The sequence below is a fragment of the Algoriphagus antarcticus genome (genome assembly GCF_002150685.1).
GTDB classification, from domain to species: domain Bacteria; phylum Bacteroidota; class Bacteroidia; order Cytophagales; family Cyclobacteriaceae; genus Algoriphagus; species Algoriphagus antarcticus.
The window spans coordinates 1-57,671 of the sequence record NZ_MSSW01000031.1; the positions used below are offsets into that span (position 1 = coordinate 1).

Below are 57,671 nucleotides of genomic sequence, written 5' to 3' on the forward strand. Positions count from 1 at the left end.
GATTGTATCAATAGCACCCTTTTTTATTTTCTAAGCAGACCCTATTTACATCCTCATTTAGACAATCAAATCTTTAACCATGGCACACCAGTAAGTATTGTCCCGATTTCACAAAGTGAACTTTTAGTAGTTGCTTTGAATGAGGATAGAGTAGTTTATGCCTTTATCAAAATACCTAATCTAGGTCACTGCTTTACGTTAGAAAATTACTCTGAGCTATTTCAGCAAGCGCCTGATCCTATGGAGACTACTTTAAAATAAAAAAATCCCGCACATTGCGGGATTACCGTGATTTCAGACTCGCTCGAGTCCCGTAGATTGAGCTCTCGACTTGATCGCTTGTACTACTTTTTCCGAAGGTTGAAGCTGGATTTGATCCATTTGCTCTATTGTGCTCAGCATTTCTACATATTCTTGCATTAGTGAATTATCACTATGTAAGGCTTGCACTAAGAGTTCTTGCTCTACCTCCGACATTTCCTGGTAAATATACCTTACCAAGTCATTTGGGGTAAATGGTTTTATCATATTCAAAATTTAGTTGTTTCATCTTTTTCCGCAGGTGAATCAGGGCGTATCGCATGCGTCCAAGAGCGGTATTTATACTTACACCCGTCTGCTCTGATATCTCTTGAAAACTCATATCCAAGTAATGCCGCATAATCAAAACCTGCTTTTGAGCCTCGGGGAGTTCCTCAATCAGGCGCTTTACTAGCTCAATATTCTCTTCTCTTACCTGTCGGTCTTCCACATTTTCCTCCGCAAATCTGAGCGAATTGAAAATATTAGACCCATCCTCCATTAGTATGGTAGGATACCTTTTGGCCTTTCTGAAATAATCAATGGCAAGATTATGAGCTATTCTCATCACCCAAGGCTGAAATTTCCCTTCTTCATTGTATTTATCTGAATTGAGTGTTTTGACCACCTTCACAAATACATCTTGAAGCAAATCTTCAGCTACTTTCTGATCCTTAACGATCAGAAATATTGTGGTGTACATCTTACTTTGGTATCGATCTACTAATAGATCAAAGGCTGCATCACTACCATTTCGATACTGTGCAATCAATTCGCTGTCCTTTGGACCAATTCGTTTACTCATTTTAAGTTGGTTTATTATAAACGTAAAGGTCTAGGCCATAGTATCGGGTAAGGGTGAAAGAAAAGGAATGAATTTTAAAAGTAGGATTTAGAAAACAACTCTGCAAAGAAAATTCGTAGATTTTATCTGACAAATATAATCTAGATTAAAATCCAAATTATATTTCTCAGACAAAGCCAGAGGCAAAATTATATTTGAAACATACAGAATTTAGAATTGACATTACCCAATGTTTATGCCAAAAATGTTGAAATCAAAGTTCGGTACAATGCAATTTGCTATGTTCCTAACAGAAGATTTCAACCGCATTGTGTAACTTCGCGGAGATAGAAATTTAAAAATACGACAATGGAATTGAGTGGAAAAGTAATCCAAAAACTACCCGAAGTAGGTGGAAATTCAAAAAGTGGCAACGCCTGGAGAAAACAGGAATTCATATTAGAAACGGGAGGACAATACCCTAAAAAGGTTTGTGTATCACTCTGGGGAGACAAAATCGATCAGTTTTCTATCAACGAAGGTGAGAATGTTACCTTGAGTATAGATGTGGAAAGTAGAGAATACAATGGTAGATGGTACACTGAAGTGAAGGCTTTTAGAGTAGAGAAAAGCGGTGGTGGATCTGCAGCGACATCAGCCATGCCTGAAGTGGACACTTTCCATTCCGAGGGAGAAGAAGATAAATTACCTTTCTAAATAACTACTGCCATATGTGGGACGATTTCGACGACGATGAGGCAGAATGGGATGAGGACGATGAGTTCGATGCGGGCAAGGAGCACGATAGCATTTATAAGCACCCATTGATGAAAAAGGCCAAGGATATCTTTGGCTTGACCCGTGCGCTAGTTGGAAGTTTGGATGAGGCTAGGAAAGAGCTTTATGGCAATATCATGATGGAAGACGCCATGGTCATGAGTGCCAAATTCGCTGGAGCGGAAGGTATTTCTGACTATGTGCTGAAAATGGAGAAAGCTGTCGTCATGAAAGTGCATGCGAAAAGCCTCAATACCATGACATATCAATTGGGAATGGAAGAAACCCATGCAGAAGAGCATTTGGAGCTGCTGCGAGAGGCTATAGAAGAGTATCGTTTACTCTTTATTGAATGGCAAAAGGGATTTGATCCTAACGATAAAAATGATGACGGCTGGGGAATCTTTACGTACTAACCACTGCCAAATTGGAAACCAAAATAGGCTCCAACTCCCATCAAAACCAAGGTGATCACTCCTAAAAGGACTAACACGTCTAAAGGAACTTCCCAAGGAACATCCCCTATTTTAAATCGAACAATCTTTTTCCAATTCATGACAATCAATTAAAATGCGGCTTTTCAGCCGCATTTCTTATATTTTTTTTAACCACGGTGAGCACAGAGGTTTTAGCAGAGGTCGCTATTTCTACTATACCTAAAATAAAGTCAAAAACACCTTGCGCTGGCATATTGCGAGGAATCTTAGGATTTGGTAAACTCACCCGTTAAGGAGCCAAAATCGGTCTCCCTTAATCCCTGGCAGAAATCACACTGGGGTCTTTCAGCCAATAACCAAAGAAATTACACGAACTGGCGACATCCGATAGCAATCGGATGAGCACAATCATACTGCTTTTATTTCTTAAGTATCTCTTTCCAGCCTTTAGCCTCTAGTAGTGCTGCGGATTCCTCCACCTTTTCTTTGAGTGTCTTTTTGTATACATCTAAACTTTCTGCGACTTTAGCATCGAAAGAACCGACAATCGAAGCTGCGAGAATTCCGGCATTTTTCCCGCCATTTAGAGCCACAGCTGCCACAGGAATACCGGCTGGCATCTGTAAAATAGACAATATACTATCCCAGCCATCGATGGAATTAGAGCTTTTGATAGGAACCCCGATCACAGGAAGGCTCGTCATCGAGGCTACCATTCCTGGCAAATGTGCTGCTCCACCAGCCCCTGCTACGATTACTTTGATGCCTCGTTCACGTGCAGATTGGGCATAATCTATCATTCGCTGTGGTGTTCGATGAGCAGAAACTACCGTCAATTCATAGTTCACGCCAAATTCTTCAAGCATTTGCGCAGCTTCTGCCATGATAGGAAGATCTGATTGACTTCCCATGATAATACCTACTTGTGGATTCATTATATAGCTTTGATTTTGATTAACTCTTTGATTCGTTGCGCTTTTTCCTTCAAGCCTGATATTGTATCAGCTAAAATGGTCACATGCCCCATTTTTCTGAATGGCTTAGTAATTTTCTTTCCATACAAATGAATGTAAACACCTCGTTCAGCCAGTGCTTCATCCTGACCTTCTACTAAAACAGGCCCTATAAAACCATCTTCTCCTAGCAAATTAATCATTGCCGCAGGACATCTCAAGTCTGGATTGCCTAGCGGCCAATTCATCACCGAACGTAAATGCTGCTCAAACTGGGAGGTGAAATTCGCCTCTATCGTATGGTGTCCACTGTTATGTGGTCTAGGAGCGACCTCATTGACCAATACTTCCCCATCTTTGGTCACAAACATCTCCACAGCAAGAATACCAACCATTCCCAATTTAAGAATCACATCCTTGGCTATTTGTTCAGCTTTTTCGGCCACTTCTTTGGAGATTCCTGCTGGCGCAAAAAGAAACTCAACCAAATTGGCTGTTGGATGAAAAGCACATTCCACCGCAGGATAAGCGATCAAATCACCAGCTTCATTTCTTGCCACTGTGACTGCAATCTCCTTATCGAAGTCGATCAGCTTTTCCAAGATCCCTGGAGCATCAAAGGCTTTTTCTAAATCAGCTTCAGTTCTTAATACTTGAACACCCCGTCCATCATACCCTTCTTTTCCCAATTTATTCACTGCAGGCAAAAAATCAGAATTTTGGATGACTTCAGCTTTGTCTGCTGTCAAAATAAAATCAGCTGTCGGGATTCCATGCTGTTGGTAAAACCGCTTCTGTTTTCTTTTATCCTTGATGAGACTTAAGATATGCGGCTGAGGATAAACCTTCTTCCCTTCTCGCTGCAATTGCTCAAGCGCCTCGGTATTAACGCTTTCAATCTCAACCGTAATTACATCGCAGCCATGTCCAAATGCATAAACAGTATTGTAATCCTTCAGTGAACCCACCGTAAATCGCTGGCAGAGATCCTTACAGGGAGCATTTGGATCTGGATCCAGAATGTGGACATCTTGATTGTAATTGATTGCCGACTGAATAAGCATTCGGCCCAATTGACCTCCTCCGAGGACTCCCAAAATGGGTGATTGCGATGGTATAGCCATAGTATATTTAAAATCAAATTTGTTCTTCCTTTCATGTCAGTGATAGGAAGAAACTAGTATAAGTTTCCGCCACCTCTAGCGATAAGCTACCCCGGTCTTTGGTTACTTGTCTTCAAGTCTTTAAACCAAACAAATGAAGGTCACTGGCAGATTTACAAGGTCATCTCAGGAATGGAAATCTACTTTTCTTGCTGAAAGCGAATTCCCATCAGTTCCATAAGTTTATGTGCATTGAAACTCGGGCATGCCCCCCGTTTAATTTTGTAATCAAAGTCTATATTTTGATCGTGGATTTCTGAATGAAAACTGTAATTCTTTACTGAACTCATTCGAGTCTCCAACTCCGCAAGCTCAATATCATGTGTGCTGATAATCCCCAAAGCCTTTGTATTATCCACTTGTCTAATCAACGCTTCTGATCCCGCAATTCGATCTTCCGTATTCGTACCCTTGAGGATTTCATCCAACAGAAAGAAGATTTCTTCTCCATTTTCTATTCTATCTATCAGCTGCTTGATGCGGCTAAGTTCGGCATAAAATGAACTCACGCTTTCTCCCAAATTATCCGTATTTCTCATGCTGGTATAAAGCTGAAAACCACTAAAACCAAACTCCTGAGAAAAGGGACTCAAACCTAGATTGACCAACACACAATTAATCCCCAGCGTTCGCATGAAGGTGGTTTTCCCACTCATATTTGCGCCAGTCAGCAACATTAACTGTTGATTTCCATCGATTATGAAATCGTTTGGAACAGCTACTTCAGGCTTAAGCAAAGGATGCGAAACTGCCTTTCCTATCAATCCTTTCTCTACTGAAATGACTCTTCCTTTTCCACCGACTTCATTTTCAAATGCTCCCAGAGAAATCAGAACCTCCCATTCCACCAATTGGGCAGGGAAATGAGCAACAATATTTCCATACTTTTTCTTCCAAGAAACTAGTCTGAGGTATAAAAACAGATCGGTCCAAAGAAACAGATTTAAAGGAATATAGAGGATGTTGATTCTGTTCTGTATCCAAAGTCCCAAACTATCCAATTGATCAAAAAGTGCAGAAGCTTTGACCTCCTTGGTGAGAAATGGAGCCTGCATCTCTTTCAAAAGCGGTGATTCCAAATACTCTTTTTCCAAAACTGCGAGCCAATAGCGATAGGTCTTAAGTTGATTTCTACTTGGAATAGACTCGGCCGCTCTTTTCAAGGGCTTAAAAACCATGCCCAGAAATATCATTCCAATCAATATCCATACACCCATCAAAGCTCCTGGAATGATTCCTAAATAAACCAAAATCGAAAGAGCAAGTCCCCCGATTGGCCCAACGAAAGCAAAAATTGAAATTAAACCTGTGCTCTTATCTTCTTCTTCCAGCCACTTAATCCACCCAGAATTTGATTTCTCTTCGTTATAGAAGGCCAAACCTATGCTTTCCATAGCAAGAAGAAAATTTGATTTTGTGGATAACTCAGCAGCAGCTGCACGAAAAGTCGCTGCTTTATCAAGATCAAAACCAGACTTGATTTTTGCTGCTAGAGCTTCTTTTCCTTTCTTAGAAACGGTATGATTCGCTAATTGAAAAAGAGAGTGATCTCCAAACAGATCAAGGTCGTTAGAAAATGGGTGTGCCTTTTCTTGAAATTCAATTCCTGCATCAAGACTTTTCAGCTTTCTGGAAATCCGCTTTTCCCTAATTAAATTCATTTTCTCCAAAGCCAAATAAATTGCCTCTTGGTCTTTCTGATCACTATATTTTCCCACCAAGGAAACAAAAACAACTACCGAAAACCCGAAAGCAAGCAACAAAACGAGACTCTCAGATACCGACAGTACAAATAATCCGACCATTACAAAAAAGACAACCAACCGTAGAAATGACAAGGTTCCCGCCTTACTTTTCACCGTTTTCAGCTTCTCTTCAAGACCAGAGTTTTCAAAATCAAATCCTTTCATGCCCAAAGATAGGAATTGAACCAAGCTAACTATTCAAATTGGCGCAATCCTTGTCCCCTATTCAAATTTTTAGCCGGTCGTTGGCGTTTGACATTTACCAAACTGATAAGGAATGAAAACCAACAAAAGCAAAAAGCCACCTGAAAAAGAAATAGAAGCGGAAGAATGGGATCCGACTGAAGGCATGGGAATACTACCCAATGATATCCCATTTACCCAAAACATCGGCTGCGTCGGCGGAAAGACCAAAAAGCCTAACAATACAACAAAGAAATCAACTAAATAAAAACCAAAACTATTACCAATCTAATTACCCCATGAAAAAATCATTTAATTTCTTTACCCTATTTCTCTTGATGTTTGGCGCAATTCTCGTCTCAAGCTGTAACGATGATAGTGCACCTGTGCCTGATCTTTCAGTAGTGAACGAAGATACTGAGGTCAATAGGACCTTTGAAGATTTAAACAACCTTACACTCACAGTGCTTAGCAACTCTGGCCTCAGTGCAAGGACCACCGCTAACATTCCAAGTGGTAATCTTTGCGAAGGAGCTTTGGTTACCTTAGATGAAGCTAAAAAGAAGATTACGGTTGATTTTGGCGAAGGCTGTACCAGTGCTGGCGGCGTGACCAGAAAAGGAATCGTCATGCTTTCTTATACTGGAAACTTACTATTCACAGGAGCAAAAATCACCACAACATTTGACGGATATGAGGTAGATGGTCTTAAAGTAGAAGGCACCAGAACTCTTATTAATAAAGGTGCAAACCTAGAGACGAATACGATTAGCTTAGATGTTAAAATCCAAAATGGAAAAGTAACTTGGCCTGACGCTACCTTCGTAACCTTGACAAGCGATCAAGTACGCGACATCAAGCTAAGTGCTCAAGGCGGCTATGAAGCCTCTGTCACAGGAAATGCTACAGGAACTAGTCGTAACGGCTTTGAATACACTAGCTCCGTTACACAAGCATTGACTTACGAGAAAAGCTGTATCGATTCAGGCGTAAATGTTCCCCTTTCTGGCATCTTGGAATTTCAGTTCAGAGGAATTGAAGCTTCAGTTGATTATGGAGATGGTGCTTGCGATAAATTGGCTACCATCTTTTATCCAGATGGATCCAAACCTGTAACGTTGGACTAATTCCCTTCCCATAATAATATCAAAACGGCTATCTTTCGAGGTAGCCGTTTTTGTTTATGGATAAAAAATTAATTGAAGGTTTTGAGCATGTTCGATACGAACGTCCGCAGCTCAGCCCTGAAGAAATGATCGAGCGTTCTGAGCAGTTTTATCAGGATATGGATCAAAGACGCACTGTCAGGGAATTTGATACACGTCCAGTACCGCCGGAAGTTCTGGAAAACATCATCCTTACTGCAAGTACAGCCCCTTCTGGTGCGCATAAGCAGCCTTGGACATTTTGCTTAATTTCAGATCTCAGTATCAAAAAGAAAATCAGAAATGCTGCCGAAGAGGAGGAAAAAACCAGTTACTCCTCCAGAATGCCTGATAATTGGAAAGCAGATTTGAAACCACTAGGTACAACGTGGGAAAAGCCTTTTCTAGAAGAAGCTCCGTATTTGATCGTAGTTTTCAAACAGTCCTATGGTATGGAAAATGGAGAAAAAATACAGCACTACTATGTCAATGAATCTGTGGGAATAGCCTGTGGCTTCCTCATCGCAGCCATTCACCAAGCTGGTCTAGCCGCTGTGACGCACACGCCAAGTCCGATGAATTTCCTTAGTGAGATTTTGGAAAGACCTTTCAACGAGAAACCATACCTATTGATTCCTGTAGGATATCCCAAAGCAGAAACCTATGTGCCAGACATCCACCGAAAGTCACTCGAAGAAGTCATCAAGAAGTTCTAAGTGCAAAAAGACGATCAAAATTGATCGCCTTTTTTATTGGTTTAGAGCTTGTTAAGAATTTGATTCTTCTTCAGATGCTTTTTCTTTGATCTGATAAACAACACGTTGAGGGAAAGGGATCTCAATTCCAGCTTTTTCAAATTCAGTGTTAATTGCCTCCATACCATCGAAGTGCATTGGCCACATTTCTGACGATTTGGCCCAAACTCTGACCACCATATCTAAAGAACTATCTCCGAAATTTGTCAACGCTACAAAAGGTGCTGGATCCTGGAGGGCACGAGGATCGTTCTCAAAGATATTCAGCAAAATCTCTTTTGCCTGTTTGATATTGGTACCATATGCCACTCCTACTTTGAATTCAGTTCTTCTGGTCGCTTGAGTACTCATGTTAATGATATCCGAATTAGCCAGACTACCATTTGGGATAACTACCTCTAAATTATCAAAAGTCATCAGGTGGGTATACAAAATCTGTATTTTAGCTACTGTGCCAGTATGTCCCTGTGCAACTATGACATCTCCTACTTTAAAGGGTTTAAAGCCTAAAATCAGAATACCTCCGGCAAAATTTGAAAGAGAACCTTGCAAAGCCAAGCCTATAGCCAAGCCTGCTGCACCAAATATGGCAACTGTGGATCCTAAAGGTGCACCCAGAATACTTGCCACTCCCATAAATAGGGTGATGTATAATATGATTTTAACAAACCCAAAAAGAAATTCATTTAGAGATGGATTTGTCTCCCTATTTTCCAAAAGATTTCGCAATCCCTTCAGGAGGGCATTTATAATAAATTTGCCAATTAGGTAAAAAATTACAGCAAATATAATCCTCGGTACAATTAAGTACGCCAAGTCAATTGCACGTTCATAAAATGCATTTACCGTTTCCTGAGAAAATTCCATATTACTTTAATTTTGGTTGATGATTCCTTAAAATACAATATTCACTTGCCAGCGAAACGCCCAATGCCAGCTTACTTCAAAGTGTTCAATCTGAGCAGAACGCAATATTCGCTTCCAATCTTCTCTGGAAAAGCTCCTCAATACAGATAGAGATGCATCATGCTGCACCATCTTAGACTGGCTAAACAAACGAGTCAACCACTTGATGCTATAAAAAGCTAGTGGATGTCGGTGTAAATCGTTGATCACTATACCCAATCGGGATTTTTCCCGAAGAGATATTAGCAACTTAACTAATTCGCTATCTGTAAAATGATGTGTGAAGAGCGTACAAGTAGAGATATCTACTTTTTCTTCTGAAAATTCAGTGTCAAAAACATTCTGGGCTCTCCAGACTACTTTGGGTAAATCAGCTAATCTAACCGCCGCGAGGTCGATAATGTTCCTATTGGCATCGATTCCTGTAAAATCAATGGCTTTTTTTTGGCTTTTTGCCCAGTCATCCATCACTCTAATCATGTCCCCGCCACCACAACCAATGTCTGCTACTGAATATGAATCTTGTGGATGACTTCTAAAAATCTTCGCAAGCCCAGAAGTAGTCACATAGTTTCCACCTAGCCAGCGATTGATAGTTTTTAGCTCGCGCAAAGTTTGATTGAGCTCTTCACCTGAACAATTGAGGTCGTCCATCAGCTCTTTTTCCTTACTTCGCTGCGCAAATTTGCTCATCACTTTTCCAGAAGTAGAGTTTCCAACGTGAGCCCTGGGCCAAATCCCATGGATAGTATTTCTCCCTGAATTTTATCATCGTGCATCATTCGCTCCAGCACAAAGAGTATGGTAGCCGAAGACATATTTCCGAATTGATTCAAGACTTGCATTGCATGTGCGTTTACAGACTCAGGTAAGCCAAATGCCTCTTGAACTTTCTGAAGAATCTGCTTTCCACCAGGATGAATAGCAAAGTTGTCCACATTGGATAATTTAAATTTTTCTTCAAACTTCTCCTTCAATTGCTTAATTCCCTGATCCAAAAGTGTAGGTATATATTTGCTCAGTCGCATTTCAAATCCAAAATCCCCAATACCCCATGCCATATCTCCTTCTCCTTCCCGCAGCACCTGACTGAGATAGGACTTGATTTTCAATCCAGAATCGGAGCTCATTACTAAAGCAGCAGCAGCTCCATCCCCAAAAAGTGAATTGGCGAGTATGTTGTCTTCCACATATTCTTTCTGAAAATGCAAGGTGCAAAGCTCTACAGATACCAGCATCACTTTGGCTTCTGGTTCTGCCTTGACTATTTTATCTGCCAGCTTCAACCCTGTAAATGCGGCATAGCATCCCATGAAATGCACACAATAACGCTCCACAGAATCATCCAAGTCCAGTCTTTTCATTAAGTCCAATTCCACCCCAGGAGCCACCATTCCAGTGCAGGAAACTAAGATCAAATGGGTGATTTCGGAAGGATTTACTTTAGTTTTAGAAAGGCAATTAGCCACCGCATCTTCACAAAGTTGGGGGGCAGTTTGTCGAAAAACTTCCATTCTGGCCTTGGTGCCCGGGAAAGGTTCAAAATCTTTAGACTTTGGGAAAAAGGTAAAGTCCTTAGGATCGGATTTTTCAAAATCACTCAGCACACTGTATCGACTGGAAATCCCAGACTTTCTATAGAGAAAACTCAACTTTCTTGATTCCAATTCATCCAGCTGATGCGCTCTTTGCATAAAATTCGAAATGGTAGACTGATCAATCGGTTTCCCTGGATTTGCCAAACCAATACTTACTATTCCGATATTCATAGATAAAAATTTGGGTTGGGGGAATATGTCATCATGCTTACTATTTAATGGGTACACTACTATCTTTTTCCAAAACGGTGCCGAATTGTTTCACCCAATGGATATTTCATTAGATCAAGTTAATCGAATATATCTAAATTGGCTGAATGCAATGTAACTATATGCATACGGAATAGTTATTTGCCCAACCTTACGTACGATATGATTTCCCTTTCTACCCTTAAGCATCTTCGAATTCCTTTTTCCCTCTTTTTGATGCCTGTGTTTTTCTTTGCTCTGGCACTTACTCCCAATCACAATGAGTCAAGAATCCTCTGGGTTTTTATTGCAATTCATCTATTTCTTTATCCATCAAGCAACGGCTACAACAGCTATTTCGACAAGGATGAAGAAAGCATAGGTGGGCTGAAGCATCCTCCAAAAGTCACCAAAGATCTCTATTGGCTTTCCCTGATTTTTTTCCTGCTTGCTATTGGCATAGGAGCGAGCATTAATTTCAGTTTTGCACTCATGCTGGTGATTTATGGCTTAGTGAGTATGGCTTATTCGCATCCTTCGATCCGTATCAAAAAGTACCCATGGCTAAGTTGGTTTATTGCAGGTTTATTCCAAGGCTATTTCACATTTGCTATGGTATATGCAGGCCTTAGCAATTTGAGTTGGGAGGTGCTTTATAAGCCGCATGTGCTGATTGCAGGACTTTTGACGAGTTTGATGCTATGGGGAAACTATCCACTGACACAGGTTTACCAGCATGGAGAAGATAGCCGAAGAGGCGACCGCACCTTAAGTTTGGTGTTGGGAATCAAAGGCACTTTTCTCTTTTCAGCCTTGGCTTTTATGATTACTGGAGCTGCTTTTGCCTGGTTTTTCCTTAGTCGAAATCAAACCGACATACTTTGGGTTTACCTGACTGCGATGACACCGATTATGCTTTACTTTTTGACTTGGTTTAGCTTTATCAGACTGAATCCAATAAAATATGCGAATTACAATTGGGCGATGGGAATGAATTATTTCTCTGCATTAGCACTCAATGCCTTCTTCATTTATTACTTCTTGGAAAACACGCAGATCTTGCAGGCTTTGGGTTATTAGAATGCCTTACCGTGGGTGTTTTTTATAATTTGCTTCGCAATGAAAGGCACATTCTGAATTAGCTTTCTTGTGAAAACTGAAGCCTGCTTAGCCCCAAATAGTCGCTGGACTTTTCGACCAAGCCAAAGCCTTCTCTCAAAAAGTGCTTTCCAAGAAACCTCGTAGTTAGACTCTATTTCCGTCCTAGTCTTTCCTGCTAAAATTGATTCTGCAGCCAATTTTCCTGACTGTATAGCCATGGCCATTCCATTGCCACAAAGTGGGGTGATTAATCCTGCCGAATCGCCCGCCATGAGGATATGATTCTCCACAGGTCCTTTCCTCTCAAAATTAATCTCATTGATCACTTCGGGCTTTTCCAAGAGAAACTCGCTATCAGTAAAAAAGCGTTTTAGGCTTGGGTTTTTCCACAAAATCTCCTGTTCCATTGCCTCAATTGACCCGTACTTTCTGAGATGTTCTCGATTGCCCAGATAGCAGAGATTTACTTTGTCCTCTTCTATCGCATTCAATCCACAATAGCCTCCCTCAAAATTGTAAAGTGCAACCGTATTCCGATCAAAGTCCGTTTTAATATGATATTTAACCCCTATATACGGACTCCTTTTTTCGATGAAACTACGCTTCAAGACTTTATCCAGTTTGGATCTTTTGCCGAAGGCACCAATAACATATTCTGCTGCAAGAGATTCCCCTCCAGCCAATTCCAGCGTGAATTGATTTTCGATTTCATCAAACAAAACAGTCTCTACCTGTACGCCAGTTCTTACTTCACCTCCATTTTCTAACACTTTCTGATAAAAATGCTCATCAAGTACATAGCGACTAATTCCGAATCCTCCCATATCCAATAGCGTGGTAACACTTTTACCAGTGGTATCAGAAAATAGAAAGTGCGTAATGGTAGGAAGATCATACCCTGTGGGGAGAAGATTTTCCCTTTTCAAAAAATCAAATACTTCATTGGACAGATATTCTCCGCATACGCGATGAAATGGATAGCTCTTCTTTTCGACCAATAGAACATCACGTCCGCTTTTGGCCAATAAATAAGCTGATATCAAGCCTGCTAAGCCTCCTCCAATTACTACTGTACTGTACTTATCGATCACCGCTGTGCCTTTAAATTTGCATATAAACCGCTCATCAAAAATGGCTGATCCTTACAGACTCTTTGAGGAAATTCACGGTTTAGAAAATTACTTAACCAAATATAAACTATGAGAAATACCGTACCCAAATTACTTAGAAGATTAACACTAATCTTAGGTGTAATGGGTGTTATGTTGTATTCTACGGATTCTTTTGCCCAAAAAAAGAAGAAAAAAGACTCCAAGAATGAAACTACTACCTCAGCTACTCCTGCCAAACCAAAAGCTAATGATTCTGAACCTAAGCCTTACAAAGAGGTAATCACAGCAAAGGCAAAATCAAAAGACGGCCTTTTCAAGGTTCATCAGATTGAAGATAAGTATTACTACGAGATTCCTGACTCCCTGCTAGGCAGAGATATGCTGATGGTCACGACGATTGCCAAAACTGCCAATGGTCTCGGCTATGGCGGTGAGCGCACCAACACGCTAATGCTTCGTTGGGAAAAGAACAACAAGGACATCCACCTTAAAGTTATCTCTGTAAATAACTATGCAGCGGATTCTCTTCCGATCGCTTTGGCTGTAAAGAACTCCAATTTGGAGCCATTGCTACAAAAGTTTGCCATCAAATCTCTAGCTACGGATTCTACCGGAATCGTAATCGAGGCAACAGATTTATGGTCAAAGGATGTACAAGCCTTGGGACTTCCAAAAGGACAGCGTACAGAATACAAAGTCACGCGTCTGGATACGGATAGATCTTATATCGAGCATATCCATACCTATCCGATCAATATCGAGGCGAGATATGTAATGACTTACATTGCAAGCGAGCCGCCTTCGAATAGCTCTACAGGATCTATCACGCTTGAGATGAACTCATCGATGTTGCTTCTGCCAAAAGAGCCAATGAAGCAGCGTTTGGGCGATCAGCGAGTTGGTTGGTTTAGCAGATCTATCGTGGATTACGGTGCTGATGCCCAAAAAGCGCAGAATCGCACGTTCCTTGACCGATGGAGACTGGAAGTGAAGGAAGAGGACATGGAGAAATTCAAGGCTGGCGAATTAGTGGAGCCAAAGAAGCAGATCGTTTATTACATCGATCCTGCTACTCCTAAGCAGTGGATTCCATTCTTGATCGCTGGGGTAAATGATTGGCAGGTTGCATTTGAAGCTGCTGGTTTTAAAAATGCCATCATTGCCAAAGAAGCTCCAACCAAAGAAGAAGATCCAGATTGGAGTCCTGAAGATGCTAGGTATTCTGTGATCAGATATTTCGCTTCCGATATTCAAAATGCTTACGGACCTCACGTATCTGATCCACGATCAGGTGAAATCTTAGAATCTGATATCGGATGGTATCACAACGTGATGAACTTGCTGAGAAACTGGTTCTTCATCCAAACTGCAGCGATCAACCCTGAAGCACAAAGTATACAGTTCAAGGATGAAGTAATGGGTAGATTGGTCCAATTTGTCTCTTCTCATGAAGTAGGACACACGCTTGGCCTTCCACACAACTTCGCTTCTTCTCATGCTTATCCAGTAGAGAAATTGAGGGATGCAGCGTTTACTAAGGAAATGGGAACTGCCCCATCTATCATGGATTATGCACGATTCAATTACATCGCGCAGCCCGGTGACGAGGGAGTAAGCTTAATGCCAAACGTAGGCCCTTATGACAAATACGCTGTAGCTTGGGGCTACAGACCAATTCCTGATGCAGCTACTCCAGAAGATGAATTGATGACGTTGGATAAGTGGATCTTGGAAAAGCAAGGTGATCCAGTTTACAGATATGGACGTCAGGGAAATAGCTATGACCCTACTGCTCAAAGTGAAGATTTGGGTGACAACTCAATGAAAGCTTCTGAGTATGGTATTGCAAACTTAAAGCACATCATGCCAAACTTAATGGAATGGACTGCTGAGCCAAACAAGCCATACAAAGACTTTGATGACTTGGGAGAAATGTACGGTCAGGTTATCACACAATTCAACAGATATATGGGTCACGTAAAAACCAATGTTGGCGGTGTAGCTGAAGTCTATAGAGCCACCGGACAGGATTTGCCTATTTATACTCATACTTCGAAAGACATTCAGAAGTCGGCAGTAGCTTTCTTGAACAAAGAGCTTTTCACTACACCTGGATGGATGATGCAAGATGATATCTTCGCCAGAACAGAAGATTTCGGTGCATTAGAAAAAATCCGCGGTGTTCAGGCAAATACGTTGAATTCTGTACTTGACTTGGGAAGACTTGGACGAGTGATAGAAAATGAAGCCTTGAATGGTGACGAAGCCTACAAAATGACAGAGCTATTTGATGATTTGAGAAAAGGCATCTGGTCTGAGCTTCCTGCTGGTAAAACTATCGACGTTCATAGAAGAGCTTTGCAAAGAGCCTATATTGAGCGTATGGAATATTTGATGACAAGCGATGGACCAATCATCCCGGCATCTTTCAGAAGATATTTAGGAACGCAGATCAACGCGTCTCAGTCAGATATCAGACCGATGGCTAGAGGTGAGTTGAAAATACTTCAAAGAGATATCAAATCTGCAATCGCTAGGACTTCAGATAGAATGTCTAAGCTTCACTTGGAGGATGCACTAGAAAGAGTAAATACTATTCTTGATCCAAAGTAAAATCGAGAAACTTTTAAAAAAATGGGTGCCAAATCGGCACCCGTTTTTTTTGAAAAATCTCTCGCAGCGGTGCAACGGTGCAGCGTTTTTTAACCATTACTTGAAAGATTGTCTTTTAAGGAGAAGGACTATTCTTATTCAAGTTGAGAGAACTCATTGATCTACAACCAACTCTTTACGCAGACGACCAATAAAAAAAAATTTCACCATAAGAAACGTTGCGCCCCCGAGCCGCTGCGAGAATATACCTTTGCGAGACAATAATCACTTGAAATCAATTTTTGATTAGTTTTGTTTCTAAATCATGAATATGTCATCACCTCTTTCCATACTACAAAGTCATAAGCTTCGAATCACTGATTGTCGACGAGAAATAATCCGGGAGTTTCTGGACAAACAAGTAGCCTTGGCACATTCGGATCTGGAAGAATCATTGGATAGCCAGTTTGATCGTGTTACGATTTACCGTACGCTTAAGACATTTGTAGATAAAGACGTGGTGCACAAAGTTCTCGATGATAGCGGAGCTACCAAATATGCCCTTTGCTCTCATGATGATGAAGAACATAACCACGAGCACGTGCATTTCAAATGCGAAGTTTGCGGTGAAACCACCTGCTTGGAAGCAATCACGCTTCCAAATATTAAACTACCGCAGGGCTTTAAAAAGAAAGAAATGAGTTTACTGGTGCAGGGAGTCTGCAATAAGTGTTACTAAAAGTCTACTGGCTCAGGTATTCTTGATTTTGGAGAATCACTTGGCCATTCTACACCTGGAGGCAAGTCAATTTTGGGTGGGGTAATGTCTTCTATTCCCCCATCTCCATCATCTTCACTGCTATTTCCTTTCCTCAAGGAATTATTGGTCATGGTTGCCATGACAAATATCAGGATGACATAAGCCAAACCACACAGAATCAAATCGATTACAAGACTGCTCATTGCTAAAAGTTTGAGATAATATAATTGAATACTATATTGAAATCAATCGTAATGCCGATTTGTTTTCCAATAAAGAAGTTTTTTTATGATTTAAGCGGACTTGCTAATTCCCTTGGATAGGTGGATATTTGCGCTCTGAAAAAGAAAAGTGATGATCGTAAAAACAAAAAAATACCAACTCCCAACTGGCACCTATATCAAAATGGCTCTTATCAATGTTCTGAAAGAGCAGTGGTGGGTAATTCCAATCGCACTGGTGATCATGTGTGGTTATTTTTGGATTGCATCGATTTGGTGGATAATTGGAGGATTGATAGCATACGCCCTTTACGTCTTGTTTTGGGCGATTCAGTTTACTGGAGTGACTCAGATGGAGCAAAACAAAGTGATTTTTGACAAGATGGCCTATGAGATTGACAGCCGTCAGATTTTGATGAAAATCAACACCAAGCAAGGCATGCCCATCCAGTGGAATATGATCAAAAATGCAGAAAAAAGAAAAGATGCTTATGTACTTTACATGTCCAAAGCACAGTTCATCCATCTTCCATTCCGTATTTTCAATTCAGAAAATGAGAGAAAATTTATGGAAACAATCCTGAAGCGTAAGGAGCTGATCAAATAATCACTTCCCCAATACATAGTAAAAGCCTCCCGATTTGGGAGGCTTTTTGCGTTTTATTAACATAATAAAAGGTTTTTCTAACTCGCTCGTCTTGCTGAAATATTTCTCAAACACTTGGCTTAATGCCGTCGGTTTTTGAACGTTTCTGCTTGAAATATTCAACGATTTCCTTATTAGACATCTTGGAAATTTTGCATTCAATTTGTCCTTGATCTCGCGAGCCATTTTAATAGCATCAAATTCTTTTTTAGTTTTCGTTTCCATAATTCATTAAGTCTTCTTGGCAATAAATGTTGGAGAACTTATCTTCTTCACGGGCGATTCTTTTTGGATCAATGTCATAAAATTCATTCCTTCTCACAATCTAGTCACTTGGAATAAAGATTGATGCTTATATTTTTCTTTTTTCATTCTAATTCTAAATTAAACCTACTTTAACTTCCCCATAATAACCTCTATCGCCTTATCGAGCTGCTTTTGATTTCCTTCCAGTCGATCCACAAATCCTTCATCCACTCGGATGTCAGGAGCTACGCCATCTTTCTCTAAATTACGTCCATCAAGCGTATAGCAGCCCCAAGCAGGTAGTCGATAGAAGGATCCGTCCACCAAGCCCTGACCAGAGGTGAAGATAATCCAGCGGTAAGTCTCTGTCCCGATGATGGTTCCTAAGCCCAATTCTTTGAAACCTGCCGCAGTCATCTCTGCATCGGAAAGTGATTGCTCATTAATTAAGAGTACGATAGGTTTATCAGCTGGTGAGAAGTTCGGCTGATTGCTCAGCTTTCCGTCACGGTATTTCCATTGTAAATAGCTCTTTTGGCTAAGGAACTGCAAGACTTGGTCATGCACATTCCCTCCCGTATTATAACGTAGATCGAGAATCAGACCTTCACGATTTCCTTTCACAGAGACCATCTCTTCCATGAAATGCTGTAGCTCGCCGCCACTCATATTCTTCATGTGGACATATGAGATTTTATCGCCAGAATTTTCGTCCACATAGGCTTCATTTTTATCCATCCATTCATCGTAAAGCCAGGTTTTCATTTCCCCCGTGGAAGCTGGATGAACTTTCAGCTTCACTTCTTGGCCCTTTCTATCAAAAGTCAATGTAAGTTCCTCAGCCATTGAAGGCCCAGAAAAGTAGTACTCACGGTTTTGGTTTGGATTGATTTTCACTCCATTCACTACCACTAACTTATCGCCTGACATCACTGGCCTAGGATCCAGATCAGCAGGACTATGTTTCAAAATACGATTCACTGTAAAAGGATTCTCTTCGTCAAAGACAATTCCTGCGTTCATCGAGCGGGTACCGAAGTAACCTTTCTCCTCATCCCCGTTTGAGCTAAAGCCAAAATGAGAGGTATTCAACTCGCCCAGCATATCATTGAAAATAGTGCGAAGATTCTCTCGGCTGCTTACATAAGGCAAAAACTCCGCATATCGATCCCGCAGTTCCTGCCAGTTTTCCCCATGAAAATCTCCGTCGTAAAAATTTTGCTCCAGCCCTGCCCAAGCCTCATAATACATTTGTTCAAACTCATCCCTGAGCTTCTTTTCAAAAGCCTGTGAAATTTTGATCTCTTCAGTCTTATTACTGGCTGGATCTAGGGTATGCACTTTTCCTCCTGCAAGCAGGTATATCTTGTCCTTTGCCTGTACCAATTCAAAACCACCGATTCTGTCGTCACTGATTTTCTCAGTTTTTGTTTTCTCGAAATCTTCCAGCGTAGTTTTCCACAATTTTGAATCTCCCTCATCATGATTGGAGGAATAAAAAACATAGGTTTTATCGTCTTTCTGCATGACCACAGGATTGCCCTGCTCACCAAATTCAGGCCCGACCAGTTCCAATCGATCCATGAAATCTCCCCGTGTGATCTTCACTTTTGGTAAGGGCTTCACTTCCTTAGCCTCTTTTTTATCCTTGTCCGTCTTGTCATCTTTGGACTCTTCTTTGAAAAGATCGGCAACTTTATCCGACTCAAAAAGATCTGCAAACTTCTCCAACTTCATCCGATAAATATGAGCATCGGTCGTGCCATAAGGATAGCTCGCATGCGTGCGATCTGTGGAAAAGTAAATGTATTTGCCGTCGGGCGACCAATACGGCGAAGTCTCTGTCACGAATGTCTCCGTCAGGTTAATCGTTTTCTTAGTCGCTCTGTGATACACTATCACTTCCCTCTCAAAATTCCTAATCGGACTAAATACCACGTATTCATCATCAGGTGACAGATAAGCATTTGGCGTATAAATGCCCCAAAGCTCATCTTCCACGAGCGTTTTACTTTCCAACGTCTTTAGATCTATCTCACGAACTTCATTCCTTCCTCCGATATACACTCCCAGCGTACGATCCGAATTCAAAGTAAATTGTCGGTTTTTGAATTTGTCATCAGTAAGCTGCTTCTCCTCTTCTGGATTCTGAGCAGAGATTGTATACCAATTGTGATATCCTTTTATCGTTCGAGAAAAAATGAGGGTTTTGTTATCAGCCATCCACTTCACTTCTTCCACAGCTTCTTTGGGATCGGTGGGAATTTGCTTCGCAAATTTTCCTTTCACATCAGAGATAAAAAGCACTCCGCGAGATACGAAAGCCATTTTATTTCCGTCAGGCGAGACATCAAAATGTGATATATTTCCCGCAACTTGACGAGTAAGATCCTTTTGAAGTGTTTGATTTTGATAAATGGAAATGTTTGGCTGACTGGTATTGCCAGAAGCTACATCATAGACAAAAACCTGGTAATCTTTTCGGAAGACAATTTTTTCACCATTGGCACTGACCTTTGGCCACATGATGGAAGTGGGAAAGTCTGTCAACTGCGTTTTAGTGCTTCCTTTAAATGTGTATAAGTTATATTCTCCGTTAGCTTCATCCGATTGGAAAAACACATTTCCATTTTGATCAATGGTCGCTCCAAAGTCCTTTCCTTCGTAATCCGTGTATTGAGTGAAGTTCTTTGTAGCAGGATTGTATGACTTGATATCCGGATTGTATTCGCCTTTGTAGCGCTTGCGATGGGCAAAGTTCTTACTTTCCCAAGTTTCATTAAAATACAATTCTCCAGTTTTTGGCTGAACGACTGCCCCGTGAATAGTATTGAAATAATGTGGAAAAAGTCGCTTTGGCGTAGAACCATTTAAATCAATTTCATAAGATGAGAACCTATTGTACCGATCAGAAGTGAAATACACCTTATCACTTTGCCAACTCCAAGACTCTACCTCATCAGTTCCTTCATGGAAGGTCAGCTGGCGTATTTCTCCACCTTCCATAGGCATCAGAAATATGTCCTTATTTCCATATTGCTCGGCTGTGAATGCCAGCCATTTTCCGTCAGGAGATACAGCGGGTCTGCTCTCAATTCCTTCCATAGCAGGCAAGCGCATGGAGGATCCTCCACCCACAGGCACTTTCCAAAGATCTCCTTCGAAACTGAAAACAATCTCTTTCGCATCCGGAGTAAGAGTTGGATCAAGGACAAAATATGGTGAATCAATAGTTTGAGCTTTTGCTGCGCAAATGCCACTGAGTAAAAGAAAAGCGAAGAATATCTTTCTCATAAAGGTGGTTTTAAGGAATAGTCGAATAAAGTTAAAAAACAGTACCCAAAAAAAAAGCCTGTCCAACAAGACAAGCTTCATTTCAAAAGAATTTGCTCCTAATATTACATTGGAGGCATGATGACAGTATCAATGATATGTACTACTCCGTTGTCAGCCATTACATCAGCTTTAATAACATTAGCATTATTAATCATTGCTTTACCATTCATCAAAGTTACTTTAACTTCACTTCCTTCAACAGTTTTGGCCATTTGACCATTCTTTAGGTCAGTTGACATTACTTTACCAGCTACTACATGATAAGATAAAATTTTTGCCAATTGAGCTTTGTTCTCTGGCTTCAATAGGTCTTCAACAGTTCCTTCTGGAAGCTTTGCAAACGCTTCATTGGTAGGAGCAAAAACTGTGAATGGACCATCTCCCTTTAAAGTTTCAACCAATCCAGCAGCTTTTACGGCAGCTACCAACGTGCTAAGCATATCTTGAGAAGCAGCTAAGTCAACTATATCTGCATCAAATCGAGTCTCATGAACTGTACTTGTCTTCATTGTAAAAGATGATGCTACTACGAGCAACATAAGCATCATTACTGTTCCTAATTTTTTCATGGTTGTTAATGTTTAGATTTATTATTGGTTTATAAGGCTCTTAACACGTTGCATAAACAATTGTTTTTCAATTTTTTATGCAACGTTTTTATTTAGAGCACATTGCGTACTTAGCAAATACCAGATGGTGGGATAAAAAGCAGGCTGATTTAATCTATAGATAGAAATTCCACATATTTGGGAATGCAAGTCAAACTGATAGCTATAGGTAAGACGGACAATAAAGCCATCATTACCCTGATCGAAGAGTACAGCAGGCGTCTGAATTTTTACATCAAGTTTGAATTTGAAGTCATTCCAGATCTGAAAAATACCAAGTCACTCTCCGAAGTCCTTCAAAAAGAGAAAGAAGGAGAATCGATACTGAAAAACATCATTCCCTCTGACGATGTGATTCTACTGGACGAGCGGGGAAAAAGCTACAGCTCCATGGAATTCTCTGAATTCCTTCAGAAAAAAATGAATGCGGGTTTAAAACAACTGATTTTCGTCATTGGTGGGCCTTATGGCTTCTCCGAGGAAATTTATGCCCGGGCTAATGGCAAGCTCTCCATTTCCAAAATGACTTTTTCACATCAGATGATCAGACCATTTTTCATCGAGCAACTTTATAGGGGGTTTACTATTCTGAGAAACGAACCCTATCATCATGAGTAGGGAGTGATCCGTTTTCAGTTAGTGAAAGAATTCAACCGTTTGGCTCAAGCCAGACAGTCGCTAAGGGAGCCCTTCAGACTTGATTTTGTGTATAATAGCAGTCTTCAGACTGCATGGTTGTTTGACCAATTTATTTAGTTTTCTAGTCACTCAACAGACTGCGGCTGCATTCTGAAACTCAGCACTAACATTCCAATGTTAAGTTTTGGATTATTATAGGCGTTAATGTTACCAAATTGTTAACTTTATGTAACATAGGTCGTAAGATTAGTAACATTAGCTTCATCCAAGGTGAAAAAAGTACTCCTCACATATATTCTAATTTCTGCCGTTGGCTTTCTTGCCATGGCTCAGAATGCTATTGGAATTTTGGGGGATTTGCGCTTTGACAGCAGTTCAGAAAAGGAACTATGGGATGCAGGTCAAGAAAATCCATATTTACTTTTTAGGGCCGTTCAGGCTGAAAAGTCACTTTCTGATGAAAAATGGATTGATCTGGTCGCTGAATTGGATAAGAAATTTGACAAAAAAGGATCACATATTAATGTTCTTCGTCAGGTCTTCCAGAAATCACATAAGCAATTATTCAAAACCTACGAACAACATTCCACATTCAATGATATGCTTGATGAAGGCAGATTCGATTGCGTAAGTGCCTCTGCTGCATTAGCCATGCTTTTGGATCGTTATGGATTTGATTATAAAGTTGTAGAAACAGATTATCACGTATTCATAGTGGTGAATCATGAGGGCAAAGATCTTATTTTGGAAAGCACTCTCCCTATAGGCGGTATGATCACAACGCCCTCGGAAGTTGCTTCATATTTAGCGGGGTATAAAGCAGATGATTTAGCAGAGCTAAAGTCACTCAATCAGCGACTAGGAGCACCAAAAGTTGATTTATCAGACAATGCTATTTTTAGAAAAGTCAATCTCACCCAATTGGCCGGTTTACAATACTATAATGATGCGATCTCGCATTTCAATGAGCAAAGCTTCGAAAAAGCGGCATCTCAATTAAATAAAGCATTAAAGCTTTACAATTCTGAGCGAATAGAAGGACTTAAGGATTTGGCGGAAGAGCAGGCAACACTGATAGCTAACTCAAATTAAAAATATGGCCCCTTGAAGGTGGCGAATATACCTTGGAAGAATAACTCCTGCTGTCCAAACAGTCCTTTTGAAAATAATCTTACTTCACTTTTTTTTCTGGCTCATCACAAAATTGCTATGGATTGACGCTCGTTTTCAAGCGTCAAATGCCAGAAAGAATCCAATCAGCAAGGGGTGTTTAATCAGATCAATGATATCACCCTTAGTCATAGTTGGAATGAAAAGCTCTATCAGAACCATTCCAACTTTGGCTATCATTCTATACGGCAAATGCCCCATTCTTAGAACCGGGCATTGACTATTTTAATGGTGATGATGTCCATCTGGGCCGTGTGCATGCCCATGTTCAAGTTCTACTGGCAGCGCGTCTCGCACGGCAATGATCTTGCCTTCAAAGGATAAATCATATCCAGCCAGTGGCGGATTGAAGTCCATGTGAACTCCTTTATAATCAATCTTGGTAATCTCTCCCCGAATCTGACCCCCCTTATTATCCTGCATAGGAATTACATTCCCTATTCGAAGCGTATCCTTATTTACTTTCCCTTTTTCTTTGAAATTAGCTTTAGGAATAATAGTCTTCTTTTCCTCTATATAATCGCCATATGCCTCATCAAAACCCAGATCTGCTGAAAACGCATCTCCAGCGGCTTTACCTAGCAGGGCCTCCTCAAACTTTGGAAACACCTCTCCCGCATTAAACAAAAAGTAAAACGGCTTGTCTTCAGGCACAGTTTCATAAGGAACCATCCCGGTCTCACCATTGTCGACTTTCAGGTCATAGCATACCGCTACTACTTTATTCTTTTCTACTTTCATATCTCTTGAATCTTACTTCTATTGAAAAATATACGCCAAACCGACTTGACCTACGAAGTTCTTGCGGTCGTAACCTGGAATGAAATATGTGCCATTAGGACTATTCTCCAAATACCACTTATAATTCAAGGTATTCACGTATTGAAATCGGGCATTCAGCAAAATATTCCCAAACTTCCAATCTCCGATCAGTGAAGGCACAAGATCCACATATTTGTTTCTCCAATCTTTGGATGCCTCATATCTATAATAATAGTAATCATTGTTATAGACAATTCGCTCCATCTGGAAACCAATTCTATTCATGTCATGTACCCAAGCAAATTCCAAAAAGATCACATTACTCGCCGGTCCGTTTCCAACTCCAAGCACCTGACCATTTTGTGTATAGCCTTCGACTACATGATCATGCACGTACCAAGTCTTAATCGCTCGAATATCATCCCTAATAGTTTGACCTGTTTGGGTCATTTCCGAACTGATCTGCAAATAATGCCCTGGTTTTTTCAAGCTCATCAAGTGCGAAAATCCAAAAGTGAAGGCTCTTCCTGACTCTGGAGTTATCATGAAATCATCCAGCTTGCGATCATTGTCCCTTGTTCCATATTCCCCATAGAATTCAAAGTGCCCCTCAGGACTAATCCATCTGAAAAATCCAGAGCTAAACTGCTGTCTTTTTTCCTGAATAGGATCTACAATATTCTGAGCTTTTTTCCTTCCGTTGAAAATAGGAAGTATATCACCTACACCTGAAATATCCTGTCGGTACATCTGGCTGGTAGATCCATATCCAAGGAAAAAGCCTGGAACCCATTTAGGCTGATAGGTCAAAACCATTCCGGATAAAAATCGCTTATTGTCTTCTGGCTTTGGGATGATCACATTGTTTTCCTGTATTCGGTAATCAGGCCAAGGAGGCAAGAAACCTGATGATTTCAAGAAACCTCCGATGAACTGTCCCTCAAAAGATCCGATTTTTGTTTTTATAGGCTTTCGTGTATTTGCTGTCAGATGTACAAACCCTGGCGCATTATTTCCAAGCAACAGGGAATTCCTTCTACCAGGTCCCCACCATAGATTTTCTGATGACACACCTAACGAGTACTCTTTGAAATTATAGCGAATGCTGGATTGCCCTAAATACCCTTGATTATAGGGATCGTCACCAAATCTCTCTGGCATATCAATACGATTCATATAATCATAATAATATAGAATACTCAGCTGATGCTCGATCGGGAAACCCAGATAATCTTGGTTTTGAGCCATCAGCAGCTCAGGCTGAAACTGCGCACTCCATGGCCCATACTCCAGATACGCTCCAGGACTAACGATCACCTGCATACCTCGATTCGGGATAAAGGCCCCGTCATTGACGCCAAAAGCGTAAGTAGAGTTGTATTGAAACTTGACTACTGCTGGCATCATCAGAAACTTGCCCTTGTTGTCCTTACCGAAGATCTGATGAACTCCTGTCTGATCCATGTCCACTACAGAGCTATCAAGATCAAAACTATATTTCATCCCAAAAGCATTCACCGGATAGAGTGGTCTGATCATAAATGAAGAGGCAGAATCTACATCACCGAGCAATTGCGCCCTTCTCAGGTAATCATCCAATACTGGAGTTCCCACGGGCACCGTCTGCGCCGATGAATAATGACTCACCAACAGGAGTAGCAGTGAAGCTCCCAAACAGCTTTTCAAAAATTTCCTTGTCTTCATCCTACTCATTTCAAGGTAAAGGCTTCAACTGTAACTCCTGCCAGAGACCAAGATTCGTCGCATTTAGGATCGGGAGAATTCTCCGCCACCAAATCTGAATTCATGTAGATTCTGGCACTAGATTTACTATGCTCAATTATTTTGGAAATACTATACCGAGTAGTATAATTAGGTGTTGTTCCAAATAGACAAAGTCCAGGCATGTTCGTTTGAATTGCGCCGGTTTTCGGTCTATTAGTTTTGGAGAAGGTATCCGGGTATGACTGGTATAGGCAATAGGTTGATTCGCAGGGTGCGTTGGAAAAAGTAGTTCTGAATACCTCTTCATTATCTACACCAAAGAACCACTGGTCTGGACCGCTTACTCCGTCAGATGTATTCCCATCCCAGCTATCGTGAATCAAAATCTCAAGCGTCACTTTCAAGAGGTTATGCGAAGGCAGAGCAGACAGATTGACTGCTAATTCCTCATTGTGATAGTAACCCACTATGGTGTCATTTTCAAAAATGATAAATCTTCCATTTTCAAACCCCGCTAGATTTGCTTCTGAAAAATCATTGGAATAGACCACTTCTTCTGACTCCAGAGTATCTGCACATGAGAAAAACGAAGCTAAGGCCGCGAGCAGTAAAAGGGCTTTCACTCCTTTAGACCAATTATTGCAATCCATCAAATTCAGATAATTAAGAAAATATAACTCTGCAAATAAACAAAAAAGGAGTCAAAACAGGCTTAATAAAAGAACTCTAATTTTAACCTATGCCTCCAAAAGGATTTGCTAATTTTGGACTGAAAATAAAACCAAGCAATGGCTACTTTTACTATAGTCGCAGGTGCACGACCCAATTTTATGAAAATTGCACCTATCATTCATCAACTTATCAAAAAGCAAGGGGAAGGAATTGACGTCAACTTCAGACTGGTTCACACAGGGCAGCATTACGATAAAAAGATGTCAGGTAACTTTTTTGAGCAACTGAATATTCCCGAGCCAGATGCCAACCTAGGTGGTGGCGGAGGTACTCAGGCTGAACAAACTGCGGCGATCATGATCGCTTTTGAAAAGGAATTACTAGAAAACAGACCCGATCTTGTGCTGGTGGTAGGGGATGTGACAAGTACGCTATCATGCTCCATTGCTGCCAAAAAACTACAAATCGATGTGGCTCATGTGGAAGGTGGCATTCGCTCTGGTGACTTAACGATGCCCGAAGAGATCAACAGAATGGTAACAGACAGCATTACCGATCATTTTTTCACTACTTCTGAGATTGCCAATTCCAATCTGCGGAAAAGTGGCTTTGCTGAGGAAAAGATCCACTACGTGGGAAATACGATGATAGACACGCTGATGGCTCAGATGCCAAGATTTCAAAAGCCCGAGGGTGAAATATTTGAAAATCTAGTGTCTGGACAATACTTCGTGATGACCATGCACCGCCCGGCAAATGTGGATCAGGAGTATAAGCTGAAAGCAATGATCGATGCGATACTGGAAGGGACCAAAGGCCTTCCTATCATTTTCCCCGTACATCCAAGAACTGCCAAAAACCTACAATCACTGGGCATAGATGCTCCAAATCTGTACATGAGCGATCCTTTGGGTTATTTGGAATTCAATTATCTGGTAAAAAACGCGAAAGGTGTAATTACCGATTCTGGAGGAATTACGGAAGAGGCCTCTGTAATGAACGTGCCTTGTATTACGTTGCGTGATAACACCGAGCGAGCTGAAACCATACATCTTGGAACCAACGAACTTGTGGGAACGGATCCAGCAAAACTTAAACCTTTCTTGGAAAAAATCATGAACGGCGAGTGGAAACAATACCAGGGAATACCACTTTGGGATGGCAAAACAGCTGAGCGAATTGTAGATATTTTGATTGATTCTTACCCTACAAGCAAAAATGATAGTAACAGATAGAATTGCTTTTTTGGTAGAGAAACTACGCCTTTCACCTCATCCAGAGGGCGGCTTCTATTCAGAGACCTATCGATCTGAAGAAAGAATACCTACAGATTCAGGCAAAAGAAATCTGAGTACTGCCATCTATTTTCTACTGACCTCAGAATCAGTATCCAAATTCCATCGCATCAAAAGCGATGAACTTTGGTTTTTTCACGAAGGAAGTAATTTGACCGTCCACACGTTAAGCGGCCTAGGCCATCAGCGGCTTTCACTTGGTCCGCCATCAATCAATGGTAAAGCTTTTCCCCAGCATTTAGTAGCTGCAAATACTATTTTTGGAAGCTCTGTTGATGAGCCAGATAGCTATGCGCTAGTTTCCTGCGTGGTATCTCCAGGTTTTGATTTTGCTGATTTTGAGCTATTCGGAGAAAAAGAACTCGCAGAACTCTTTCCAAATTCTTCTGAAATCATCAAAAAATTGACATAAAAGAGGCTGTCCCAACTTTTGAGACAGCCGCTTTTTAAATATGATACGATTAGCTTCTTAAAAAGAAAATGCTAATCTCAAATTGATTTTTGTCCCCGGAGAAAGACTGCTGAAGATCTGATCTTCGGCTTGGTATGATTCATACACAAACTCTCTTTTAGAATTCAGGATATTATCCACACCAAAACCCGCCTGCAGACGTTCATCCGCTCCGAAAGTTTTATTGATATTCAAGTTCAAGCTATTGAATGGCACAGAATAGGTATCAGTTCTGTTTCCGAATCCCACATACTGCAACGATGAACCCTGCACATTGTAGAATACACCAGCTTCCCAACCAGTGGTAAAAGAGTTATAACTCAATCCGGTGTTGATCAGGTATGGAGCCTGACCTGCCATATCACGCGTATCTTTGATCTCTTGTCCTTCTCTTGCAGTAAGAGATCTGGATCTGAATTCTGATTCAGACATTTCGATCTGAGATTTGGTGATAGTCACGTTGGTATTCCAGCTGAAATTCTCAAAGCTAGGAGCGATAAATTTCAATGACTTTCTGAATTCAAACTCCAAGCCTGCTACCGTTCCGTTTCCAACATTTCTAGGTTGAAAAGTACCAGGATCAGCCAGGAACTGAACCATTTCGATAGGCTTCTCAAAAGTCTTATAGAATGCACTTACTGAGAGCATTTGACCTCTTTCTTGGAAAGCTTCCCATCTCAAATCAAAGTTATTCACGTGAGTAGAAACCAAGTTGCCATCCCATAGAACTTCTGTACCGCCATTGGTAGTTTCTGGATAAAGACCGCCAATAAAAGTTCTACCAGTGATCGGATCAAGAATTTCTGCATAAGAAAGCTCCTTGAAAGAGGGTCTAGCTATAGTTCTGGATGCAGAAGCACGTAGGTTTTGGTTTTCCTTAAGATTGAAAATCAAGTTGACAGTAGGAAAGAAATCCATATCATCCAGTACTTCTACCAAATCATAATCAATCGTTCCAGTCTGGTTTGTTCCAGTGTAATATTGGTTGAATTTCTCCACCCTCAATCCAATGATCGCCTTCAATTTCTCAGCAGGATTTGCTTCCAATGAAGCATAACCTGCCATGTTTGTAGCAATAGAATTATAAGCATTCGCATTAATCGGAATGAAATCCGCATTATATCTTACACCATTTCTATTTTCAGCGTCGAAAAGATTCTCATTAAGCAAAATCGCATTTGGATCTCCAGTGAATTCAGTATCTCCTGTTGCGAACTGAAAGCTTTGGATATTGAAGTCACGTTGCTTAAACACGTAATTTCCACCAAACTTTACCTTGCCTTGTCTTGAGAAAAGGGTCAGGTTTTTGGCAATATCACCTTTTGCCACTATACTGTATTCTTCTAGATTTCTCCAGATTCTAGCTGGAAGACCAACTTCTGTAGAAATGTTATTGGTAGGCTCTCTGAATCTTGTGAATCTAATATCCGGATCATCGATAGTAGATCTGGTTGGAGCGAGTTTCCAGTTGATCTCCCAGTCATTTCCATTGATATAATGAGTACCAGCAAGCAAAACACTTGTCAATGCTCTTTGGCTATACTCCAAGTTATACTGCTTGGCTTCAAAGTTTGCGCCTAAGTTAGTGTTGACAAAGTCAAATTCACCCGCTTTTGATTCCCCATTTTGAAGATGCATCAGGTTCAATTTGAATTTGGAATGGTCTGTCTTCAAAGCGATACCGGCAAGTCCTCCAAGAAGGACATTATTTACTCCGAAGTCACCACGCTGTCTTTCCAACGGCTCTAGTTCTGTTTGGTCCGCATCTCTGGGCTTAGCATACAAGTTATATTCTGCATCCTGATAGAACTCTGTCTCATTCTTATAGGTCAATGCAAAATTGTAGCCCCAAGTTGCTTTTGATCTAGCAAATTGATTTCCTAAGGAAAAGCTGATCCCCACGTCCATTAAGCTGTTAGCTCTATAACCACCAAGCGTTTTATTGAAATTTCCAAGAATCTCCTGGTACTCCATCCCTTTTGGACCATTTGGATTACCTACTGCATCACCATACTGAGGAATGTCGGTTCTTCCATCTGTAGGAATAGCTCTTGTTCCATCATCGTAACCTAAAAAGTCTGTGTTACCACCATCATATTTCAGGTAGTTAGAATTGAAGTGCATCGATGGGTTGATACCTCCACTCAGACTCAAACGCATTGATTTTTCTTCAGGAAAATCTTTAGTTTCGATATCTACCACACCTCCGGTGAAATCTGCAGGAAGGTCAGCGGTAAAAGATTTAGAAACGATAATGTTGTCGATCACATTTGTAGGAAATATATCCATCTGGATCGTATTCCTATCAGGATCAAGACCTGGAATATCCACGCCATTCAAAACAGTTTTGGTGTATCTGTCACCAAGTCCTCTTACATAGATGTATTTTCCTCCTTCGATGGATACACCCGTCACGCGCTTTACAGCGGAAGCTGCATCTCCATCACCTATCTGTCGGAAAGTACTTGCTGAAATACCATCGATCAGGTTGGCAGCATTTCTTTTTACTGAAAGTAAAGCAGACTCGGTGGTTCTGATCGCCGATGCAGAGACAGTCACTGTCTCAAGGTCGGACGCTTCTTCAGCCATCAATAGATCGCTGAGGACGTTTACTTCATCTGCTTTCACTACTACCTCAGTGAGGTTAATAGAAGCGTAAGAAATGTAAGACACTTGAAGTGTGTAGGTTCCTGGAGCTACTTTTATTTCGAATTTACCATCGAAGTCAGTGACTGCGCCAGTAGACGTTTCTTTCACTAAGACAGAGACACCAAATAATGGCTCACCTGTACCTTCTTCGAAGATAGTACCACGAATAGTACCGTTTTGGGCAAAAACAAAACCTGCAAATACCTGTGAAAGTACCAGCAGAAATAAAATCAGGAATCCCTTCATTAGTGGATTGTTAAATTGATTTTTCATACAGCAATTAGATTGAATACTTTAAAAGAAGGAAGAAAGTAACCTTGCAAGTTCTTTCTCCCTTCTTTGAAAAGTGTATTATTTTAGATCAGATATGGCTCCTGAAGCTGCAGTCCATGACCAAGTGCTAGCGAAAGCAGTCTTGGTTGCACCTACCGTATTTGCACCCGCAGCTACGCTTGTAGCAAAAGCAGCAGTTCCGCCTTTAAATACTGTGGTAAGAGTAACTCCTGGAGCTAGTGTAGCTTGAAGATTCATGAATTTCAAGTTGCCACCTGCAAAAGTTGCCAAAGTTTTGTCACCGCTTAGCGAAAGGTCGCCACGTCCATCTGTAGTAGCTGGATCAGCGAAGTTGAAGAAGTAGATGTTTTCAAAAGTACCTCTTGCTCCATCTCTGAAATCACCTAGTTCAGCAACGCCATTTCCTTTGATAGTACCGTTTTTCAAGGTATGACCTGCATTGAAAGATCCTTCTGGACCGTCAATTTCTAGAGCATGATCCGTTTCGCTACCTGCTACTACGATGAAGTTGTCCAAAGTACCAGACCAAGCTTGATCCGTATCCAATCCATCATCACCGGCGTTCCAGATAATCGCGTTTTTAACATTTACACTTCCACCGAACCATTCGATTCCATCATCTTGGTTACCGATCACTTCTACGTTTTCGATTACAGTACCAGATCCTACTCCACCTAATGTAAGGCCGTTGATTTCATTACCCTCTCCAATGTTAGCACCACCATGACGGATAGATATATACTTTATTATACCCGAGTTATCTGCGTCGTTCGATCCGCCATAAAGTCCGTTAGTATCGGAAGGTGGAATTCCTTCGATTTGAATTTCAGTTACATCACCTGCTAGAGAAGCTTTAGCATTACCTAGGATGATCAGTCCGCCCCATAGACCAGAAAGATCTGCCTCAAGGTTAGGAGAAGCAATCTCACCAGGAGTGATTTCATCAGCTACAGTAGTGAAGATAATCGGTGAAGTAGCAGTTCCTTGTGCATCGATTTTCGCGCCTCTTGCGATGATCAAAGCAGTTGCATTTGATCCTGATCCAACTTCACCTTTTACTATTGCACCAGGCTGGATAGTAAGTGTGTTTCCAGAGGTAACAGTGATTCTACCTCCTAATACATAAGTTTTACCTGTCTCCCATGTAGTATTGGAAGAGATATTCGATTCTACCAGCAAAATATTATCATTATCTGGATCTGACGGATCGCCTGGCTTGTCATTTCCTTCTATACAACTCGTGAATCCAATCACGGCAGCTGAAAACAGGATTAATAGGGAATTGTACTTTTTCATTGAGATATGTAATTGATTATGGTTTTGCTTTATTTGACTTTGCAAAGCTGTCTCAATTTTTCACCTCAAAAGAATTTTTCGAATTATGCTTATTTTACTAAAGAGCGCCGAATTTAATATTGGAATAACAAAAAGGGCATAAAAAAAGGCTTCTCTCTCGAAAAGCCTTTTTGTGTGGAAATAGATGTTATTTCAATGTTACGGATTTGTTAATAGGAACTTTCTCCATCAGGATTTTTACCAAATCTCTCGTATTAATTCCGTCTGCCTCTGCCTCATAGTTGAGAATTATTCTATGATTTAGCACATCTTCTGCTATTTCCTTGATGTCTTCCGGCAGTACATAATCTCTCCCGTCCATGAAGGCAACTGCCTTTGATGCCAAATTCAAATTGATACTTGCACGAGGAGAAACACCAAACTGTATGTATTTAGCTTCATCCTTAAGTCCATATTGATCTGGGAATCTGGTAGCAAATACCAACTCTATAATGTAGTGTTCTAAAGGCTCAGCGATTTTGACTGCATTGATCTGATCGCGGATATCAAAAATATCCTGCTTAGAAAGTTTTGCATCTACCTCTGAGCTGAATGACATATTCGCCATTCTGCGCATTACTTCCATTTCATCCGCTTTGCTTGGATAGTCAATGTGAACTTTCATCATAAACCTATCTACCTGTGCTTCTGGAAGTGGGTAAGTTCCTTCCTGATCCACCGGGTTTTGGGTAGCAAGTACCAAAAACGGTCTATCCAACATATAAGTAGTGTCACCGATAGTTACCTGCTTTTCCTGCATTGCTTCCAAAAGTGCTGACTGAACTTTGGCCGGAGATCGGTTGACCTCATCCGCCAAAATCACATTGGAGAAAATAGGACCTTTCTTTACTTCAAAACTTGCTGCCTGCTGATTGTAGATCATCGTACCGATCAAATCCGACGGAAGCAAATCCGGTGTAAACTGAATCCTATTGAAATCAAGGTGAAGAACTTTGGCTAGCGTATTTACCGTCAAGGTCTTCGCCAAGCCCGGTACCCCTTCCAAAAGAATGTGTCCATTGGTAAAAAGTCCAATCAAAAGTCTGTTGACCATTCTGTCCTGGCCGACTACTACTTTCTTAACTTCCTGAATTACGTCTGCTATTTTTTCCTGATGCATGGAATCTAAATCTTTGAGTGCTACTATGGGGAGCCTAAAATAGTGGTTTTTGTCCCAAAGGACAATCTTAAATCTTAGAAGCGGTAATGCCTCGCGATCAAAGGGATTTTATGATTTTTTAAGAAGGTATTTCTCGCGGTAAAAAAAGTTTTTCTCGCAACGGCGCGGCGGCACAACGGTTTTGATGGTGAAATTATTCTCATCCAAAGTTTTCGAAAGAGAAAATTAAGATGAATTTTTTATCTATTGAAAATCTACGGAGGATAATGCTTGACCTCAGAACTGTGTCAAAATAAATCTAGACCTTAGAAGGTTAGAAACTCCTCAACCATTTTCTTCAATCTAACGTCACGTCGCTGCGCCGCCGTGAGAGATTTACCGCCTCGGTTTATTTGCCTCTGTCTTCTTAAATCCAGTCAAGCCCAACTTATGGTAAATCGTCTTTTCCTCGATTTCCTGTACCTCACCTACTTTGAATCCAGCTATCGTCAATTTCTCCATAGACCATCGCACCAATCTCAAAGTAGGATATCCAATCGCAGCAGTCATTTTGCGCACTTGACGGTTTTTACCCTCTATCAATGTCAAAGAAATCCACGTGTCAGGAATCGAAGCTCGATAGCGAATGGGAGGATCACGTTCTGGAAGCGATGGAGTTGGATCCAAAACCTTTGCTATAGCAGGTTTGGTTTTATAATCTCTCCCCTCCACATTGATCATCACACCTTGCATAAGCTCTTTTAATACTGTTGGTTCGGCATTCCCCTCTACCTGAGCGTAATAGGTGCGTTGATGACCGAATCGAGGATTTAGCAGGTGATGATTCAGAGATTTGTCGTCAGTAATAATAAGGAGTCCCTCAGAGTCCTTGTCCAGCCTGCCTACTGGATATACCTCCTTCGGAAAATCAAAAAGAGAGGCAAGTGTCTGCCCCTCTCCCGAAAATTGACTTAAAACCCCGAAAGGCTTATAAATGATAAAGTATCTAGCCAAAGTCAGTTTATTAACTTCCGCAGCCCACACAGTCGATGCTTGAATCGGTTGGTTTCACCCCATCACGTTCCATCTTTAGGTTATGAATTTTGTCACGAATCTCCATGTCTGCAAACATCTCACCTGTGATCTGTGATTCCAAGGTTTGGATTTGCTCGTTATAGTTTTGAATTTGTAGCTCGCTCATAAAAATTAAATTTAAAGGGTTGAATTGATATCCTAAAATAGCCAGCGATCCTGAATAGTTCCTGATCAAAGCCTCATTTTTTTGTCAGAAATGATTCCAACTGAGCAGTAGAAACTTACCTTTCGAAAATTTATTAGAATAATGCCTCTTTCAGAACTCATACATCTTCGTCAGCTCTTACATCAAAACCCCGAGACCTCTGGCGAAGAAATTAATACCGCAGAGAAGATTTTATCCTTTTTCGCAAAGCTCAAACCGGATCAAACTATCCAAAATTTAGGTGGAAATGGAATTGCTTTTATCTTCAAAGGGAAATATCCTGGTTCAAGAAGTTTGTTTCGAGCTGAGCTTGATGCCCTTCCCATTCAGGAAAATAAAGGTCTAAGCTATAGAAGCCAGACTGAAGGAAAAGCACATCTTTGTGGGCATGATGGCCATATGACAATAGCCTGCGGCTTGGGAGAAAAACTCGCTGCGCAAAGACCTGAGAATGGAGAAGTCGTTTTGCTTTTCCAACCAGCCGAAGAAACAGGCGAAGGTGCGAGAAGAATTCTTGACGACCCAAAATTCCGGCAAATTAACCCGGACTTTGCCTTTGCGCTTCATAATCTCCCAGGTTTTCCGCTCCATCAAGTGGTAATCAGAAAAGGAACATTTGCAGCCGGAAGCACAGGCTTGACGATTTTTTTGACTGGAAAAACTTCCCATGCAGCACATCCAGATGCAGGAATCAATCCTTCTCAGGCAATAGCGCAACTGATTCAAATTCTCCCCAAACTTCCCGAAAAGCTAAAAAGATTTGCTTTGGTCACAGTCATCCATGTTGAGATTGGGAGTTTGGCTTTTGGAACCAGTGCCGGAAAAGGAAGCTTAAGTCTGACAATTCGAGCTTTTGACCAGAATGATCTGGAAAGCTTGATTGACTTGATCACTGAAGAATCCATAAGAATTACCTCCTCCGAAAAATTAGGCTGTGAGTTTAGCTTCGTGGAAAAATTCGCCGTTTCCAAAAATGATCCAAAAGCTGCGTATATCGCCGAAGAAGTAATGAAAGGATTAAACTTGAACCTTTGGGAGAAACCAGAGCCCTTTCGCTGGTCAGAGGATTTTGGTTTGTTTAGCCAATCGTGCCCTTCTTACCTTTTTGGATTGGGAGCAGGAGAAAACTGTCCACAACTTCATGAGCCAACCTATGATTTCCCCGATGAATTGATAGAGACAGGAGTAAGGATTTTTGAGGGGATTGCGAGAAAGCTGAATGGGTGAAAGTTCGAAAAATTAATTCCAGCTTATTGAGAAGCATGATAACGGAGATTGCTAAGACTTAAACCGCAATAGCTACAACTTTACTCATTCTGAAAACTGCTACCTCTGCGAAAAACTCAGTGTCCACTGCGGTTAAAAGATTACAAAAAAAGCCGACTCACGCCGGCTTTGTAAGTGTCCTACAGATCTGAATATGCTGTTGGGTAAAGCAACTTCGTATCGTTGCGAGAAACCGTATTCTGATATTCAGGGAGATTTTTCATCCCTGCCCAAGCAGGATCAGCTCCAAATTGTTTCCAATGTTCGTTTCTTACTTCCATGTTTTCATGAGTAGTCATATACATTAGATTTGGCATATTTGCGCCAGCGATCGTCTCAGCATAGAAGATTGGACTACAATTCAATCTGCTGAAAATATCCATCTCGCCAGAGTTAAACATCTTCACTTTTTGCTTATACAGACGCTCTGTAGCAGCTTCATAACTTCTCAGCTCGTAAACTCTCTCCTTTTTATCGTTTTTCAATTTTGACTCTGCAAATTTCGGCTGCCCGGTCATCGCCTGCATGATAGAAGTTTCCATTCTCTTATAAGGAGGTTGATCAAAAGCAGCATTGATGTAAGCACTTCCAGCAGTTAGATATGTTTGGTCTTTAGCCAATTTTCCTTCCAAAGCTAAGTACTCATCCATTGATTTGAATGGCAGAAATAAATAAACTGCCTTACCTGCGTTAGGCTGAGATTCGATTGGTTTGAATACGCCAACTTTGGCTATGCCCTGTTTGTGCGCAGCGGGAATAAATGCTTTGGAGAGATAGTCATCCAGCATAGCTTCTTGCGCTGCATTTTCAATGTGATAAGTTCTCAGTTCGTAAAAATCTCTTTTTTGAGCATACAAGCTAGAGCTCAAAAACAAGGAGAAAACGATACAGAGGAGTGACAAATAATTTATGCGTTTCATTATTGTTTATTAGGTTATAGGGATTAAGTTGACAATGTAAACTTTTCTTCTTTAGCTGCCATCCTGCTCTAAAAATCCTAAGGAAAATTTAAGATTAGAGCTATTCCAAATGTAAAGGCAGGATAACTAGGTAGATATTATTAAGATCTGGCCGGAGCAAAGATTAAGTTAAACTCAGCAACATAAGAAAGGAGTATTTAGTCTAAGACATACTATTTCATTAAGCATGCTTTTTTGAGAATACATAAAAAAAGCCGACTCTCGCCGGCTTTCTATTTTATTGGTTATTATTTGCTCTTTTCATTGGGTTGCTCCCAGTTGAAGCTCCTCTTGCAGCTCCGTTACCTTTGAAAAGCTCAAATCTAGAGGGCTGATACTGCGGTGGCCAGTAATTACTTGTCTCATCTATATCAGCAGTTTCTCTTTTTGGATCAAGGATGATTTGAGTGACTTCTTTCTTTTTCACAAATACCTTAGTCACTTCAGATTCATTCTTTCTCCAAATTTCTACGGGGATTCGGTCTATTTCAGAAGTACCATCCGCATATTGGAACTCCAAAATAATCGGCATTACCAGCCCACCTACATTTTTGAAGGTGATCTCATAGAAGTTCAAATCACTTTCCATCAACTCTTTTTCTTTTGGAGAAAGGCTTGCCATAAATTTCTTATAGCTCTCTTCATCTTCTGGAGTTACTGTGAAAGGATTATATGCAGTGTAGAAATCGCGTGTTGAAGGATTTGCCTCAATCACAGTTTCCTTGACATCTCTTCTATTGAACTCTTTGGAAACGTAATCCTCCTCACGATCAGCTTCAGCTTTCATTGCAGCCATTCTTTCGGCAGGAGTTTGATTATTCATTTTATAAAGAGACACATTTTCAATAGCAATGTCCACCGGCTCAGTGCCATAGAACCAGCCTCTCCAAAACCAATCCAAATCAACAGCAGAGGCATCTTCCATGGTGCGGAAAAGATCCTCAGGGGTCGGATGCTTAAACATCCATCTGCGTGCATACTCTTTGAAAGCATAATCAAACAACTCACGTCCCATCACAGTCTCACGAAGAATATTCAGTGCGGTGGCTGGCTTTGCGTAAGCATTTGGTCCAAACTGAATGATATTTTCAGAGTTGGTCATGATTGGCTCCAAGGTATTAGAAGCACTTTTCATGTAAGGAACAATCTTGTGTGCAGGGCCGCGACGGGAAGGGAAATTTCTGTCCCACTCCTGCTCTGCCATAAACTGCATAAAGGTATTCAGGCCTTCATCCATCCAAGTCCACTGACGCTCGTCAGAGTTGACGATCATAGGAAAGAAATTGTGTCCTACTTCGTGAATAATCACACCGATCATTCCGTTTTTCACAGCCTCAGAATACGTCCCATCCGAATCCGGACGACCATAATTGAAGCAAATCATTGGGTATTCCATACCATTCGCAGCCTCTACAGAGATCGCAGTTGGATATGGATAATCGAATGTATGTGCAGAATATGACTTGATCGTATGCGCCACCACTCGGGTAGAATACTGACCCCAAAGCGGATTTGCTTCTTTCGCATAATAGGACATTGCCATCACCTCTTTACCACCTTGTTTCACGGCCATCGCATCCCAAATGAATTTGCGAGAAGAGGTCCATGCAAAATCACGAACGTTTTCTGCTTTAAATTTCCAGGTTTTCTTTGCGTCAGACTTACTCTTTTCCAGCTCAGTCGCCTCATCCTGTGTACGGATTACAACTGGTGCATCATAGGTTTTCCTAGCTTGATTCCATCTATTTAGCTCAGTAGGCGATAGTACTTGACTTGCATTTTGCAGCTCGCCAGTCGCTCCGACCATGTGATCAGCTGGCACGGTGATATTCACCTCATAATTTCCAAAAACTAATGCAAACTCACCTGAACCCAAGAATTGCTTGTTTTGCCATCCATCAAAATCTGAATAAACAGCCATTCTAGGAAACCACTCAGCCATAGTGTAGAGGTAATTGTCATCTCCTTCGAAATACTCATACCCTGGACGACCAGAGATATAGCCGACTCTATTGGCAATATTAAAAGACCATTCTACTCCGAAAGTGAAGCTATCACCCGCTTTCAAAGGCGTAGGAAGATCAATTCGCATCATAGTTTTATTCACAGTCACAGGTAGCGGGTTGCCTTTGGCATCTTTTACTTCCAATACTTTGTAGCCAAAATCCTCATTTGCCCAGATGAGCCCTTCGAGATTACGAAGCGTCATTCTGGAATCGAAGGAGCTTTCAGCAGCCTTTGGAGTATCGGAATCTGCACCACGCTGATTTTCCTCCAGCTGCACCCAGAGATAAGTCAGTTGATCTGGAGAATTGTTGATGTAAGTGACCTTCTCGGATCCTTTGATGGATTGATTCGCGTCATCCAGCTCCACGTTTATCACGTAGTTTGCTTGTTGCTGCCAATACATATGGCCTGGGGCTCCAGAGGCAGTTCGGTAAACATTTGGCGTGCGAAGCATCGTACCAAGCTGCTCAAAACGCTCCGCATGATTCTGTTCTGATTGCTGCGCAAAAGCAGGGAAAATTCCCAAGATTGCAAGCGCTGTAAGTGCAAGTAGTTTTCTCATTATCTATTTATTTATTCTCAATTCAATAATATATCTCTTTTCATCGGTCACCGGACAACTGCCACCAAACATATTTTCTACCAATATTTTGCCTCTAGCATCAGCATCAAAGCCACTCCAAACACCATGGAGGCAATTATTAACGTCCATTCTTTCCGGCTGACTCCAGCTATTCCTACTAAGATAGAGGTGGCTAGAAGAAATATTCCTACTATCACTAATTGGCCTAATTCTAACCCCAGATTGAATGCTAGCAGAGGTTGCCAAATGCTAGCTTCTTTGCCTAGAAGGCTTCGCAAATAAATGGAAAAACCCAATCCGTGAATCAGACCAAAGATCAAGGCAAAGATATAGTTGATAGAAACACCCTTACCTGAGGATGGTTTTGGACGGAGAATTGTAATAAATGCGGTGATGGCGATAGTAACTGGTATCAAGAATTCAATCAGATCCGAATTCACATTGACCAACTTGAAAGTAGCCAAAGCTAAAGTCAGCGAATGGCCGATTGTAAAAGCTGTCACTAAAATCACGACTTTGCGCCAATCTCTAGGAATAAAGACCGCACAAAGTGCCAATACAAAAAGGATGTGGTCATAGCCATGGATATCAAGGATATGCTGAAGGCCAAGACGAAAATACAATTGAAATGAACTCATAGAAAGGGTGAAATACCTCTAAAGAAGTAAATTGCGCAATAATACGGCTTTATTCATAGAAAAGACAGACCCAAGAATACCAAATGCTACAGTTTTATTTATACTTGATCAGCTTGGGATGGCTGGTAGTTGCCCACCCTTTTCACCTCAGTTTGACTGAGATTAAATGGAATACCACTAGTGAACAACTGGAGATTTCACAGAAGATTTTCTGGGATGATTTAGAAGTTGCCCTAAGTGGATACCATGATGAATCCATTGATTTTCTAAATCCTGCAAACACAGAAAAGCTTAATAAGCAGATCGAAACTTACTTGCTGGCACAAAATAAAATCTGGATTGACGACAAATCAATTAAAGTAAAATATCTCGGCTACGAAGTGGAAGAAGATGCGGCCTGGTTCTATCTCGAATCCGAGAAAGTTCAAGAGCCGACCTCTATCAGAGTTAAAAACAGTTTATTACTGGAAGATTTTTCAGATCAAAAGAATGTGGTCCAATTCTATTTCGAAACAAATTCTCCCAGAAGCATTATACTTGGAAAGGGCAACGAGTCTGGTGTATTGAATAATTAAAGGAATGGTTATTCTTACATAAAATATTGCCAATATTCATATTCACTTCTATCAATATTTTTTCTTACTAGACTTTTAATTATATTTTTTAACATAACCTGCATATTCCAATAAAAAAATTTAAAAATTTGAATTATAGAGGTTTGTCGGATAATTATATTGTAAATAAAGTTTTTTACAGAACATTCTTTAGATGACAAATTTATTTTTACATTCATAGTCAAGTCATGCTTATAAAGTGCATAGCTTTTAATCCATCTCAAACCTGACAGGTTAAACGAACCTGTTAAAAATTTCTAAACTTATGTGTAAAACGATTTACCCAAAATCTCGTGCACTACCCCCGTGGAAATATTTTCATGGCCTAGTGCTTTCACTTTTCCTGTTAATTTTTGTGACAGGAACCTCTCTGGCCCAAAGCAAAAATGTAAGCGGCGTAATCAAATCCTCTACCGGCGAGACAATGCCCGGAGTCAACGTTTTAGTTAAAGGTACTACCACCGGTACTGCCTCCGATATCGATGGTAACTTTAGCTTATCGGTTCCTTCAGACGAATCCATTCTAGTTTTCTCATTTATTGGCTACACTTCCAAAGAAGTGCGAGTAGGGAATTCCAGCGAATTAAGTGTAGTCTTAGCAGAAGACCTTTCTTCACTTTCAGAAGTGGTAGTTGTAGGTTACGGTACTCAGCAGCGTGCCAAAGTAACTGGTGCTATCTCCTCCGTAGGCTCTGAACAAATCCGAGCTTTACCCGTCCCCAGTTTGGCTTCCGCCCTTCAAGGCCGAGCTGCAGGGGTAAATGTGACCAATTCTGGTTCACCTGGTACAGATCCTATAGTGCGAATCAGAGGAATAGGTACAGTAGGTAACAATGATCCACTTTATGTAATCGATGGCATGCCCGCCGGAGGCTTGAATCAAATCAATCCAGCAGACATCGAGTCTATTGAAGTTTTGAAAGATGCATCTACTGCCGCCATTTACGGATCTAGAGGAGCAAATGGTGTGATCTTGGTAACAACCAAAAAAGGAAAAATAGGAAAGCCACTTGTCAGTTTGGACTCCTACTATGGCATGCAAAAAGCTTGGCAAACGCTCGACTTGCTTAATAGAGACCAATACATCGCTTTTGGGCGAGATCTTTTAGGCAATGCAGGTGCTGCTGCTCCAGCCCGTTTTAATAATCTGGGAGAATTTGCAAATGTAGACATAGACTATCAGGATGAAATGTTCCTCTCTGCTCCTATCCAGGATCATAACCTGAATATATCTGGAGGTACAGAAAATGTACTATACAACTTCTCTCTGGGGTATTTTGGCCAGGAAGGTATTATGAGAGGTACTGATTTCGAACGAGTATCCTTACGTTCTAATACTGAATATAAGGTTCATAAAAGAGTAAAAATAGGCCAGACACTTACTGTAGCCTATTCCAATAGAAACAATGAACCATTCTCAGGAGGCAGAAGTCAACTAGAACACATTGTGAAAGCAGTTCCTTATATCCCAGTAAGAGATGCTAGTAGGCCAGGAGGATTCAGAGCCCCAGACAGAGTGGATGGTTCTGATCCAGAAAATCCTGTACTAAATGCAGTATTGAGAAAAAGTATCAGCCAGGACTACAAAATCTTGGGATCGGCATATATCAATGTGAATATCTTACAAGGGCTTAATTATAAGTTTCTGGTGGGATTGGATGTAGGAATTGGGGATTCTTATAATTACTCTCCTAGTTTCAATGCCGGGGATTTCAGTATTTCACCCTTTGCTTCCATATCAAAAACTAAATCAAATTTTGTTTCTCCTCTTTTTAGCAATCAGCTTACTTATGAAAAAGATTTTGGCAAACACCATTTTGATGTTCTTGGAGTTGTCGAAAGGCAAACATCCACTTTCAACAGTTTGAATGGTTCAGGACAGAATTCTTTGACCAATGAGGTAAAAGAGCTTCAAGGAGTTCAAAATCAAACTACGACTAGTTCTAAAACTGAGTATGCTCTGATTTCATACGTAGGCCGACTAAATTATGATTATGCACAAAAATACTTAATAAGCACTAGCATAAGAAGAGACGGTGGTTCACGATTCGGGCCAGATAATAAGTGGGGAACATTCCCTTCAGTATCTGTAGGCTGGAGAGTAAGTGAAGAAGGCTTTATGAAAAACTTGGCTGCTGTAAGTGACTTGAAGCTTCGTGCAAGCTACGGTGAAACAGGAAATGACAGAATTGGTGATTATGTCTATCAAGCAACTATTAACTCCAATCTCTTCTACAACTTCGATGATAATCTTCTCACAGGAAGTACTATTTCCGCGCTTGCAAATGCTGACTTGAAGTGGGAAACTACTAAAATGAAAAACATAGGTCTTGACCTTGGCTTATTTTCAGACAAGTTCAATTTGTCTTTCGAATGGTTCGAGAATACTACCGAAGGGATGATCCTTGGCGTTCCGATTCCACCATCTCTTGGTTATGACGGAGCTCCGGTAGCGAACGTAGGTACAGTGAAAAACAACGGCATCGAATTAACTGCGGGCTATCAGTTACGATCTGGTGATTTCCAAATGAGTGTCGATGGTAACATGGGATTTGTAAGCAATGAACTAATTTCCCTAGGTACTGGAAACACTATTTTTGGTCCAAGTTTCCAAGGAGATGCTCTGACTCTCACTGAAGAAGGTCAGCCAATCGCCTATTTCTATGGATGGATAGCTGATGGTATTTTCCAGAGTGGTGAAAATACTAGTCAGCAGCCAAATGCCTCAGCAGGCGATATCAAATTCAGGGACATCAATGATGACGGAATAATAAACGCCGATGATAGAACGAACCTAGGACATTACCTTCCTGACGTAACATATGGTTTGAATGCAACTGCTTCTTATAAAGGTTTCGATTTTACCATGTTCTGGCAAGGGGTTTCAGGCAATGAAATCTTCAATAACCTGAGATATCACACAGAAGGTATGACCAGATTATTTGGTGCAAGCACGGTAGTATTGGATCGTTGGACACCTACAAATACTGATACCAATGTACCTAGAGCAATTTCTGGAGATCCAAATAGAAATGCCAGAGCAAGCTCAAGATTTGTAGAAGACGGTTCCTATATTAGGTTGAAAAACATCTCAATAGGATACAGCGTTCCAAATGCAACGTTGCAAGCTTGGAGCAAAGGAACTATTTCAAAAGTAAGAGTTTATGTCTCTGCTCAGAATCTGTTGACCATCACAGATTACACTGGATATGATCCTGAGATTTCAGCACGAACTGGCATCAATTCCTCCCTGGGTACAGGGATTGACTACGGCCAATTCCCTGCAGCTCGTACAATCATGGGAGGTATTCAACTTGCATTTTAATTTTAAAAAGAAAAAATCATGAAAACAAGATCCACACTTTTGGCGATAATCATGTCCGTTGGTATGATAGCCTGTGATGAAGAGGTGTTGAGTCCGATAAATCCTAATCAATTAGGTACTGAGACTTTCTACCGTACTGGACCTCAACTCGTAGCAGCAATCAATTCGGTTTATGCCACACTCCAGGGAAACAATTTATATAATCGAGAGTATTTCTTCTTGCACGATCTACTTTCGGATGATGTAGAAACTGGTGGCGCTCAACTCGAGGCTCCTCGAGCACAAGTGCTTAATTACGTTTTTGATGCATCCAATCCTCAAGTTGAAGCCAATTGGAGAGGATGGTACCGCCTGATTCACCGTGCAAATCTGGTGTTAGAAAATGCTGATAACGCGACTGAAAACATCACTGAAGATCTTCGTAAAAGGATTGTAGGTGAAGCCTATTTCCTTCGGGGTTTAGCTTTCTATGAGTTATCTACCCTATGGGGTGGTGTACCGCTGATGACTACTTCTGCTGCTTCTCCTGAAGGATTTGCTAGAGCAACACAAGAGCAATCTTATGCGCAATCATTGAGTGATTTAAATGAGGCTATTTCTAGGCTTCCACTTCGTAGCGCATATTCTGGCTCAGATGTGGGACGTGCTAGTAAAGGAACAGCCCAAGCGGTAGCTGCAAAATTGTTGATGTTTCAAGGAAACTTCACCGGAGCAAAAGCTTTCTTGACAGAAATCATCAATTCAAATCAATATGAATTGACTGATAGATACTTGGATAATTTTGAAGAAGAAAGCGAGAATAACTCGGAGTCGATCTGGGAAATTCAATTTTCTGAAGCCTTCGGAAATGCAGGCGGATGGAATGCTGATGGAACAGGTATTGCCGAAGTGACGTTCAGAGGTCAAGAATATGGTCCAAATGCCTGGAGAAATTTGATTCCAAATACTGGCTTGGTGGCTTCATATGAAAGACCAGCAAATGGAGCTCCAAAGGAAGACCCGCGTGTGAGTTATAACTTCTATAGGTTAGGAGACACATTCAATGCCGGAGCAAGTGTTTTGACCCAATCTACTGTTCAAGGGGATTTCAACAAAGCCAGCTGGAGAAAGTATCAAACAATCTATAAGAGAGCAAATGAAAATACACAGTCTGGGATCAATTTCAGAGTAATCCGATATGCAGATGTATTGCTAATGATGGCAGAGGTGGAGAATGAAATTTCTGGTCCAGCGGCAGCATTACCTTACCTCAATATGACTAGAAAAAGAGCTGACGTACAAATGGCTGAATATCCAACCGCTCAATATCCTACTGGAACTAAAGAGCAGACAAGATTAGCTATTCAGCATGAGAGAAGGGTAGAAATGCCAGGCGAACAAGTTCGTAACAGAGACATACGCAGATGGAGAAGAATGGGAACCCTACAAGGTGAGCCTATTACTGGGTACCAAGCTAAGTATGACCTATTACCTATTCCAACTGTGGAGCTGGATAATAATTCTGCGTTAACGAATGCCGATCAGAATCCTAGCTATTAAGCCATCCTTCTAACTTACTTTTAAATAGCCGGGGTGACTCGGCTATTTTTTTTGTTAGCATTGTAATAGTTCTATAAATCACTCCACTCTACCTTTTAAACGAATTCTTACCCCATTTTGTAACCAAGGTGTGTAGTTTATACACGGAGGAAACATGGATATGTTGAAGGGATTGCACTACAATAGTTGTTTAGCTTTCTTCCTAAAAAGTCACTTGAAACAGTAGAAAAAGTAATACTATCTACCGGACTAACATGGGCTATTTCAATATCTGGAGGTGCAGGCCTAGATTAATTCCACTAATGGAAGGTGGAACTGGAAAAATAGAGTCAAGTTTTTTTCTTCCAAAGAGCATAACTTCTTTAGGTTAGTCAAAAAAAAAGTCCGACCTAAAGGCCGGACTTTACTATCAAATTCAAATAAATTAATAACCTGGGTTTTGTTCTATAGGAGCAGTCGTATTTGCCTGCAATTCTGCCAAAGGAATAGGCCAAACGAACAAGTTACTGCTATAGGCTAGTGAATGATCTGTTGGTATAGCTATAGAAGTAGTATAGAAGTTAATGCTAGTAATAGATCTAGAAGTAGCTTTAAGAGGAATACCGTTCATCAGACCTTCTCCTGAAAGCCTGTGGATATCTGGCCATCTTCTTCCTTCTGCAAGAAACTCAATTCTTCTTTCATTCAGGATAGCAGTAAGCAGGTCGGCACCAGCCACAGTATAGGCAGGAACTGAAGCTGGTAGCGCACGGCTTCTTACTGAGTTAAGCAATGTGACTGCAGCGGCAGCATTAGGACCACCTAATCTTGCATTTGCTTCAGCTGCATTCAATACAACTTCAGAAAATCGCAAGATCGGGTTTGGATCAGAAAACGTAGTAGCATCAGTGTATTTAAAGGTGAAGATGCCCAAGTTAGATCTTGTCGTTAGCAGCGTTCTACGTGTATCCTCAGCATTCCAGAAATCAGCTCTCCAGATAATTGGGCTAATTTTCACCAATCCTCTTGCACCTAGGTCAGGGTTACCATACATAGCTGGTAAAGCACCATTTGTACCTGGATTAGATGTTGCAGAGTTAATGAAAGAGAAAATATTGTCTGTACTAGTGATTCCTCTGAATGGCGCAACTGGATTAGCAGTCACTGCATACTTAGTAGCAAGCTTATTATACTCTGTCAACACTCCTGCCCAATCTTCCATGTGCAGCTTAATTCTTGATTTTAAAGCTATAGCTGCGCCTTTATTTGCTCTACCAGCACCACCTTCAGGCAAAAACCCTTCAGCAGCATCTAGATCTAAAAGCAACTGAGCATAATCTTCACCTACTGTTCCTCTGGATACAGCCTCTGCATCAGGCACCTTAGTTACATCGTCGATACCAAACGTTCTGTATGGGATACCCATAGAAGAAACATCATCAGAATAAGGTCTTGCAAAATGGATTAACAATTCATGATGCGCCAGTGCTCTTAGGAAAAGCATTTCACCTTTGTAGGCATTCGCATCCTCTGCAGTCAATACCCCATTAGTAACGGCTACATCTAAATTCCCTAAGATGATATTCAATCTATTGATCATTCTGTAAAGAGAGATCCACATCCCTGCATTATTAGCAGAATTAGGGCTATAGGAATTATTGTATGTGATCTCATAGAAAGCCTGATCATTATACATATCCTCACCTCTCATATCACCTTGCTCCACGTTTGCGGCACCAAAAGGATATCCTCTCTGTACTACATCATTATAGAAGCCGCGCTGCGCAGACTCATAAACACCGAGTACTGCTGATTCGATTCGAGGTGCAGTAGAGAATGCTTCAGAGTCAGGGATCAAGTTGGCAGGAACCAAATCTGTCACCTCACATGCTGAAGCAAAACCAATTAATGCTGCACCTACCAGCACCATTTTAATATTTTTTATTAGTATTTTTTTCATTTTAATTCTTCTTTTTAGGTTCGATTAATTAAAAACCAACGCTTAGGCCAAGAGTGTAAGTACGTACGATCGGTGCTACGTTCCAGTCAACACCAAATTGCCTTTGATTAGAATAACTATTTGCCTCAGGATCTAGACCAGTGTACTTAGTGAAGATAAAAGGATTCTGTACCTGAGCGAAGAATCTGGCGTTGGAGATAGCTCCGCTAAATGCTGATTCCAATGCTGCTGCTGGAATAGTGTAACCCAAAACAATATTCTGGATTTTCACAAAATCACCTTTCTCTACGAATCTAGAGTTAGAAGCAGAGTTCTGCCACATGTTCTGATCTTGTCCAGAATATAGTTTCGGTACGTCTGTTACCTGACCACTTTCAGTCCATCTGTTTAGGATACTAGCATGATTATTTGAGAAACCTTGCCCCAATAAACCTCTTAAAGATTCGTTCATGATATAATTTCCACCAGAGAACCTTGTAAAGATTTCCGCATCGAAGTTGCCATATGAAAAGCTATTTGACCAGCCACCTTGCCATTTAGGCAAAGTACGACCCAAGAATTCTTGAGTAGGCCCAGAAGTAGCACGAACAGATATATCAGAAGGATTTGCAGGATCATAAACTCTGTAGTTAAGTTGCGATACTCCACCTATTGATTGCTGCAAATTATACTGAACAATATCCTCACCTGAGTAATAAAGTGGATTACCATTTGCCGGATTTACTCCTGCCCATCTAAAACCGTATAGTTCGCCGATTGAATTACCAACTTGCGTTCTATTATAAGTGCTGGTAATTGGGCTGATCAAGTTAGTAACTTCATTTTTGATGAAGGTGATGTTGAAGTCAGTATCCCATGAGAATTTACCTCTGTTGATTACATTGGAAGCCACTCTCAATTCAAAACCTGAATTGGTCATTGCCCCAATATTTTGGTTGATGCTGTTACCTGGCACACCTAAGGAAGGAGCTGTAGGAGCCGCTAGAATCAAACCATCAACATCGTTGCTGAAGTAATCTGCAGAAACAGTCACTTTACCTATAGTCATATCCAAACCTAGGTTCAGCTTTTTAGAAGTCTCCCACTGCAAGCCAGTATTGGCAATTCTGTTATATCCAATTCCTGCTCCAGCACCGCCCAAGACAGGCGCATATCCACCAAAAGCTGCGAAAGAATCAATATCAGTATTACCTACTTCTGCATATGAAGCTCTCAACTTGAAATCCGAAATCAGGTCAGAGTTGAAGAATGCCTCATCGGAAACCCTCCATCCTACAGACCCACCGAAAAAGGTACCTCTTTTGTTATCTCCTACAAGGTCTGAAATACCATCATTTCTAAGCGTGAATGACGCCAAATATTTGCCTTTGAAGCTATAGTTGAATCTACCAAAATAAGAATCAAACCCGCTTTCTCTATAGCTACCTGTAGAGAATTGATTGTTGTAAGAACCTGTAATCAAATTGTTTCTCCTGAAATAATCATCAGAAATATCTGTAGCTGAGCCACTGAATCCATAATACTTTGCGAATTGGTATTCCAAACCAGCAGTTACATTCAAACTATGGTCTTCTGCAAATACAGTTTGGTAGTTCAATGTATTCTGCCAGTTCCAAAGAAAAGCAGGGTTAGCAGCCATGTATACGCTACCGTTTGAACTTCTACCATCACCATGTCTAGCATCCAGAGACTGGAAGTCATCTGCCAAAGTCAAATCAATTCCGATCTGAGATCTAGCAGTCAATCCGGTGACAATATCTACTTCACCATAGGCATTACCTATGATTCTGTGTGTACGGCTTCTGTAGATATTATTATCTATCACAAAACCAATATTTGGAATATTGTTATCTGGGCCGGCAAGATTAGCTCCAAAACCAGTGGTTGCTCCATTAGCAGTTACATTGTATCCATCAAAAGCTGTGTTAGCTTCATCGTAAATGGGCACGTTAGGCAAAGCACGCGTAGCATTGTAGATGGCACCTGAAAGGGAATTAGAACCATTATTCAGACCTAGAATCTCAGTGTATGAATACGACATAGAAGTCCCTATTCTTATAGCTTTGGAGATGCTGTGATCCACATTTGCTCTGAATGAATATCTACTCAATTCATTCGGTCTTACTGCAGACTCTTGATCTGTGAAGCCAAGTGAGAAGAAGTACTTAGTAGCCGCTGATCCACCACTGATTGATAAGTTATGCTGCTGTACAAATCCCTGTCTGAATACAAGATCTTGCCAATCTGTATTAACACCTGGGTTTGCTAATGGCGACTGATTAGCATTTGTTCTTTTTTCATTTGCTATCGTTACAAACTCATCACCTGAAAGTAAAGCAAAAGTCTCTACTGCTGTATTGATACCCATAGAAGTGTTATAACTAACTTTTGCTTTGCCCTCTGCACCTCTTTTGGTAGTGATCAAGATCACACCGTTTGCAGCTCTTGATCCGTAGATCGCTGATGCAGACCCATCCTTTAATACTTCGAATGAAGCAATGTCAGCTGGGTTGATGTTAGCAAGTGGGTTTGAATCATTCACAGCAGATCTGTCTGAACTCACAACTGGCACCCCATCAATTACGATAAGTGGTCCTGCTCCTGCTGTAAGCGAGTTTACACCACGAATACGGATGATAGGAGCCGCTCCCAGGATACCACTTGGAGTGGTAATAGATACTCCAGGAGCTCTACCTGCAAGCTGAGATTCAAACGAAGGAGTAACTAAATTTTCGATAGCCTTTGAATCGATAGAAGTTACCGAGCCGGTAATTTCTCTTCTTTCCTGAGTACCGTATCCTACTACAACTACCTCGTTGAGGGTTTTTACATCCACATCCATTGATACATTTATAATGGAATTGGAACCAATTGGCATTTCCTTGGTGAGGTAGCCGACAAAACTGAATACAAGTGTAGAAGCATCAGCAGGAACGTCGATAGAGTAACTACCATCCAAATCTGTGATCACACCTTGTGTAGTGCCTTTCACTACTACACTAGCACCTGGTACGCCTTCTGGCTCTTCGGCCGAAGTGACCCTACCAGTGATTGTCTTGCTTTGAGCCAATACGGACACTAAGGTCAGCACCGCAAAAGCGAAGGTTAATAAAACTTTCTTCATAGGTTGAACATTTACGTTAAGAAATATTTGATGCGAATATTAACCGAAAGTTTGATTTGAAAAAAAATATGACATCTACGAAATTAACCTACTGGCATATTTTATATCGAGGATTTGTTAAAAAACATAAAATTCAATTTTTATTCTACTAAGTTTTTCATTAAAAAGATTTTAATATTGAATTTTCTCTATTTACTTCTAAAAAAAACTGATTTTTTCTCAAAAAATTATGATTGTAGTCATCTAAACCTAATCTATTAATAATCGAATAAACCTGAAAAATCACTTTGCCCCCAATCCCCAAAATAATATTGCTTTAATCAAATAGTTTTGGGTAAAAACCTTATAATTATACTGAGCGCAATAAATGCTGAGCATTTTTAAAATAATATTATTCTGCCATATGCTTTATATACAAATTAAAATTTTTTTTAGCTATCATAGTATATAAAAGCCATTTTTTGACATAACTCATATATTTTTTCATGAAGTAACCAAAATCACCCCAGTTTCAATTTTCTATAGGCTTGCCATTTTCCTCCACTTCTTTTCAAAAGCACGATATGATTCTCCCTCAATTCTTCATCCAGATTCTTTTCACTAGCAAGCTGGAGAATATTTTGAAACTGAGTTTTCTTTATATCCTTAAAAGCAATGGTCATATGTGGCTGAAAATTTCGATCACTCAGCTCATCCACTAGATTCAATTCTCGTTTGCAAAAGGTTTTTAATTCGCTTTGAAAATTGTATAACTCTTTTGGAGCCTCTACGCCTAGGTAAATTACTCGCGTTCCAAATGTTTGCACTCCTTTTACTGTCATAACCAAAGGATCATAGGCCAGCATAAAGCTTTGGAGTCTGTCAATCAACTTATCCTCATTTGCTTCATTATAGAGAAATGGCATTTTCACAGTAATATGAGCAGGTGACTTCAGTGCGTATTTAGCTTGGTGTGCATCTCTGATTTCTAATTTTAGCTTTGTCACACGATCCTGGAAGTCACCTTCGGGAACGATCGCCAAAAAATACTTTTGCATCACTTTCATGTGTTGATAATTTTCTTCGAAAGGCCATATGGAATCTCGCATGCATTATAACCATGCCTCTGTGTGTCGTTTTTTGTCATGCTCGATTTCATGTGTTGATAATTTGATTTATTTGGCCACATAGCCTGTCCCGAACTTGATTCGGGAGAATCTTCCATTACGGATAATCATTTCTCCGTGTGTCGATAACTTGCTCGATTTCATCAGGCTAAATTACCTTGAAAAGGAATTCGTCTGGTAAAAACATAAAAACTATTCAATAAATTGGATCAAAGCTTTAAATTAAAGGGAATTTACACTTAACAGCTATGAAACATTTTTATAAGGCCATGATTGGTCTTGATCTGACAGAGATGGATGATATCCTGATCAAAAAGACAATTGTGTACCTGAATTTCCTCGGAATAGATAAATGCTACTTTGTACATGTAGCCAAGAATCTAGCTGTACCTGAGGAAGTTCTCAAAAGTCATCCTGAATTAGTGGCACCAGGAGATGAATCCATAGAAGCATTGATAAAGTCCAAGCTCGAGGAGTATAATTTTCCTGAGAGCATGGATATCGAAGTTTTCGCAGAAGAAGGAGCGCATCCCTTGGACACATTCCTACGATGGGCCAAAATCAAGGATGTTGATCTAATTATAATGGGTAGAAAAGAGGAATTACAAGGAAGCGGCTCTCTTGCAAAAGGTGTTTCAAAGCAATCCCCTTGCTCTGTTCTTCTATTGCAAGAAAGAAGGCCACCAGGTTTGCCAAAGAAAATCATGATCCCCTCAGATTTCTCTGACCACACAGATTTGATTTATGATTTTGGGGAAAGAATTTCAGAAGAATTAGGAGCAGAAATTATTCCAGTCCATTTGTATGAAGTGCCTCACGGATACTCTAAGACAGGAAAGTCATTTGAAGAATTTGCTGACATCATGAAGGACAATGCACAGCAAGACTTTAATCGCTTTATTCAAAAGTTTAATCACAAGGAATTGACTTGCCGATTTGTGCTGAATGATGGTGAAGGGCAGGGCAAAGCACTTCTCGAAGAAGCTGGAAAAATCGGAGCAGACATGATTTTGCTTGGATCCCGCGGCAGAACAAAATCCGCAGCAATTCTTCTGGGTAGTGTAGCTGAGAAACTAGTCTTGGTGAATAACATTTTGCCTATGCTAATCTTCAAGAAAAAAGGTGAAACCATGGGGTTCTTTGAGGCCCTATTTAAAGTTTAAAGCGGTTTATTAAGAAAAAATCATAACTGATCCCCTTTGCCCTCCTGATTATATAGGAGGGCTTTTTTATCTAAATCTGCCAATTCATTCTTCGAATAAAGCTGACCCATCAGATTCGTATCCAAAGAAAATTTCCCCTTATACAATTCTGTACCTTAGAATTGAAAGCTGTAGAATCAAAAAGCACTTCGAACAGGTCAAAACCTATCGCTTTGGAAAGCATTTGAAATGCCGAAACCGAAGGTATAATCAAATGTCTTGGAGCATCGAGCTGCATCCAGAATGGCTGCTTTTCTTTCGAAATTTCAGCATCCGTCACTGATGTCATGATTAATAGCTTTCCTTCTAGATTCAGTTTATCAAAACAAGTCTGGAGAATTTCCATGGGAATTTCCATACGTTAAACGCTTGATGCATCATGATCAAAATAAAGCAGTTATCGGTCTTGGTCTATCTTATGTTTCCAGAGATGAGTTTAGCATTGACTTCAAAATCTTTCTCTATAAAAGGATCAAACCCATGCAAATCAGAAGATTCGACGAATATAATTGCCCATTTCCAAAGCCTACGTCAGGAATTTTTAAATGAAATCCCGGAGCCAATTTCTTCAACCGATAACATAGCTTGGCTCAAAAGCTTTAGCCTGTGTCGCAAGAAACAAGTTCATGCGAATCTCCTTGAGCACTCTTCTGGCTTAGCCAGACTGTACTAACGGTAGAAATAAATAATATCCCGATTGCGAATAATAGCCGGCAAGATTTTAATGAACTTGATCTATTTGAACTGACTTGCAGTCCAACATTCTGAATATCCTAAAGCTCCGCCCATTCCAAACAGGCGCTTACTTACCTCAAAAGAGATTAGGCTAAATCCTCCACAAAATTTACAGGCATTAAACAAATTACTTGGGATTACTATGAGTAAAAATCAGCTGGGGAATGGTCTTGATCTTAATTCCCATTTTAAATTATATGTGTCCAAAACCGGGCTTATTAAGTTTAAAAAAGGGAGTTAGCTTATTTACATTCGAAATGAGATTCATTTCAACGTCATAATTAAGAAAAGAATCACCAAGGCTGATTACTTTTGCAATTATTTGTTAGCCGAAACGCCGCTGGGGCAACGCATGAGTTTTATTTCGAATTTATTTTCACCTTCCGACAATCCTGAATCTTTGGGAGCCAAATTTAGAAACCAAAGACAAAAAGATTTTGAGGATTTATTCTTTCTGAATTTTTCCAAAAACGATCCAATTCGAATTCTTGATGTAGGAGGAGCTGCCTATTTCTGGGATAACAGTAGTCTTCCTCTACTCCCAAATATTGAAATCGTTCTCCTCAATCTGGGACAAGAGAAAACCACACACCCTAAGATCAAATCTGTGGTCGGAGATGCTACGAATATGCCAGAATATAAAGAAAACAGCTTTGATTTAGTGTTTTCTAATTCTGTAATAGAGCATTTATACACCTGGGAGAACCAGCAAAAAATGGCAAATGAGATTATGCGTGTAGGTAAAAAGCACTTTATCCAAACCCCAAATCGAACTTTCCCAATAGAAGCACATTATGCCATTCCTTTTGCGCAATACCTTCCCCACAGCTTGCTTTACTTTTTCCTGACCAAAACAAAACTGAGTAGGCTTCAAAAATGGGATCCTAAAGATGCCCAGCAATACCTAGATGAAATCCGACTGCTTGATCAAAACGAGATGCAACGGCTTTTCCCTGATTCTAAGATGTATCTGGAAAAATTCATGGGAATGATCAAATCAATCTCTGCTCACAATCTCTCTTAATCAGCAAACTGAAGCCTAACCAAGTTTGCATAAAAGCCATCCTCCCGACTAAGTAGATCCATGTGATTGCCTTGCTCTACGATTTCTCCATCACTTAGAACGTATATTCTATCCACTTTGCGGATAGTCGCCAATCGATGCGCAATAATTATGGTCGTTCTTCCTTTCATCAGTTCATCAAGAGCTTCTTGAACCAAAAATTCTGACTCCGCGTCCAAAGAAGAGGTGGCTTCGTCCAAAATCAAAATTGACGGGTCTTTTAGAATAGCTCGGGCAATCGCCACTCGCTGCCTTTGACCACCAGAAAGTTTGACTCCTCGCTCACCTACCAAGGTATCAAGCCCTTCAGGGAATTGAGAAATAAACTGCCAAGCATTCGCTTTTTTCGACGCCAAAATAAGTTCATCTTCTGTCGCTGATGGTTTTGCATAAGCGATATTCTCGCGAATTGACCCCCCAAAAAGCAATACTTCCTGAGGAACCATTCCTACATGTGAGCGAAGGTTTTGCAAATCCCAATCACTCAGCTGTCGATCATCCACTTGGATTGATCCTTTCTGCACGTCATAGAAACGCATCAGCAATTGGATAATGGTAGATTTCCCGGCTCCGGAGTGACCAGCCAAAGCAACTTTCTCTCCTGGATTCACATGAAAAGTTAGGTCTTTCAGCACTTCCATTTCAGGTCGTGTGGGGTAATGAAAGCCCACATTATTGAAGGTAATTTTGCCTTGGAAATTAATAGCCTTAGTTCCTGAAACGGACTCAGGTTCTTCATCTAATATTTCTAATACACGCTCAGATGAACCAATAGCTTTCTGAACCTGTCCGTAAATATCTCCAAGCCCAGCTATAGACCCGCCGATAAACGTAGTGTATAACACGAAAGAAACCAGTTCACCCACACTCATTTCGCCAGAACTCACCAAACTCGCCCCGTACCACATCACAGCTACAATTCCTCCAAACAAGGCAAAAATGATAAATGAAATAAAGGCTCCTCTGTATTTGGCAGCTTTTAAGGCTACTCCTACGACTCTATTTAAGCCACTTCCATATCTAGCTGACTCAAAAGCTTCACCCACAAAGGACTTAACAGTACTGATAGACTGTAGCGTCTCCTCCACGATCACATTCGCATCCGCAAGTTCATCTTGAGTGCTTTTAGAAAGTTTTCGAATAAATTTCCCAAAAACCATTGCTATCACCACCAAGACCGGAAAAGTAGCAAGCATGAATAATGTCAATTTAGGAGTCATGACCATCAAGAAAATCACACCTGCGACAAGGGTAACTATCTGACGAAAAAGCTCTGCAAGTGTAACCGAGAACGTGTCTTGAAGCATGCTGACATCAGATGTAATTCTGCTAATCAATTCACCCGTTCTACGCTTATCAAAAAACGTCATTGGCAAGCGCACCATTCTAGAGTACAATGCCAAGCGTATATCCCTCATGGAGCGCTCCGAAACTAAGGCAAAAAGCCATACCCGGAAAAAGGAGAAGATGCTTTGTATCGCCAAAATTCCGACCAATATCAGTGCTATCGAATTAATATCACTAACTATCCAATCCGTTCCCTGAGCTGTATCGATGAGCTTGCCAGCAACGAAAGGAAACGTAAGCAGAGTAAGTGATGAAAAAACCAGGAAGACCAATCCTAAAAAAAATGTTCCTTTATAAGGCATCAAAAATTGAAAAATGCCTCCCAATTTGCTTAAATTCTGCTTATTCAACTTCCTTTTCTCACTCTCGTCCAAAGCAGTTCCTCTTTTCTTAGCCATCCGTTGATTTTGGTATTAAGGGGACAAACTTAAGCCTTTTTGTAAGGATTTCCTTTGTTAATGTGAAAGGATTAACAATCAAATTGGACTAATAAAGCTATTTGAGAGAGGAATCACCCAGCTTCGGTAAGAAGTTTAACAAGACCTGTGGAAAAATGCTACTTTCTGCCCAATTGTGCATCAACCAACTCCCTCTTAAGTTTGCGCTCTCGATCCAGCATATTCTTGCGGTGATTGTCAAACTCTTCCTGCACTTCAGCCAAATCCTTTCGAGCCTTCCTTATTTTTTTGAAACTACTGAAATACTGAAAGGAGAAGATAGCTAGGGCTCCTGCAAGCACGGCGACTAAAATCCACATCATGGAAGAATAGACGGCCTTATCTATTCCGATTCCTAAAAAAGAGAAATTATCCTTTTGGGCAATCGCCTCTTGCTTTTCCGTTTCAGCAGTGACCAAGTTAGATTTGAGATTTTTAATAGAGTCTTTTTCATTGACTATCAAAATCTTAAGGTCTCCTACCTCACTCCTCATAGTACGCATCGAGTCCAGAATATTGGATTTCAGCTGATCCAGATTTGTCTGCTTTACCACTTTATATTCCTGAAAATTATTCGAGACACTGTAGATGTACTCAAACTGGCTATCGATAGTACCTGACTTGAGTGATCCTTGGTCTTCAGAGATTTCTTGCCCAAAAGTGAATGATGGAATCGTAAGCAAAGAAATCAAAATAAGTATCAGGGGCAAAGCGCTCTTCATTGGGTAATTAATTTACAGACTAGGGTGAAAGACTTCAGTTCCCAATAAACATGCCTAGGAAAACAAATGCAAGGCATTTAAACTGGCCCATCAAATCCTACACTAAAATCAAAAGTTCTAAACGTTGATTTTCAGCATATTATAGTTTATATTAGATAAGATTTTTTAGGATAATTT

49 protein-coding genes and 1 pseudogene are annotated in these 57,671 nt (G+C 40.6%); 20 read left to right on the forward strand and 30 right to left on the reverse strand.

Annotation, left to right across the window (positions count from 1 at the left end; all coding sequences use genetic code 11):
- A pseudogene (locus BVH04_RS25800) lies at positions 1-261 on the forward strand (hypothetical protein); the annotation flags it as partial.
- Between the two features lie 33 nt (positions 262-294).
- Here BVH04_RS25800 and BVH04_RS11590 read toward each other — a convergent pair.
- Positions 295-528, reverse strand: a complete 234-nt coding sequence (locus tag BVH04_RS11590) for a hypothetical protein (RefSeq protein WP_086541636.1) — start codon at positions 526-528, stop codon at positions 295-297.
- Positions 503-1,105, reverse strand: coding sequence for an RNA polymerase sigma factor (locus BVH04_RS11595; RefSeq protein ID WP_086541637.1), 603 nt, complete (start codon positions 1,103-1,105; stop codon positions 503-505). Before BVH04_RS11595 ends, BVH04_RS11590 begins: the two co-directional genes overlap by 26 nt.
- Before the next feature lie 348 nt (positions 1,106-1,453).
- On the opposite strand from BVH04_RS11595, the gene BVH04_RS11600 reads away from it, so the two are divergent.
- Positions 1,454-1,801, forward strand: a complete 348-nt coding sequence (locus BVH04_RS11600; RefSeq protein ID WP_086541638.1) for a DUF3127 domain-containing protein — start codon at positions 1,454-1,456, stop codon at positions 1,799-1,801.
- Between the two features lie 14 nt (positions 1,802-1,815).
- On the forward strand, positions 1,816-2,277 hold the full coding sequence (locus BVH04_RS11605) for a hypothetical protein (protein WP_086541639.1): 462 nt from the start codon (positions 1,816-1,818) through the stop codon (positions 2,275-2,277).
- Here BVH04_RS11605 and BVH04_RS25435 read toward each other — a convergent pair.
- The 4 genes from BVH04_RS25435 to BVH04_RS11620 form a co-directional block, all read right to left on the reverse strand.
- Positions 2,274-2,417, reverse strand: a complete 144-nt coding sequence (locus BVH04_RS25435) for a hypothetical protein (protein WP_169714413.1) — start codon at positions 2,415-2,417, stop codon at positions 2,274-2,276. The two genes, BVH04_RS11605 and BVH04_RS25435, sit on opposite strands and share 4 nt — an antisense overlap.
- A 300-nt stretch (positions 2,418-2,717) precedes the next feature.
- The gene (purE, locus tag BVH04_RS11610) at positions 2,718-3,233 is read right to left on the reverse strand and encodes a 5-(carboxyamino)imidazole ribonucleotide mutase (protein ID WP_086541640.1); all 516 of its coding nucleotides are present in this window, start codon (positions 3,231-3,233) and stop codon (positions 2,718-2,720) included.
- Positions 3,233-4,375, reverse strand: a complete 1,143-nt coding sequence (locus tag BVH04_RS11615) for a 5-(carboxyamino)imidazole ribonucleotide synthase (protein WP_086541641.1) — start codon at positions 4,373-4,375, stop codon at positions 3,233-3,235. The genes purE and BVH04_RS11615 overlap by 1 nt, the downstream gene beginning before the upstream one ends.
- A gap of 179 nt (positions 4,376-4,554) precedes the next feature.
- On the reverse strand, positions 4,555-6,324 hold the full coding sequence (locus tag BVH04_RS11620; protein ID WP_086541642.1) for a MutS-related protein: 1,770 nt from the start codon (positions 6,322-6,324) through the stop codon (positions 4,555-4,557).
- A gap of 112 nt (positions 6,325-6,436) precedes the next feature.
- Here BVH04_RS11620 and BVH04_RS25440 point away from each other — a divergent pair, with 112 nt between their 5' ends.
- From BVH04_RS25440 to BVH04_RS11630, 3 genes are read left to right on the forward strand one after another with little or no spacing between them, the layout of a single operon-like run.
- Positions 6,437-6,610, forward strand: a complete 174-nt coding sequence (locus BVH04_RS25440; protein WP_169714414.1) for a hypothetical protein — start codon at positions 6,437-6,439, stop codon at positions 6,608-6,610.
- A gap of 31 nt (positions 6,611-6,641) precedes the next feature.
- Positions 6,642-7,469, forward strand: a complete 828-nt coding sequence (locus BVH04_RS11625; RefSeq protein WP_140160576.1) for a hypothetical protein — start codon at positions 6,642-6,644, stop codon at positions 7,467-7,469.
- Positions 7,470-7,525: 56 nt separating this feature from the next.
- Entirely contained in the window at positions 7,526-8,203 is a 678-nt protein-coding gene (locus BVH04_RS11630) for a nitroreductase family protein (protein ID WP_086541644.1), read from the forward strand.
- Between the two features lie 51 nt (positions 8,204-8,254).
- Here the strand turns inward: BVH04_RS11630 and BVH04_RS11635 are convergent, their stop codons facing one another.
- Genes BVH04_RS11635 through BVH04_RS11645 form a run of 3 tightly spaced genes read right to left on the reverse strand, consistent with a single transcriptional unit; the run spans position 8,255 to position 10,917 of the window.
- Complete coding sequence (locus BVH04_RS11635; RefSeq protein WP_086541645.1) at positions 8,255-9,109, reverse strand: mechanosensitive ion channel family protein; 855 nt, start codon at positions 9,107-9,109, stop codon at positions 8,255-8,257.
- A 27-nt stretch (positions 9,110-9,136) separates the two neighbouring features.
- Positions 9,137-9,841 carry a methyltransferase domain-containing protein gene (locus BVH04_RS11640; protein WP_086541646.1) on the reverse strand — a complete coding sequence of 235 codons (705 nt, stop codon included), beginning with the start codon at positions 9,839-9,841 and terminating at the stop codon, positions 9,137-9,139.
- Entirely contained in the window at positions 9,841-10,917 is a 1,077-nt protein-coding gene (locus tag BVH04_RS11645) for a type III polyketide synthase (protein ID WP_086541647.1), read from the reverse strand. Before BVH04_RS11645 ends, BVH04_RS11640 begins: the two co-directional genes overlap by 1 nt.
- A 201-nt stretch (positions 10,918-11,118) precedes the next feature.
- Between BVH04_RS11645 and BVH04_RS11650 the strand changes: the two genes are divergently transcribed.
- Positions 11,119-12,015 carry a UbiA family prenyltransferase gene (locus BVH04_RS11650; protein WP_086541648.1) on the forward strand — a complete coding sequence of 299 codons (897 nt, stop codon included), beginning with the start codon at positions 11,119-11,121 and terminating at the stop codon, positions 12,013-12,015.
- Here BVH04_RS11650 and BVH04_RS11655 read toward each other — a convergent pair.
- Positions 12,012-13,127 carry an NAD(P)/FAD-dependent oxidoreductase gene (locus BVH04_RS11655; protein WP_317045498.1) on the reverse strand — a complete coding sequence of 372 codons (1,116 nt, stop codon included), beginning with the start codon at positions 13,125-13,127 and terminating at the stop codon, positions 12,012-12,014. The genes BVH04_RS11650 and BVH04_RS11655 overlap by 4 nt on opposite strands.
- A 108-nt stretch (positions 13,128-13,235) precedes the next feature.
- Between BVH04_RS11655 and BVH04_RS11660 the strand changes: the two genes are divergently transcribed.
- Together BVH04_RS11660 and BVH04_RS11665 are read left to right on the forward strand one after the other, a co-directional pair.
- On the forward strand, positions 13,236-15,761 hold the full coding sequence (locus BVH04_RS11660) for a zinc-dependent metalloprotease (RefSeq protein ID WP_086541649.1): 2,526 nt from the start codon (positions 13,236-13,238) through the stop codon (positions 15,759-15,761).
- Positions 15,762-16,071: 310 nt separating this feature from the next.
- Positions 16,072-16,479 carry a Fur family transcriptional regulator gene (locus tag BVH04_RS11665; protein ID WP_086541747.1) on the forward strand — a complete coding sequence of 136 codons (408 nt, stop codon included), beginning with the start codon at positions 16,072-16,074 and terminating at the stop codon, positions 16,477-16,479.
- On the opposite strand, the gene BVH04_RS11670 is transcribed toward BVH04_RS11665, so the two are convergent.
- Positions 16,476-16,703 carry a hypothetical protein gene (locus tag BVH04_RS11670; RefSeq protein WP_086541650.1) on the reverse strand — a complete coding sequence of 76 codons (228 nt, stop codon included), beginning with the start codon at positions 16,701-16,703 and terminating at the stop codon, positions 16,476-16,478. The genes BVH04_RS11665 and BVH04_RS11670 overlap by 4 nt on opposite strands.
- A 151-nt stretch (positions 16,704-16,854) precedes the next feature.
- On the opposite strand from BVH04_RS11670, the gene BVH04_RS11675 reads away from it, so the two are divergent.
- Positions 16,855-17,328, forward strand: a complete 474-nt coding sequence (locus tag BVH04_RS11675; protein ID WP_086541651.1) for a YcxB family protein — start codon at positions 16,855-16,857, stop codon at positions 17,326-17,328.
- 429 nt (positions 17,329-17,757) lie between these two features.
- Here BVH04_RS11675 and BVH04_RS11685 read toward each other — a convergent pair whose 3' ends face one another.
- On the reverse strand, positions 17,758-20,907 hold the full coding sequence (locus BVH04_RS11685; RefSeq protein ID WP_086541748.1) for a S41 family peptidase: 3,150 nt from the start codon (positions 20,905-20,907) through the stop codon (positions 17,758-17,760).
- Between the two features lie 104 nt (positions 20,908-21,011).
- On the reverse strand, positions 21,012-21,518 hold the full coding sequence (locus BVH04_RS11690) for a fasciclin domain-containing protein (protein WP_086541653.1): 507 nt from the start codon (positions 21,516-21,518) through the stop codon (positions 21,012-21,014).
- Between the two features lie 183 nt (positions 21,519-21,701).
- Between BVH04_RS11690 and rlmH the strand changes: the two genes are divergently transcribed.
- Complete coding sequence (gene rlmH, locus BVH04_RS11695) at positions 21,702-22,175, forward strand: 23S rRNA (pseudouridine(1915)-N(3))-methyltransferase RlmH (RefSeq protein ID WP_086541654.1); 474 nt, start codon at positions 21,702-21,704, stop codon at positions 22,173-22,175.
- A 291-nt stretch (positions 22,176-22,466) separates the two neighbouring features.
- The gene (locus tag BVH04_RS11700; RefSeq protein ID WP_140160577.1) at positions 22,467-23,288 is read left to right on the forward strand and encodes a hypothetical protein; all 822 of its coding nucleotides are present in this window, start codon (positions 22,467-22,469) and stop codon (positions 23,286-23,288) included.
- Between the two features lie 303 nt (positions 23,289-23,591).
- Here the strand turns inward: BVH04_RS11700 and BVH04_RS11705 are convergent, their stop codons facing one another.
- From BVH04_RS11705 to BVH04_RS11715, 3 genes are read right to left on the reverse strand one after another with little or no spacing between them, the layout of a single operon-like run.
- A complete protein-coding gene (locus BVH04_RS11705) occupies positions 23,592-24,107 on the reverse strand; it encodes an FKBP-type peptidyl-prolyl cis-trans isomerase (RefSeq protein WP_086541656.1) in 516 nt (171 codons plus the stop codon).
- Positions 24,108-24,125: 18 nt separating this feature from the next.
- Positions 24,126-25,832, reverse strand: a complete 1,707-nt coding sequence (locus BVH04_RS11710) for a capsule assembly Wzi family protein (RefSeq protein ID WP_116116537.1) — start codon at positions 25,830-25,832, stop codon at positions 24,126-24,128.
- A gap of 5 nt (positions 25,833-25,837) precedes the next feature.
- Positions 25,838-26,503: a hypothetical protein gene (locus tag BVH04_RS11715; protein WP_169714415.1), complete on the reverse strand. Its 666-nt coding sequence runs from the start codon at positions 26,501-26,503 to the stop codon at positions 25,838-25,840.
- Between the two features lie 138 nt (positions 26,504-26,641).
- On the opposite strand from BVH04_RS11715, the gene wecB reads away from it, so the two are divergent.
- Together wecB and BVH04_RS11725 are read left to right on the forward strand one after the other, a co-directional pair.
- A complete protein-coding gene (gene wecB, locus BVH04_RS11720) occupies positions 26,642-27,760 on the forward strand; it encodes a non-hydrolyzing UDP-N-acetylglucosamine 2-epimerase (protein ID WP_086541657.1) in 1,119 nt (372 codons plus the stop codon).
- Entirely contained in the window at positions 27,744-28,232 is a 489-nt protein-coding gene (locus tag BVH04_RS11725) for a cupin domain-containing protein (RefSeq protein ID WP_086541658.1), read from the forward strand. Before wecB ends, BVH04_RS11725 begins: the two co-directional genes overlap by 17 nt.
- A 57-nt stretch (positions 28,233-28,289) precedes the next feature.
- Here the strand turns inward: BVH04_RS11725 and BVH04_RS11730 are convergent, their stop codons facing one another.
- The 5 genes from BVH04_RS11730 to BVH04_RS25445 form a co-directional block, all read right to left on the reverse strand.
- Positions 28,290-31,193 carry a TonB-dependent receptor gene (locus tag BVH04_RS11730; RefSeq protein WP_086541659.1) on the reverse strand — a complete coding sequence of 968 codons (2,904 nt, stop codon included), beginning with the start codon at positions 31,191-31,193 and terminating at the stop codon, positions 28,290-28,292.
- 78 nt (positions 31,194-31,271) lie between these two features.
- A complete protein-coding gene (locus BVH04_RS11735) occupies positions 31,272-32,510 on the reverse strand; it encodes a hypothetical protein (protein ID WP_086541660.1) in 1,239 nt (412 codons plus the stop codon).
- Between the two features lie 187 nt (positions 32,511-32,697).
- Positions 32,698-33,669 carry an AAA family ATPase gene (locus tag BVH04_RS11740; RefSeq protein WP_086541661.1) on the reverse strand — a complete coding sequence of 324 codons (972 nt, stop codon included), beginning with the start codon at positions 33,667-33,669 and terminating at the stop codon, positions 32,698-32,700.
- 375 nt (positions 33,670-34,044) lie between these two features.
- Complete coding sequence (locus BVH04_RS11745) at positions 34,045-34,662, reverse strand: pseudouridine synthase (protein ID WP_086541751.1); 618 nt, start codon at positions 34,660-34,662, stop codon at positions 34,045-34,047.
- A gap of 10 nt (positions 34,663-34,672) precedes the next feature.
- The gene (locus BVH04_RS25445) at positions 34,673-34,849 is read right to left on the reverse strand and encodes a hypothetical protein (protein WP_169714416.1); all 177 of its coding nucleotides are present in this window, start codon (positions 34,847-34,849) and stop codon (positions 34,673-34,675) included.
- 141 nt (positions 34,850-34,990) lie between these two features.
- Between BVH04_RS25445 and BVH04_RS11750 the strand changes: the two genes are divergently transcribed.
- Entirely contained in the window at positions 34,991-36,115 is a 1,125-nt protein-coding gene (locus tag BVH04_RS11750) for an amidohydrolase (RefSeq protein ID WP_086541662.1), read from the forward strand.
- A 179-nt stretch (positions 36,116-36,294) separates the two neighbouring features.
- Here BVH04_RS11750 and BVH04_RS11755 read toward each other — a convergent pair whose 3' ends face one another.
- The 3 genes from BVH04_RS11755 to BVH04_RS11765 form a co-directional block, all read right to left on the reverse strand.
- Positions 36,295-37,074 carry an NIPSNAP family protein gene (locus tag BVH04_RS11755; protein WP_086541663.1) on the reverse strand — a complete coding sequence of 260 codons (780 nt, stop codon included), beginning with the start codon at positions 37,072-37,074 and terminating at the stop codon, positions 36,295-36,297.
- A gap of 277 nt (positions 37,075-37,351) precedes the next feature.
- Complete coding sequence (locus BVH04_RS11760) at positions 37,352-39,682, reverse strand: M1 family metallopeptidase (RefSeq protein WP_086541664.1); 2,331 nt, start codon at positions 39,680-39,682, stop codon at positions 37,352-37,354.
- A gap of 77 nt (positions 39,683-39,759) precedes the next feature.
- Positions 39,760-40,341: a HupE/UreJ family protein gene (locus BVH04_RS11765; protein ID WP_086541665.1), complete on the reverse strand. Its 582-nt coding sequence runs from the start codon at positions 40,339-40,341 to the stop codon at positions 39,760-39,762.
- A gap of 83 nt (positions 40,342-40,424) precedes the next feature.
- Between BVH04_RS11765 and BVH04_RS11770 the strand changes: the two genes are divergently transcribed.
- The 3 genes from BVH04_RS11770 (at position 40,425) to BVH04_RS11785 (ending at position 45,819) form a co-directional block, all read left to right on the forward strand.
- Entirely contained in the window at positions 40,425-40,916 is a 492-nt protein-coding gene (locus BVH04_RS11770) for a DUF6702 family protein (RefSeq protein WP_086541666.1), read from the forward strand.
- A gap of 304 nt (positions 40,917-41,220) precedes the next feature.
- Complete coding sequence (locus tag BVH04_RS11780; protein WP_086541668.1) at positions 41,221-44,280, forward strand: SusC/RagA family TonB-linked outer membrane protein; 3,060 nt, start codon at positions 41,221-41,223, stop codon at positions 44,278-44,280.
- Positions 44,281-44,298: 18 nt separating this feature from the next.
- Positions 44,299-45,819 carry a RagB/SusD family nutrient uptake outer membrane protein gene (locus BVH04_RS11785; protein ID WP_086541669.1) on the forward strand — a complete coding sequence of 507 codons (1,521 nt, stop codon included), beginning with the start codon at positions 44,299-44,301 and terminating at the stop codon, positions 45,817-45,819.
- A gap of 424 nt (positions 45,820-46,243) precedes the next feature.
- Here BVH04_RS11785 and BVH04_RS11790 read toward each other — a convergent pair whose 3' ends face one another.
- From BVH04_RS11790 to BVH04_RS11800, 3 genes are all read right to left on the reverse strand, one after another.
- Positions 46,244-47,758, reverse strand: a complete 1,515-nt coding sequence (locus BVH04_RS11790) for a RagB/SusD family nutrient uptake outer membrane protein (protein WP_086541670.1) — start codon at positions 47,756-47,758, stop codon at positions 46,244-46,246.
- A 28-nt stretch (positions 47,759-47,786) separates the two neighbouring features.
- On the reverse strand, positions 47,787-50,882 hold the full coding sequence (locus BVH04_RS11795; RefSeq protein ID WP_086541671.1) for a SusC/RagA family TonB-linked outer membrane protein: 3,096 nt from the start codon (positions 50,880-50,882) through the stop codon (positions 47,787-47,789).
- A gap of 500 nt (positions 50,883-51,382) precedes the next feature.
- Positions 51,383-51,970, reverse strand: a complete 588-nt coding sequence (locus tag BVH04_RS11800; protein WP_086541672.1) for a 2'-5' RNA ligase family protein — start codon at positions 51,968-51,970, stop codon at positions 51,383-51,385.
- 266 nt (positions 51,971-52,236) lie between these two features.
- Here BVH04_RS11800 and BVH04_RS11805 point away from each other — a divergent pair, with 266 nt between their 5' ends.
- Positions 52,237-53,151 (forward strand): universal stress protein, encoded by a 915-nt coding sequence (locus BVH04_RS11805; RefSeq protein ID WP_086541673.1) that lies wholly within the window; start codon positions 52,237-52,239, stop codon positions 53,149-53,151.
- Positions 53,152-53,260: 109 nt separating this feature from the next.
- Here the strand turns inward: BVH04_RS11805 and BVH04_RS11810 are convergent, their stop codons facing one another.
- Positions 53,261-53,548, reverse strand: coding sequence for a hypothetical protein (locus BVH04_RS11810; RefSeq protein ID WP_086541674.1), 288 nt, complete (start codon positions 53,546-53,548; stop codon positions 53,261-53,263).
- A gap of 729 nt (positions 53,549-54,277) precedes the next feature.
- On the opposite strand from BVH04_RS11810, the gene BVH04_RS11815 reads away from it, so the two are divergent.
- Positions 54,278-54,949 carry a methyltransferase domain-containing protein gene (locus tag BVH04_RS11815; protein ID WP_086541675.1) on the forward strand — a complete coding sequence of 224 codons (672 nt, stop codon included), beginning with the start codon at positions 54,278-54,280 and terminating at the stop codon, positions 54,947-54,949.
- Here BVH04_RS11815 and BVH04_RS11820 read toward each other — a convergent pair.
- Both BVH04_RS11820 and BVH04_RS11825 read right to left on the reverse strand, forming a co-directional pair.
- On the reverse strand, positions 54,946-56,733 hold the full coding sequence (locus tag BVH04_RS11820; protein WP_086541676.1) for an ABC transporter ATP-binding protein: 1,788 nt from the start codon (positions 56,731-56,733) through the stop codon (positions 54,946-54,948). The two genes, BVH04_RS11815 and BVH04_RS11820, sit on opposite strands and share 4 nt — an antisense overlap.
- A 158-nt stretch (positions 56,734-56,891) precedes the next feature.
- Positions 56,892-57,494, reverse strand: coding sequence for a hypothetical protein (locus tag BVH04_RS11825; protein WP_086541677.1), 603 nt, complete (start codon positions 57,492-57,494; stop codon positions 56,892-56,894).
- Positions 57,495-57,671: the final 177 nt, after the last annotated feature.

What these genes read in the sequence shown, in the direction of transcription:
- BVH04_RS11590 (WP_086541636.1), bottom strand. Translation starts at nt 528, where the DNA reads ATGATAAAACCATTTACCCCAAATGACTTGGTAAGGTATATTTACCAG.
- BVH04_RS11595 (WP_086541637.1), bottom strand. Translation starts at nt 1,105, where the DNA reads ATGAGTAAACGAATTGGTCCAAAGGACAGCGAATTGATTGCACAGTAT.
- BVH04_RS11600 (WP_086541638.1), top strand. Translation starts at nt 1,454, where the DNA reads ATGGAATTGAGTGGAAAAGTAATCCAAAAACTACCCGAAGTAGGTGGA.
- BVH04_RS11605 (WP_086541639.1), top strand. Translation starts at nt 1,816, where the DNA reads ATGTGGGACGATTTCGACGACGATGAGGCAGAATGGGATGAGGACGAT.
- BVH04_RS25435 (WP_169714413.1), bottom strand. Translation starts at nt 2,417, where the DNA reads ATGAATTGGAAAAAGATTGTTCGATTTAAAATAGGGGATGTTCCTTGG.
- purE (WP_086541640.1), bottom strand. Translation starts at nt 3,233, where the DNA reads ATGAATCCACAAGTAGGTATTATCATGGGAAGTCAATCAGATCTTCCT.
- BVH04_RS11615 (WP_086541641.1), bottom strand. Translation starts at nt 4,375, where the DNA reads ATGGCTATACCATCGCAATCACCCATTTTGGGAGTCCTCGGAGGAGGT.
- BVH04_RS11620 (WP_086541642.1), bottom strand. Translation starts at nt 6,324, where the DNA reads ATGAAAGGATTTGATTTTGAAAACTCTGGTCTTGAAGAGAAGCTGAAA.
- BVH04_RS25440 (WP_169714414.1), top strand. Translation starts at nt 6,437, where the DNA reads ATGAAAACCAACAAAAGCAAAAAGCCACCTGAAAAAGAAATAGAAGCG.
- BVH04_RS11625 (WP_140160576.1), top strand. Translation starts at nt 6,642, where the DNA reads ATGAAAAAATCATTTAATTTCTTTACCCTATTTCTCTTGATGTTTGGC.
- BVH04_RS11630 (WP_086541644.1), top strand. Translation starts at nt 7,526, where the DNA reads ATGGATAAAAAATTAATTGAAGGTTTTGAGCATGTTCGATACGAACGT.
- BVH04_RS11635 (WP_086541645.1), bottom strand. Translation starts at nt 9,109, where the DNA reads ATGGAATTTTCTCAGGAAACGGTAAATGCATTTTATGAACGTGCAATT.
- BVH04_RS11640 (WP_086541646.1), bottom strand. Translation starts at nt 9,841, where the DNA reads ATGAGCAAATTTGCGCAGCGAAGTAAGGAAAAAGAGCTGATGGACGAC.
- BVH04_RS11645 (WP_086541647.1), bottom strand. Translation starts at nt 10,917, where the DNA reads ATGAATATCGGAATAGTAAGTATTGGTTTGGCAAATCCAGGGAAACCG.
- BVH04_RS11650 (WP_086541648.1), top strand. Translation starts at nt 11,119, where the DNA reads ATGATTTCCCTTTCTACCCTTAAGCATCTTCGAATTCCTTTTTCCCTC.
- BVH04_RS11660 (WP_086541649.1), top strand. Translation starts at nt 13,236, where the DNA reads ATGAGAAATACCGTACCCAAATTACTTAGAAGATTAACACTAATCTTA.
- BVH04_RS11665 (WP_086541747.1), top strand. Translation starts at nt 16,072, where the DNA reads ATGTCATCACCTCTTTCCATACTACAAAGTCATAAGCTTCGAATCACT.
- BVH04_RS11670 (WP_086541650.1), bottom strand. Translation starts at nt 16,703, where the DNA reads ATGAGCAGTCTTGTAATCGATTTGATTCTGTGTGGTTTGGCTTATGTC.
- BVH04_RS11675 (WP_086541651.1), top strand. Translation starts at nt 16,855, where the DNA reads ATGATCGTAAAAACAAAAAAATACCAACTCCCAACTGGCACCTATATC.
- BVH04_RS11685 (WP_086541748.1), bottom strand. Translation starts at nt 20,907, where the DNA reads ATGAGAAAGATATTCTTCGCTTTTCTTTTACTCAGTGGCATTTGCGCA.
- BVH04_RS11690 (WP_086541653.1), bottom strand. Translation starts at nt 21,518, where the DNA reads ATGAAAAAATTAGGAACAGTAATGATGCTTATGTTGCTCGTAGTAGCA.
- rlmH (WP_086541654.1), top strand. Translation starts at nt 21,702, where the DNA reads ATGCAAGTCAAACTGATAGCTATAGGTAAGACGGACAATAAAGCCATC.
- BVH04_RS11705 (WP_086541656.1), bottom strand. Translation starts at nt 24,107, where the DNA reads ATGAAAGTAGAAAAGAATAAAGTAGTAGCGGTATGCTATGACCTGAAA.
- BVH04_RS11710 (WP_116116537.1), bottom strand. Translation starts at nt 25,832, where the DNA reads ATGAAGACAAGGAAATTTTTGAAAAGCTGTTTGGGAGCTTCACTGCTA.
- BVH04_RS11715 (WP_169714415.1), bottom strand. Translation starts at nt 26,503, where the DNA reads ATGGATTGCAATAATTGGTCTAAAGGAGTGAAAGCCCTTTTACTGCTC.
- wecB (WP_086541657.1), top strand. Translation starts at nt 26,642, where the DNA reads ATGGCTACTTTTACTATAGTCGCAGGTGCACGACCCAATTTTATGAAA.
- BVH04_RS11725 (WP_086541658.1), top strand. Translation starts at nt 27,744, where the DNA reads ATGATAGTAACAGATAGAATTGCTTTTTTGGTAGAGAAACTACGCCTT.
- BVH04_RS11730 (WP_086541659.1), bottom strand. Translation starts at nt 31,193, where the DNA reads ATGAAAAATCAATTTAACAATCCACTAATGAAGGGATTCCTGATTTTA.
- BVH04_RS11735 (WP_086541660.1), bottom strand. Translation starts at nt 32,510, where the DNA reads ATGAAAAAGTACAATTCCCTATTAATCCTGTTTTCAGCTGCCGTGATT.
- BVH04_RS11740 (WP_086541661.1), bottom strand. Translation starts at nt 33,669, where the DNA reads ATGCATCAGGAAAAAATAGCAGACGTAATTCAGGAAGTTAAGAAAGTA.
- BVH04_RS25445 (WP_169714416.1), bottom strand. Translation starts at nt 34,849, where the DNA reads ATGAGCGAGCTACAAATTCAAAACTATAACGAGCAAATCCAAACCTTG.
- BVH04_RS11750 (WP_086541662.1), top strand. Translation starts at nt 34,991, where the DNA reads ATGCCTCTTTCAGAACTCATACATCTTCGTCAGCTCTTACATCAAAAC.
- BVH04_RS11755 (WP_086541663.1), bottom strand. Translation starts at nt 37,074, where the DNA reads ATGAAACGCATAAATTATTTGTCACTCCTCTGTATCGTTTTCTCCTTG.
- BVH04_RS11760 (WP_086541664.1), bottom strand. Translation starts at nt 39,682, where the DNA reads ATGAGAAAACTACTTGCACTTACAGCGCTTGCAATCTTGGGAATTTTC.
- BVH04_RS11765 (WP_086541665.1), bottom strand. Translation starts at nt 40,341, where the DNA reads ATGAGTTCATTTCAATTGTATTTTCGTCTTGGCCTTCAGCATATCCTT.
- BVH04_RS11770 (WP_086541666.1), top strand. Translation starts at nt 40,425, where the DNA reads ATGCTACAGTTTTATTTATACTTGATCAGCTTGGGATGGCTGGTAGTT.
- BVH04_RS11780 (WP_086541668.1), top strand. Translation starts at nt 41,221, where the DNA reads ATGTGTAAAACGATTTACCCAAAATCTCGTGCACTACCCCCGTGGAAA.
- BVH04_RS11785 (WP_086541669.1), top strand. Translation starts at nt 44,299, where the DNA reads ATGAAAACAAGATCCACACTTTTGGCGATAATCATGTCCGTTGGTATG.
- BVH04_RS11790 (WP_086541670.1), bottom strand. Translation starts at nt 47,758, where the DNA reads ATGAAAAAAATACTAATAAAAAATATTAAAATGGTGCTGGTAGGTGCA.
- BVH04_RS11795 (WP_086541671.1), bottom strand. Translation starts at nt 50,882, where the DNA reads ATGAAGAAAGTTTTATTAACCTTCGCTTTTGCGGTGCTGACCTTAGTG.
- BVH04_RS11800 (WP_086541672.1), bottom strand. Translation starts at nt 51,970, where the DNA reads ATGCGAGATTCCATATGGCCTTTCGAAGAAAATTATCAACACATGAAA.
- BVH04_RS11805 (WP_086541673.1), top strand. Translation starts at nt 52,237, where the DNA reads ATGAAACATTTTTATAAGGCCATGATTGGTCTTGATCTGACAGAGATG.
- BVH04_RS11810 (WP_086541674.1), bottom strand. Translation starts at nt 53,548, where the DNA reads ATGGAAATTCCCATGGAAATTCTCCAGACTTGTTTTGATAAACTGAAT.
- BVH04_RS11815 (WP_086541675.1), top strand. Translation starts at nt 54,278, where the DNA reads ATGAGTTTTATTTCGAATTTATTTTCACCTTCCGACAATCCTGAATCT.
- BVH04_RS11820 (WP_086541676.1), bottom strand. Translation starts at nt 56,733, where the DNA reads ATGGCTAAGAAAAGAGGAACTGCTTTGGACGAGAGTGAGAAAAGGAAG.
- BVH04_RS11825 (WP_086541677.1), bottom strand. Translation starts at nt 57,494, where the DNA reads ATGAAGAGCGCTTTGCCCCTGATACTTATTTTGATTTCTTTGCTTACG.